Below are 56214 nucleotides of genomic sequence, written 5' to 3' on the forward strand. Positions count from 1 at the left end.
CCGAACACGAGCAGCGCGCGCGGGCCGTCGGGGCGCCCCAGCGCGGCGATCAGCTCCGTCGCGCTGCGCCCCGGCCCCGGCAACTCCTCCGGCCGCACCCCCCACACCCTCGCGACGTGCCCCCGGGCAGCCGGGTCGGCGATCGAGCGATACCCCGGCAACTGGTCAGCCTTCTGGCCGTGCTCACGCCCGCCCTGCCCGTTGCCCTGCCCCGTGATCGTCCCGAACCCCGACCCCGACCGACCCGGAAGGCCCAGCGCCAGCGCCAGGTTGATCCACGCCGTCACCGTGTCGACACCATTCGCGTGCTGCTCAGCACCCCGCGCCGTCAGCACATATCGCCGCGCCGCCCCACCGAGCCAGCCCACAACCATGCGCATATCAGCCGCAGGCACCCCGCAGACCCGTTCCGCCCGCTCCGGCCACCACTGCGCCGCCACCCGCCAAGCCTCATCGAACCCGGTCGTGCGCTCGGCGAGGTAGCCCGTGTCGAGCCACCCGCCGGTGACTGCGGCGTGCAACATCCCCAACGCCAAAACGAGATCCGTGCCAGGCACCGGCTGTAGGTGCAACCCGCCGGACGCAAGCGCCCGTTCCGCAGTAGGCGTACGCCGCGGATCGACCACCACGAGCCGCGCCCCGCCCAGGTGCCCCATGAGCGGCGGCATCGTCTCCGCGACGTTGGCCCCGGCGAGCACGACGATCTCGGCGTCGTCCAGGTCGGTGACCGGGAACGGCAGCCCCCGGTCGACCCCGAAGGCGCGGTTGCCCGCGGCCGCGGCCGAGGACATGCAGAACCGGCCGTTGTAGTCGATCTGCGACGTACCCAACGCCACCCGGGCGAACTTGCCCAGCAGATAGGACTTCTCGTTGGTCAGACTGCCCCCACCGAAGACCGCCACCGAGTCGGGCCCGTATGCAGCACGCAACTCAGCAAGTCGGTCTCCTACATATCCCAACGCCGCGTTCCAGCTCACCGGCGTGAATTCGACCGATCGCGACGGACGCAGCAGCGGTGATGTCAACCGCTGCGGATGGGTGAGCAACGCTCCCGACGTCCAGCCCTTCTGACAGAGCCCTCCCCGATTGGTCGGGAACTCGCGGGCATCGACATCCCCGGCCGAGTCGACCCATTGCCCACACTGCAGAGCGCAATACGGGCAGTGCGTTGCGACGCCCGAACTCGACGCCGTCGGCGCTGCCACAAGTTCCACAGCCATCGCGGCGCTCACGTGCGGGCGTGGGCGAACCGCGGGTGGGTGGACTCAACCCCGGCAGGCTTCAGGTAGACGACGTAGGTCACCACTATGCACACCACGTAGAAGCCGAGAAAGGACCAGAACGCGGGGTTGCCCGAGTTCGACCCGAGGAACGACTCGCGGAACGCGAGGTTAATGAAAAAACCGCCGAGCGCCCCGATCGCGCCGACGATCCCGATCACCGCACCCGATACCCGGCGGGCCCGCTGCAGGCTGGCCGCCTCGTCGGCGCCGGCGGCGATCGCGGCCATAGCCAGACCGCGGAAAACCGCCGGGATCATCTTGCACGTGGAACCGTTGCCCAGCCCGCTGAACACGAACAACAGCACGAACCCGAACGTGAACAGCGCGAGCGAGTGCGCCGCCGAGGCGAGCAGCACCACTCCGGTGGCCAGCGCCATCGCGATGAAGTTCCAGAATGTGATCCGCGCGCCCCCGTGGGAGTCGGCGAGCTTCCCGCCCCAAGGACGAATCAGCGAGCCGAGCAGCGGGCCGATGAACGTCACCGCCGCGGCCTGCAACGGCGTGCGGCCGAACTGGTTCTGCAGCACCAATCCGAACGCGAAGCTGAAGCCGATGAACGACCCGAACGTCCCGATGTAGAGCAGCGACATCACCCAGGTCTGGCGCTCCCGGATCGACTCTCGGAAGGCGCCCGTGTCGTTGCGCACCGACGTCAGGTTGTCCATGCTCAGCGCGGCCAGCACGCCGGCCAGCACGATCAGCGGGATGTAGACCGCCGGCAGAACCTGCGGCGCGCCGGCCCCCGTCGTCGCGATGATCAGAAGCCCGAGCAGTTGGATCACCGGCACGCCCAGGTTTCCGACGCCCGCGTTCAGCCCCAGCGCCCACCCCTTGCGGGACTCCGGGAAAAACGCGTTGATGTTGGTCATCGACGAAGCGAAATTCCCCCCGCCGATGCCCGCGACGCCGGCTGCCACAAGGAAGACCGACAAGGATGTCCCCGGGCGCATGATGGCCACCGCGAAGATCGTCGGAACCAGCAGGAGTGCGGAGGAGATCACCGTCCAATTCCGGCCACCGAAGCGCGTCACGGCGAACGAGTAAGGCAGCCGCAGTGCCGCACCCGCCACCGTCGGCACGCCGACCAGGGCGAACTTCTCCGCCGCGTCGATCCCGTACTCGGATCCCATGAACAACACCATTACGGACCAGATCGACCAGATCGAGAAATCCATGTGTTGGCTGAACATCGAGAGCGCGAGATTTCGCTTCGCAGTCTTTTTTCCGACGCGCTCCCAAAAGTTGGGATTCTCCGGATCCCAGTTGTCGATCCAACGCCCCTCAAGGCTGAATCGGGCACCATGAACGTCAGGTGACAGAGTCACACCTAGCCCCCCAAAGGCTGCACGCGGACGGACGTCGCCGTTCGGCCTCGTCCCGAGGGCGTCGCTGCCGCTCGTGAATGTACCGACAAACCCGGCGCCACAAAGTGCAGATATGATGCACAGTGCACCAATCATCAGCGCCTGGTCTCCATGTGTGCACGATCCATCCGCCGAGGAGATACGACCACGCGCGGACGTCTCACTTTTCACCGGGATCGGATCATGGCCGGCGTGAGCCACATCGTTCGGCTGGCGCGGCAGCGGAGCCCTATCCTACTCAACGGACCGTCACTGGGGCGGGCGATTTCTCGTCAAGCGGGGAGGCAATTTCTCTTCGTTGGCTGGAGGGTAGATCTGGAGTAGCCGTCGCTTTCCGAACCGTGTTCCCGACGAAACGGGCGGCGTTGGGCGACACGGCCAGCCCCTCGCCGACGGCCCGTGACTCCGCTGACTGCTCGCGGACGCGGACAGCATCGCCCGGACTCATCCAAGAATGCAGCTACTCCGCCGACACCGCCCCCGATCACGACGAAATCGGGTGGGTTAGGGCAAGCCCGGTGTGGGTCACGAAACACACCGTCGACGAGAAGGATATGGCCGGTCATGCAGGAGGACGCATCCGAGACCAGGTACAGCACGCTCGATGCGATCTCTCCCGGCGTCGCCTGCCGCCCCAGCGGCACCATCCGCCTGACCAGCTCGTCCTACGCCCCGCGCCCGCCCATGAAGTCGACGGCCGGATCGTCGAACGGGGGGTCCACCCAACCGGGGCAGATGGTGTTCGACGTCAACGGCGGCGATCGTGCCCTTGGAACACCAAACACACCGCGGACACGAGACACGCCACAGACCGGAGACGCTCGATTGAGCGACATCGGCGCCGGCACCGTCCGAGTTCCTCGTGGTTACATCCCCCTGCCTGCGGACAGCCAGGACAGCGAGGGCTTTGACAAGTTGATCGATGACCCAGCCGGCCCGCGTCCACGCGGGCCCTGCCTCGACGCGCTCCCGACGAGGGCCGTACCAGGCGGGTATCTGGGCGGGAGAATGGCAGGCATGCCCGAAGAGGCCGTCGATGTCGTGACCGTGATGAATCGTCTCTCGCCGCGGGCTTGATCCGACGTGCCTGGGACCGGTCGTGTCTTGGCGGTTGTGGGCGGGTTCCACTTTGCGGACGGATTGCCGTGCGTCGCAGCGGGGCGGTGCCTCGAGCGGCGGAAGTGAGGCGTGCTTCGGCGGGGTAGTGGTCCGGGTACCGACTGTGATGGTGATCTGATCACACCCAGGGCCCTCAGCGGTGTGGTCGTCAGGCCGCCCTGTGTCGAGTTCTCGGCCGAGGTTAGCGCGGTGTCGATCGCCTCGACGGCTTGCTGGGCGACGTGGCGCAGCAGGTGGCCATAGACCTCAGTCGTGGTCGCACGTCGGCCACGATCGACCCGGCCGCCGACGCGCCCGAGGTCGTCGCGTCCCGGACTCTCGATGACTACGCCCGAAGGCGCGCGGCCTCCTACCCGGGCCGATTCGTGACACGAGTGATGACCTGGCCTGCGCACCTGTTGCCGCGCACGGCGGTCACACGCCTGGCCGGCGCCTTCAATCGTCGTCAGGCCTCCCCGAGGTCGTCGACCTCGTGTGAGGGTGTCGCAGACCACGATGTGGGCACCGAGCCCGGCCGGCCGAGCTGCCACGGCCGCGCCGATGTCGCTCGCCGCACCGGTGACGACGGCGTGCTGCGCGGAGAGATCGGGGCCCTGCGGTTCGCTGGTCATGACGCCGGGGATGCGAAGGGGTTGGCGTCGGCGTGGCGGTGTCCCCAGACGTCCGACGTCCCGAAGTCGTGCGGGATCCAGCCGTCGCCCACCTCGATGCCGCCGCATCCGATCTCGAGGTGGAACCCGCTGGGGTTGCGGATGTAGAACGAGATCGCTTTGTCGTTCATGTGCCGGCCGAGGCTGATCGAGATGGGCACGCCGCCCGCTTGGGCCCGGTCGTGGGCGCGTCCGACGTCGTCGATCGTGTCGTGTTCGATCTCGATGTGGTGGATGGACGGCGTGTCCGCGCGCGCCAGCGCGATGCTGTGGTGGCTGGCGTTGCAGCGGAGGAAGTACAGACCGGGGGCGCGGTAGTCAGTCAACCGGAACTCGAGCACGCACTCGTAGAGCTCGCGGAGCTCGTCGAGCTTCGGGCCGGCCAGGACGAGGTGGCCGAGACCGGTGACCCCGGTACGCGCGTCGGCCGAGCGAGCCGGGCTGGTGCGGACCTTGGCCTCACCGACCGCCAACTCCACGCGGTAGCCGAAGTGGTCGGTGAACCATCGCATCTGGGTGGCGCCGCGCAACTCGGTCTCGTCCGCGGATCCCTCCCGGACGGCGAAGCCGGCGTCGGTCAGCCGTTCGGTGACTCTGTCGAGTTCACGTGGTGAATCGACGATCCACCCCACCTCACGCAGGCTGTCCTGCGCGGAGGGATGCAGGGCGAGGCGGTACTTGAACTCGTCGAGCTCCGCCAGGGCCACTTCTTTCGTGCCGATCGTGACGGGCGTGATCCCGACGCTCAGTGTGCGCTCGAACAGAGTGACCCACGCGTCGACGTCGGTGACGTTGAGGCCGACGTAGCCCAGCTTGCGGATGCCCATGCCGACCTCACCCCTCCGACGTGGCGGCTGCGGCTCCGCCCTGCAGGAACTCGCGAACGATGTGGTTGGACTCGGGCGCGCGTTCGTACTGCACCCAGTGCCGGCAGTGGGGCAGAACGCGTAGCTCTGCGTCGGGGACGCCGGCCAGGATCGTGGACGCCCAGGTCAGCGGAACGGTCTGATCCTCCCGGCCCCACACGAGCAGCGTGGGTGCGCCGATGCGCGCCAGGCCGGGAGTCAGGTCACCGAATTTCCGAGGGATCGGCAACTCCGGGCGAACCCGCAGGCTCGATTCGTACCGCTCGTCGATGAGCGCATCGGTCGCCAACGCCTGGTCGTACATCATGAGACGAACGAGCCCAGCCATCGCCTCGCGTGAGGGTTTCCCAGCCGCCATGTAGCCGAAGAGGTGGTCGAACCCGACCGGCCACGGTGGCGCATCCGCCGGGAGGACCCCGCCGGGCGCCGTGAGCACCAGCCGGTCCACACGATCCCGGTGGGCCATGGCGATCCGCATCGTGACACCGCCACCATAGGAATTGCCCACCAGATGGGCCCGCTCGATCCCGGGAGCCTCCATCGCGCGGCACGCGCGCTCGGCCGCGTGGACGAGCAACGGGTCGTCCGTCCCAGGCCGCGGCGAACGCCCCCACCACGGAAGATCCACCACCAGGTTCCGGTAGTCCCCGAAGGCCGACAGGTTCGCCCGGAAGTTGCTCATGCCCGCGGCACCCGGCCCGGAGCCGTGCAGCCACAGAACCGGACTGCCCGCACCGAACGCGGTGCAGGCCAGCTCGGCGTCCCCGGCATCCACCATGGTCGTCACACCGACACCTCCCCCTCGACTTGTATGTAACGCTCACTATAATCTGTGATGACGCGGCGCGTCATCACGCCGCCGCTCCGCTTCTCGACCGAGCCGGCGCGCGAGTCTGCTGCCGTGTGCCTAGGAGCGCCGAAGGCAGGCGGGTAGACCCCGACCTGGGTGATCTCGAGGCCCGATGCCGGCTCGAGTTGTCGGTCCAGCGGACGACCGGCGATTCGATCGAGCACTACCGGTGTCGCTCACGCGCGGCCGGACCGGAACCGGTGACGACTTGCCGGAGGCGGACGTACTGGTTAGTCTCAACAAAGAGGGAAGTGGATCCCCATCGGACCTTGTGTTGGAAATGAAGAAGCGGAAATCGAAGCCTTCATCCGTACGCTGTACGACCAAATGGCTGTGCCATTGTTCTCGTTTGCTCTCCGTTTCACCAGGGACCGTACTCTGGCCGAGGATGTCGTACAGGAAGTGCTGGTACGTGCCTGGCGCCGCGCCGGCCACCTTGAGCCCGGCTCCGACGCGCTGCGTGGGTGGCTGTTCACTGCGACCCGCAACCTTTTAACTGATATGTGGCGCGCGAAGGCCAGGCGGCCGTCGATCGTGTCGTCCGAAGAGGTTGTAGATCTGGCGGTTGCGGCCGACGACGTCGACCGGGTCTTGCGGCGTCAGGCTCTCGACGACGCGCTCTACCAGCTCACGCCCAAGCATCGTGATGTGTTGATGCAGATCTACTACGAAGGCCGATCGCTCGCCGAGACCGCGCACCGGCTCGGCGTCCCTCTCGGCACCGTGAAGTCGCGCACACACCACGCCTTACGAGAATTACGGCTGCTACTGCAAGAGATCGAAGTGCAACCAGGGTAACCACGGCTGTCGAGATCAGTGCAACTCGGACCGTCCGACTGGATTGGGCGAAATCCGCTCCGCATGACCATTTCCCAGGTCGTCGATGACTGCGGACTCCACCCGTGCGCGTGCGGTCGGAATTCGCCTCGTGTATCGCTACGGCAAGGACGGGAACAGTCGAACGACCGAGCCTGTCGACATCTCGCGGTTGAAGGAGCGAGGGCGGCCCTATGTCGGGGACTGGCTCGACCTTGTCGAATGCCGTGACACCATACGGCAGAAGCCATATTCCAAGATTTATGTTGCGGTGGCTGATATGGCGAACGCGTGCCCACATGTCGCCGTCCCGTTGGTGCCGATCGACGGCGATGCCTAGTTCGCAAGTACGACGGGTCGTCGGCGAGCTACGCCTCGCTCGGTCGGCCGGTGTTCGCTCTCGCATCGCTGATCGCAGCACGACCGGCTTTGATCAGCGGGTCGGTGAGCGCGGCTGGATCGGGACCGAGGTAGCCGGTGACCATGGCGCCGTCGCGCAGGATGATCAGTTGGTCGGCGACCGTCTCGCGGTCGGGGATCGCCATCTCCCCGAGTAGGTCCTTCACGAATGTCGCGAACCAGGCCCGGTGGGTGGCGATGGCCTTCCTCGCGGGGTGGGCGGGGTCGGCGAACTCGGCCGCGGCATTGATGAACGGACATCCGCGGAACCCGGGGGAGCAGCTCATGTCCGCGATGGCGTGCGCAATGGCGTGGAGGGTGCCGCAGGCGTCGCCGGTCTGGCTGCGGAGCTGCTCCAGTGCGTGGCGTTCGACTGCCGCGCGGCCGTCGAGGTAGGCCACGACCAGGTCGTCCTTTGAGGGGAAGTGCCGGTAGAAAGTCACCTTGCTGACGCCTGCCGCCGCGATCAGCCGGTCCGCGCTGACGGCCCGGATCCCCTCGGCGTAGAACTGTTCATTCGCCGCCGCAAGGATCCGTTCCCGCACCGGTGACGACTGCGTCGCGCCGGCACCTCGTGTCCGGCCGGCTGCCTGTGTCATCGGTGCTCCACCTCGTCTCGGCACTACCCTTCCCGGCCTTTCCGGCTAGCTCCTCGCTCACTCGGATGAGGTGTTGTGGCCGTGCAAAGACCTACTAGTCAGTCTACATGGCGAGCTGCCGTCGATCATCGGTGTCACGGGCGACGGACTCCCGGTGCCTTTCTTCCGCCACCCGACCCGCGACGTTCGGTGCAACGTCGTCGGGCAGTGCCGGGGCCATGCCCTCACCCGAGGTCGACGACGTGGGGGAGGCCCTGACGACGATTGAAGGCGCCGGCCAGGCGTGTGACCGCCGTGTGCGGCACAGGCGCGCAGGCCAGGTCATCACTCGTGTCACGAATCGGCCCGGGTAGGAGGCCGCGCGCCTTCGGGCGTAGTCATCGAGAGTCCGGGACGCGACGACCTCGGGCGCGTCGGCGGCCGGGTCGATCGTGGCCGACGTGCCGTCGGGGTATGGAGACGTGTTGATGCCGGTTCGCGCCGTGAGCCTCGTCGCGATGGGTCTGTGGCTGCTCGACAAACCTGATCGCCACGTTCCGACCGCGGTGACGAGGGGGTGGGATGCCGTGAGGGACCGGCCTGCACCTGGAACGTGGTCGTGGTCGGTGAGGACGCGCCGTGCTGGTCGGGAACCAGGTGGTACGAGCGCCTCAAGGCGGGGTGTTGCTACGTGCGATAGCTGCCGGCCGGAGTGACGTTGGATCCGCCGTCTGGCCGCCGGCCCCGATCAGGACCGAGCGGCTCGTGCTGCGCGAGTCGCAGGCTCGGGATCGTGTGGCTCTCGTCGAGCTGTTCGACTCGTCGGAGGCGGGTGTCTAGGTCGGGTGGTGCTCGGCCGCGTGCCGAGTCCACGCCAACGTCTGGCTGAGTTCGGATGCTGTGACGGTCGACGGCCGGGTCCCACGTCCGGCGACTCCGCGTCAGTCTCTACCGCCAACCGCCGCGCTTCTGGATGACCTCTTGGGCGAACTCGAGAGCTTCGTCCACAGCGGACAATGCGAGGTTGAACTCGACAACCGCCTCGTCCGCACCGGACGCTGCGACCTTGTCCAGTCGTTCAATGATCCGGTCGACCTGCTCGCCTTGCTCGACATTGACGCGGACCGACCGCTTTAGTGCGTCCGGGTCGCGGCCCGCTGCGTCCGCAGACCGCCGGGCCACCTCCCACAGCGATGCCGCGAACTCGGTCGGGAGCGAATCGAAAATGAGCCAGCCCGCGGCGCGCCGACCGACCCGGTACAGCGCCGCCTCGCTGGCACCACCGAGCCAGACCGGAGGACCGCCGGGCTGCACCGGACGCAGGTCGACCTGCGCGGGCGGCAACGACAGTGTTGGGCTTTCGAATGTGACCGGGTTCGTGGTCCACCAGGCGTCGAGGAATGACAAGATGTCATCCAGCCGTCGACCTCGGTTCGCCCATTCCAGTCCGAGCGCGTCGTACTCGTCGCGCACCCAGCTCAAGCCGAACCCGACGTCCAGCCGTCCGTTGCTGAGGAAGTCCAACGTCGTCAAGGTGCGCGCCAGCTGGACGGGCTCGTGCAGTGGGGCGTTCAACGTGCTGAAGTTGAACCGGACGTGGCTTGTCACAGCAGCCGCCGTGGCTACCAGCGTGAGCGGGTCGGCGTTGCGGCCAACCCGCTCGAGGTAGAGGGAGTAGTCATCACCGGGGTATGCACTTTTCGGACGCAGCGGCACGAAGAGACGATCGCCGGCCCACAGCGAACCATAGCCGAGCTCTTCCGTCCGTGTGGCGAAGTGCCGCACCGAAGCCGCATCGGTCAACATGGGGCCGAATTGCGGAAGACTGATACCCAATTTCACAACTTGCCTCTTCCTGCGATGTGTTCATTCCTGGGCGCTAAGGTTTCGATTCCTGATTCTTGCGACGGCATGCGGATCCTCGCGCATATCAATTCCGACCGCATGTGAGTGGTGAAGATTAATTCGCGAGGCAATAACTACCACCGTCCCGTCTGATGGGCCGGTCCGCCGATCGACGTCCCGGGCACCTCGGTTGACGACGTGGATGGTTGCCCGCAGCCGGCGAGCACGGCCGTAGCGATGACCAGCACTGTTGCGCCGCCGGTAGCCGCCGTTCCTCGAGATGGCCGGCCGGTGCGGTCGTGGGCCTGCCCTCCGCCCGGCCCCCGGGACACGGATGTCCTCTCGTCCTCCATCATCGAGCCTCCTGCGTGGGACGGGCGGTCGCGAGCAGCCCGGCGTGGTTCTCCAGCGCGAGGTACGGGTTGAACTGCACGTGCCGGCTGCCGACGTGCAGGTCGCGCCAGAACCGCTGCAGTGGGTTGTCGGCGGCGAAGCTGGAGGCTCCGTTCAGGTCCAGCAGCAGGTTGACCCCTTCCTGGCACCGCTGCACGAGCGAGTTCAGCCGCATGCGCAGGGTTGTGGTGTCCCGGTCGGCGAGTGTCGGCCCGGCCATGAGCCGGTCGATCTCCGCCGCGAGCACCAGCAGGTCATGCTGGGCGCTCTCGATCAGGTGGGTGGCTTCGGCGAACCAGTGCCGGGCGCCGGGGGAGGCTGCGAGGTTGTCGTACTGCGTCATCGGCGGCTTGCGCTCATGGAGCGTGGAACCGGCCACGTCCAGTGCCCCGCGAGCGGCTCCGACCAGCGCGGCGAGGAGCGTGACGCCACCGCCGAGGGGACGCGCCGGCCGCCCGGCGAACGGGTCCGGTGCGCCGTTCGGGCCCGTGGGCAGAGGCAGTACGCGGGCCTGGGGCACGAACACGTCGTCGGCCACCAGCGTGTGGCTCCCGGTGCCGCGCATTCCGGCGGTGTCCCAGGTGCGCGCGATGTCCAGGTCCGAGGTCGGCGTGAGCAGGAATGCGAACTCGGGAGGCCCCTCACCATCGCCCACCATGGCCAGGGTGATGGCCCACGGCGCGTCCTCGCAGCCCGAGGCGTAGGGCCAACGCCCGGAGACGCGCACGCCTCCGGCTACCCGCCGTCCCCGGCCCGGCGGGTTCCCGGCACCGCACAGCCGCGTGTCGGGGTCGGCGTAGAACTCCGCGAGCACCTCCTCGGACATGAGCGGGGCGAAGGCCGGCTGCGCCTCGGCGCTCACCGCGACCAGCCAGGCCGAGGACGGGCAACCGCGGCCCAGCTCGGAGATCACGCGAACGGTGGTCGGAAGGTCGGCGTCCAGGCCGCCGAACCGGGTCGGGGTGGCCAGCGCGAACGCACCCGCGTCCCGCAGCGCCGCGGTGCTCTCGGCGGGCAGCCGCCGGTCGCGCTCGGCGCGGCCCGCGTTCGCGGCGAGTACCGGCACTGCCGACCGGGCCGCCGCCATCAGGGTCTCGACGTCAGTGGGACGGACGTCTGTTGTGGTCATCGAAAACATCTCCTCGCAAGGGATCGCCGACGGTCGTGTTCAGGCGGAGTGTTCGTGGGTTTCGAGCAGCCGCAGCCACACGTCGCTGAGGGTGGGAAAGGCCGGCACGTCAGTTCCCCGTCGCGGCGCGGCCGAGGCGCAGCGCCGAGACGAGGAAGAAGATCCCGCCGAGCGTCGCGTAGCCGGCGACGTTGCTCAGCGTTGCCCCGTCGCTGGATGCCTGCAGGAAGAACGACGTCCCCGCGAGCACGGAGATGCCCCCGCTGGCGATCATCGCCCACTGGCCTCCCAGCTTGCGGCGCCTGAGGCCCACGATGAGCTGGACGATCCCCGCGACGACAGCCCATCCGCCCCACACCTGCAGGACGGCCGGGATGCCGGACATGACGGCGACGACCAGGCCGATGGCGGTGAGCGAGCTGATCGCGATGTTCACATACAGGCCCAGGGCTGATCCGGTCGCCCGGGACGAGCGGGCGTCGACGATCGCAGCGGCCACGTCGAACAGTGGGTAGAGCACGATCAGCGTCGCGCTCAGCGGCCCGATGCTCGACCCGACCACGAACATCAATCCGGCCCAGACGATCGCGAACCCGAAACGGATGAAATACAGCCTGCGAAGAGTGGACGCGATTCCCGTTGAGCTCGAAGCGGCAACGGTCGTCATGGTGATCCTTTCGACTGGTGTGATGCCGCACTGGTGCGGTTCATCGGAAAGAAGTGGGGCAGTCGGATCGACTGGCGAATGCCAAGTAGACGAACTAGTACGTCTGCTTGGACCATCCCGTGCCGGGTTCGATCACTGCAAGCGAATGTGGTGTGCGCCACCGTCGCTGTGACGTGGCGGCGTTCTCGACCGTGGTCCCGCGGCCGGCCAGTCGGGCTGGGGTGGACGAGGGATGGTCGGCGTCATCCTGACCATGTAGAGTGAGCGTTCCATACATTCGACTGTATCCCTCGTCCGAGACGGTCGCTCACGCGCCCGACTGCGCGGGCCTGAGCCAAACGTCGCGACGAAGCGAGGTTCCTATGAGCGTCCTCGAGCGGGTCAAGGCCGCACCGATGAGTCGTGTCCAGGTCAGGCGGTCGCCCTGTGCCTGGTGAAGAACCTGGTCGACGGGTTCGATCTCCTGCTGACGTCCCTCGTCGGGCCGGCGATCGCCCGCGAGTGGGGGCCTGTCGCCGTAGCAGGTGGGCATCCTGCTCAGCAGCGGTCGGGCCGGCATCGCGTTCGGTGCGCTGTGCCTCGCCCCGCTCGCCGACCGGATCGGCCGCCGCAAGTTCACACTCGCCGGTCACGCGGTGGCCTCGTCTCGGAGCACTCGAACCACCGGCGCCGGGGCCTGTCCGTCGCTCTGATCACGACCGGCTGCGGGCTCGGGTCGCTCGTCGCCGGTGTCGCTACCAGCCTGCTGGCCGGTCCGTTCGGGTACGGTCGATCTTCGTGACCGGGCCGCAGTTCCTGCCCGAGTCGATGGACTACCCGATCGCCTCGCGTCCTCGTGATGACCCGGTGCGGCGCTGGTCGACGGCGGGCGCGGGGTGGAGATCTACGCCGAGATCGCGCTGTAGGCCGGCGAGCTGATGATCAAGAAGCATTGCTACAACTCGTTCCATGCCACCGGCCTGGAGATCGTGCTGCGCGGGCTCGGCGCCGACACGGTGGTCCTCACCGGTACGTCGACCGAGTGCTGCGTGCTCGGGACTGCGCTGGATTGCGGGTTCCGCTCCGTGGTCCTCGCCGACGCGTGCGCGTCCTGCGACTACCCGGATGTCGGCTTCGGCGCCATGCCCGCGAGCGAGATGCACCTGGCCGCGCTGCGGATCATGAGTCTGACGTCGTCAGAGGTCACCGACGCCGACACGTTCCTGTCCCGGCTGCCGTGACCCCGCCCGTGCTCGTCCTGCTGCACGGCGGCGGTCCCGGCGTCGACGCCGCGAGTAACTGGGCGAGCGTCCGGCCCCGGTTCGCGGAACGGTTCCGGTGGCTCGCCCCCGATCTGCTGGGATTCGGCACGCGGATCGCGGGCACGGAGGGCCTGCACGGGCCGGCGGCCTGGGCGCGGGCCCGCGCTCACCAGGTCCTGGACCTGCTCGACGAGCACGGGCTCTCCCGCGTGCACCTGCTCGGCAACTCGGCTGCCGGTGGCGCCGCCGCGCTGGCGCTGCTGGCCGAGGCCCCCGAGCGGGTCGAACGGGCCGTCGTGATGGGCGGCGCCGGCACCGGGCCACCTCCCCGTGCCGTTCCCTTCTACGACGATCCCACGAGGGAGTCCATGCGTGCGACGCTCGCCCGCCGCGTCGCCGACGAGGGCGCCCATCGGGATCTCCTCGACGAACTCGCGGACCGTCGCCTGGACCAGGCGCTGCGGCCCGGTGCCGAGCAGGCCTTCCGGGCCATGTTCGAGGCGGGGGACCAGCCGTCCGTGGATCTCGCCACCGTGCCCAATCCGGTCCTCGCCCTGCACGGGGAACAGGACCGGGTCAGCCCGGTCGACGTCTCCGCGCGTCTGGTCGATGCTCTTCCGTGTGCGCGCCTCGAGGTCGTGCCGGGCGCCGGGCATTGGATACACGTCGACCGACCGGACGAGTTCTGCGCTCTCGTGGGGGAGTTCCTGACCGCATGAACCACGCAGGCAGCGGCATCCTGATCGTCGGCGCCGGTCCCACCGGCCTCACCCTGGCCATCGACCTGGCCAGGCGCGGCGTGCCGTGTGTCGTCGTGGAGGCGACGACCGAGCGGCCGGTGAACCCGCGGTGCAACACCACCTCGGCCCGGTCGATGGAGATCTTCCGGCGGCTCGGCGTCGCCGACGAGGTGCGCCGAGCCGGCCTCCCCGCGGACCACCCGACGTCCATCCTGTACCGCACGACCATGGTCGGCGAGGAGCTCTTCCGGCTCGACCAGCCCTCGTCCGGCGAGGTGCTGGCAGGCAAGCTCCGTAAGGATTGGCCCACGCCGGAGCCGCAGCACCGGATCTCGCAGATCTACCTGGAGCCGATCCTGGAGCGCCGTGCGCGGGAGATTCCCGGGTTGACCGTCGAGCGCGGGGCCCGGCTGGTCGAGCTGCACCGGTTCGAGGACAGGGTCGAGGCGGTGATCGAGTCCGAGGGCACGACGAGGGTCCTGCACGGTGCCTACGTGATCGGGTGCGACGGCGCGCACAGTGCCGTCCGGCGGCAGCTGGGGATCCGATACCAGGGCGTCGACGCCATCCAGAACTTCGTGTCGACGTTCGTCCGCTCGGCGGAGCTCGGCCGGCTCGCCGCTCGTGACCGGGCCTGGACGTATTGGACCTACGGCCGCCGGCTCGCCTCGCTGATCGCCGTCGACGGCGGCGACCTGTGGCTGAACCACGTCGCGTTCGGCCCCGATCACGACACCGACGACGAGGACCCCGAGCAGTTGCTGCGGGAGGCCGTGGGCGGAGCTGTCGAGCACGAGGTGCTCGGGACGGTGCGCTGGACCGGTCGCCAGCTCGTCGCGGAGCGCTACCGCGAGGGGCGGGTGTTCCTCGCCGGGGACGCGGCCCACATCTGGATCCCTATCGGCGGCTTCGGCATGAACGCCGGCATCCAGGACGCGGCCACGCTGGGTTGGATGCTCGCCGCCGTGCACCACGGGTGGGCACCGCCGGAGCTGCTCGATGCCTACGAGCTCGAACGCAAGCCGGTCGGGGAGCAGTTCGCGAGCGCGGTGGCATCGGCGGCCCGGGCCTCCCTCGCGGAGGTCTCGCCGGACATCCACCTGCCCGGATTGGGTGGGGAGCACGCCCGCGCCGCGCTCGCGCAGCGGCTCGCGGTGACCGAACCGGCCCGCTACTCGCCCGACGGCTTCAGCTTCGGCTACCACTACGCGGGCTCGCCCCTCGTGGTCGGCGGCGAGGAGCAGCCGGCGATCGGCATGGGCGGCTACCAGGACCGGGCGCAGGTCGGGTTCCGGCTGCCGCACGCCTGGCTCGAGGACGGCCGCTCCGTGCTCGACGCGCTCGGCCCGGACTTCACCCTGCTGCGGACGGACGAGGCTACCGACGTACAGGTCTGGATCGACGCCGCGCGGGAACTGGGCGTCCCGCTGACCGTGGTGGACCTGCCCGGCCGTCATCCCACCTCGTTCTTGCTCGTGCGCCCGGACCAGCACGTCGCCTGGATGGGCGGCGCCGAGGGCCGCGCCGACGAGCTGCTGCGGACGGTCACCGGGCGCGTCGCCGCCCACCAGAGCTGAGGACCAGGAGCGCACATGCCATACGCACTGGGCATCGACGTCGGCGGCACCTTCACCGACGCCGTCGCCTCGGACGGCGCCGGCCGGATCGTGTCGGCCAAGACACCGACGACCCCGCCCCATCGCGAGGTCGGTGTCATGCGCGCGATCGAGGAGCTCGCCGCGGGGCTGGGGATCGGCGTCGGCGAGATGCTGGCTCGGACCGACTACATCGCCCACGGCACGACGGCGTCCATCAACGCCCTGGTCCAGGGCTCGGTGGCCGCCGTGGGGTTGATCGCCACCAAGGGCCACCGCGACTCGATCTACATCATGAACGCCGAAGGGCGCACCCTCGGCCGGTCCGCGCACGAGATCCAGGACACCCTGCGGCAGCGCAAGCCCGCGCCGCTGATCCCGAAGTACCGGGCGCTGGAGGTCACCGAGCGGATCGACCATGCCGGCCGGGTCCTGGTTCCGCTCGACGAGGACGAGGTGCGGCGTGTCGCGGGCACGCTCGTGGAGCAGGGGGTCGAGGCCATCGCCGTCTGCCTGCTGTGGTCGTTCAAGAACGGCGACCACGAGCGGCGGGTCCGGGAGCTGATCCACGAGATCGCCCCGGATCTGTACGTCACGCTGTCGTGCGAGGTCAGCCCGCGGATCCGCGAGTTCTCGCGGACGTCCACGACGATCATGAACGCTCAGATCGGGCCGCGGCTGCGGACCTACCTGACGCCGCTGCAACGGCAGCTGGAGGACGGCGGGCTCAAGGGCCCGCTGCTGGTCATGCAGAGCGAGGGCGGCACGATCACCGCCGACCGGGCACCGGACCACGCCATCACGACCGTCGGATCCGTGCTGTCCGGCGGGGTCATCGGCGCCCAGCGGCTGGCCGAGCAGCTCGGACACCGCAACGTCATCACCACCGACGTCGGCGGCACGACCTTCCTGGCGGGGCTGATCGTCGACGGGGAGCCGGTCATGGCGCCGGGTTCCGTCGTCAACCAGTTCCCGATCAACGCGGCCACCATCCGCGTGCACACGATCGGCTCGGGTGGTGGTGCGCTCGCGTCCGTCGACGCCGGCGGGAACCTCCGCCTCGGCCCGCAGAGCGCGGAAGCCGTTCCCGGCCCTGCTTGTTACGCGGGGGGCGGCACCCGACCCACCAACACCGACGCGAACCTCGTCCTGGGCATCCTGAGCGAGCGCGGGCTGCTGGGCGGGCGCAAGCCGCTGCGAAGGGACCTGGCGCGCGAGGCGATCCGCGAGCATGTGGCGGAGCCACTCGGCCTCACCGTCGAGGAGGCCGCCATCGCCATCCACGAGGTGCAGAACGCCCAGGCCGGCGACCTGCTCCGGCGGGCCGTGGTCCAGGCCGGGTACGACCCGCGCGACTTCGTCGCCTACGCCTTCGGTGGTGCCGGCCCCGCGCACTGCGCCGGCTACTGCCAGGACCTCGGGGTGGCCGAGGTCGTCGTGCCGCTCGGCCCGGTCGCCTCGGCGTTCTCGGCCTACGGGCTCGCCGCTTCCGACGTCGCGCTCAGCGCCGAGCTGTCCGATCCCTCGGCGTTCCCGGTGGCGCACACCGTGCTCGAGTCCCACTTCGACCGGCTGGAGGCCGACCTGCAACGTGCCCTGGACCGGCAGAAGGTCAAGTTCCACGACGTGACGCTGCAGCGCGAGATCGACCTGCGCTACTCGATGCAGGTCAACGAGCTCGCGGTGACGCTGCCGGACACGGAGCTCACCGAACGCACCGGTGATGAGATCGTCGAGCGCTTCGAGGAGCAGTACGAGCGGATCAACGGCTCCGGAGCCGGCTTCCGCGAGGCCGGCGTGCAGGCGATCACCTACCGGATGCGGGCCAGGGCCGGCCTCGGCTTCCCGGTCGTCCTGCCGGATGTCCCGGAGGCCGACGACACCGACCCGTCCCCGGCCCTGCTCGAGGAGCGCCAGGTCTGCCACGACTCGCAGATCGGCTTCGTGTCCACTCCCGTCTACGACTACGCCAGGCTGCGCGCGGGCCACGAGCTGGTCGGGCCGGCGATCGTCGACGTGCCGACCACGGTGGTCGTGGTCCCTGCCGGCGTGACCGGCCGCGTCGACCGCCTCGGCAACCTCGTGCTGCGCTATCAGTGAGGACGACTCCCATGGCATCGAAGATCCCCGGCGCGGACGAGTTCACCAGCCGCCCCCTCCCGCGCGCGGAGCTGCTGGCGCAGATCTCGGCCACGCTGCCGCTGCACCAGATCGACGACGAGCAGGCCGAGCAGGTCGACGCCCTGACCTACGAGGTCGTCCGGCACCGGCTCTGGGCGATCACCCAGGAGATGGGGGAGACCCTGCAGCGGATGTCCGGCTCGCACGTCGTCACGGAGTCGAACGACTTCAACTTCTCCATCTGCGACGAGCTCGGGGAGCAGGTACAGGTCGGCACGTACAACATCGGCCTCATCGGCTCCATGGACCTGGCCATCACCTGGACGCTGCGCCACCGCAGTGACAACCCGGGCATCGCCGAGGGCGACATGTTCCTGTGCAACGACCCGTGGATCGGCGGCGGGCTGCACCAGAACGACGCGGCGATCCTGGCTCCGATCTTCCACGAGGGCGAGCTCTTCGGGTGGACGACGGCGATCGCCCACCAGGTCGACCTGGGCGGACCGCGCCCGGGTTCGTTCAGCCCCTCCGCCCAGGACGTGTTCGGTGAGGCGCTCCCCACCCCACCGATCAAGGTCGTCCGGGGCGGTGTGCTGCAGCGCGACGTCGCTGATGCCTGGGTGCGCCGGTCGCGGCTCCCTCACCTCGTAGGGCTGGACCTGCGGGCGAAGGTCGCGGCCAACAAGAACGCGGCCGATCAGATCCTCCGGCTGATCGGCAGGTACGGCGCCGACACCGTCAAGGCCGTGATGCGCCGCATGATGGACGACGCCGAGCGTCGCCTGCGGGCCAAGCTCGCGACACTTCCCGAGGGCACCTGGACCGCGGTGGGTTACCAGGAGCAGTCGCAGACCGGGGACCGCGGTCTGCACGCCATCAAGGTGGCGATGTCGAAGGAGCGCGACCGGCTAGTCTTCGACTTCCGCGGGACCGCCGGGCAGACCGGCATCATCAACTGCCCCTTTCCGGGGCTGCGGGCCGGAATCGTGTTCACCGTGCTGCCGCTGCTGGCGGGCGACATCCCGTGGGCAGCAGGCGGTCTCATGCGCTGCTTCGAGATCGTCACCGACGAGGACACGATCACCAACGCCTCGTTCCCGGCAGCGGTGGGCAAGGGCCCCTTCGGCCCCGCCTGGGGCGCCGGCAACCTCGTCGCCGAAGTGCTGGCCAAGATGCTGGACGCCGAACCCGCACACCGCACCGACGTGCAGTCGATCTGCAACGGCACCACCGACCTGTGCGTGGTCTCCGGAGTGGACGTCCGCGGCGGCGCCAGCCAGGGGTTCGTCTCACCCGTCTTCGACGTCATGGCCGGCGGCTACGGCGCCCAGGTGCACCACGACGGCGTCGACACCGGCGGCAGGCTGATCATCCCCTCCGCGCGTGCCCCCGACGTCGAGATGACCGAGTACCTGTACCCGCTCGTCGCCCTGTGGCGGCGGGAGCAGACCGACTCCGGCGGGCCCGGTCGGCAGCGGGGCGGGATGAGCGGCTCGGTCTGCTACGTGCAGCACCCGGACCAGGCCGGGACGATGTCGCTGGTGGTCTCCGGCACGGGCAAGGTCGCCAACCAGAACGTCGGGCTGGCCGGGGGTTACCCGGGCAACTCCCAGCTCGACCTGGTCGTGCGCGGCATCGACGTGCCCCAGCTCGCCGGGGCGACTGCCATCCCCGCAGACCTGGACGAGCTCGGCGGCGCGGTCGAGGTCCTGCCGTGCGAGGGGGAGTCGACCCTCGGTGCCGGCGACGCACTGTTCCTGCACTGGCAGGCGGGCGGCGGCTACGGCGATCCGCTGCTGCGCCCCGCCGGGAGCGTGCGCGACGACGTGCTCCAGGTCCGCGTCTCGGCCGAGGCAGCGCGGGACGTCTACGGCGTCGTCCTGCGGGACGACGGCGAGGTCGACGTGACCGCGACCGAGGAGACACGCGAGGAGCTTCGCCGCCGCCGCGCCACCGGCGCGGGCTTGCCCGATACGCCACTCAGGCCGATCGCCGCGCCGGACCTGACCGGGGCCCGCCGACTCGACGACAACCTCGCCGTCCGGGAGTCGTCGGAGGGGAGAACCGTCGTGTGCGCCCAGTGCGGTGCGGAACACGGCCCTCTCGCCGGGGGAGCCTTCGCGTCCGCGCTGGCCCGCCGCGACGGCACCCCGGCCGAAGCCGGCCCTCACATCTGGCACGATCCGTCGGTCTACGTCGACGCGGACGTCGTCTTCCGGCAGCTGTTCTGCCCGGGCTGCCTGACCGCCGTGCACTCCCGCGTCGTCCCCGTCGACCACCCGCTGCCCGACGACGACTACCGGAGCTGGACGTGACGGGCCCGCGTGCTCACCGGCAGGCGGAGGACGCAGGCCATGTCGGCGTCCTGATCGTCGGAGCCGGCGTAAACATGGGGCTACTTCCGGCACAGCTGGACGCTGCGGGGTGGACCTGGTCAACGACGTCGTCTGCCGTGGGGCACGGCGACGGGACCGGTAGCGCTCACGCAGGATCGGCTCCCGCCCCGACGCTCCTACTCCGGGCCATCCCTACCATGGTCCCGTGGTGAGGGCATCGAACTCCGCGTCGTCCGCTGCCGGTTCTAGCAGCCGCGACGTCATCCTGGACGCGGCTCGAACCCTCATCGCGAGTAAAGGCTACGACGGCATGGCCGTCTCGGACCTGTGCGCGGAGTCCGGGCTACCGGCCAGCTCGATCTACTACCATTTCGGGAACAAGCTCGGCGTCCTCGCCGCCCTGCTGGAACGCACGTTCGACGAGCTGCACGCCTTGTTCCCGAATCCGTCCTCGTTCGACGGCCGGGAACCGATCGATCGCCTCGAGGCGTGGTTCACGGCGGCGTGCCGCTCGCTGGACCGGCGCCCGGACTACCTTCGTCTCCTACTGGCCGTCAGCGTCGGACCGCACAAGGACTCCGAGACGGTGCGCAGCACCGTGCGTCGCATCCGCGACCACGCCCACGCGTCCTGGGTCGACGCCCTCACCCCCATCTTCGCGCCGGGTGGGGACGAGGACGGCAAGGTCCTCGTCGAGCAACTGGCTGTGCTCGGACGGGCGATGACCGACGGGTTGTCGGTGGCCCACAGCCTCGACGGCGCGACGTACAGCTCGCACGTCGCGCCGTTCATCTCGTTGATCCGCGGACTGGCACAACAGCACGGCCGCGAGGAGGGAACGATTCCCGACGGCAAGGATCGGTGAATCCCTCCCCATGCCCCGCAGGGGGCCGCCGCGCGCCGCTTTCATGGCCGCCAGGCTCGGTCAGCTGACCAGCGCCCGTAGCTCATCGCGGACGCCCGCGAACACGTCGAGGTTCCGCTCGACCCGGCCGATGGTGATCTGGCACCCTTCATTCCTGAGGGTTTCACCTCAGCCGCTATTCATCTCCCGTCCTCTGTCCGTTCCTCCCAGCTCCCACAGCCTTCGAACCCCTGCTTACGCCGATGAGCGGACTGCGTGAGCCGGCTGGCGAGTGCTACGACGAGGTCCCGGAGCTCGTTCGGTCGTTCGATGACGAACGGCAGGTCCAGCGACGCGAGCACGGCCGGCAGCCAGTCGAGCCGTTCCACCCGCAGTTCGACGCGGGGCCAGTGCAAGGTGTCCGGGTCTGCGCTGATCAGCGGCGGTGACTCCGCCACGATCGCGATGCTGGCGGGAAGCCGGGTGCGGATCTGCTCGGCAGTCCCCTGGATCCGCAGAGTCACCTCGTGCCGGTACGGAGTGGTGGCGAGCCCCGTCAGGACCCGCTCCGCCGGGTCGAGTCCGTCGGGCGGGTCGAACGACCCGGGTAGGGTCCTCGCACTGGCGATGCGATCCAGCCGGAACGTCCGGTCTTCGCCGATCGCGGGATCGGCACCCGTCACGTACCACCTACCCGAGTGGGCGACGAGCCCGTACGGGTGCAGCGTGCGTTGGCTGCGCCGGCCGTCGACGGCGGTGTACCGAATCGAGACCGGCCGGTGGTGGCTCACCGCATCGGCGATCGAGAGCAGGACTGCGGTCTCCGGGGAGGTTGGCTTACCGGCTGGAGCTGTGAAGGCGATAGAGCCGAGCACGGCGTCGAGTCTGCGGCCGAGCCGCTCGGGCAGCACCCGCCGGATCTTCGCTGCTGCCGTCTCACTTGCCGTGCCCGTGGCCACCGCCAATCCGGCTCGGCGCCCTGCGACCAGGCCGAGCAGCACGGCGAGCGCTTCGTCGTCGCTCAGCATGAGCGGAGGCATGCGGTAACCGGAGGCGAGCCGGTAGCCGCCGTAGCGGCCACGCACCGACTCGACGGGCACATCGAGGTCGATGAGGTGGTCGACGTAGCGCCGCACCGTGCGCTCGTCCACGTCGAGCCGGTCGGCGAGTTCGGCCCTGGTCCGGATTCCTCCCGATTGCAGGAGCTCCAGCAGGGTGAGCACGCGAGCAATGGGTCGGGACATATCGAGAAGTCTTCCGCAGATACCGGGCGGGTTCTGCCCGGTATACGTCCTACCGTGCGGTCACAAGCACTGACCGATGAGGAGACAACCCATGGAATTCGTCTCGATCCGCATCATCACCGGCGATGTCGCCCGCCTCGTAGACTTCTACGAGCGCGCCACCGCAGTGCGGGCGAACTGGGCCAACGAGGACTTCGCCGAGCTCAGGACCGCCTCGGCCACCCTCGCGATCGCCAGCACCCGCACCGTCCCCCTGTTGGCGCCCGGCTCCGCCCACCCGGCCGACAACCGCAGCATCATCATCGAGTTCCTCGTCGACGACGTGGACAGCGTGCACCAGAACCTGACCGGCTTCGTGCAGGACTTCGTCAACGAACCCACCACGATGCCCTGGGGCAACCGCGCGCTCCTGTTCCGCGACCCCGACGGCAACCTCGTCAACTTCTTCACCCCCGTCGCCCCAGCTGCCATCGAGAAGTTCGCTCGCTGACAAGACCGCGCTGTTGGATGCGGTTTGGCTCGGGCCCGCCGACGATGCCACCGATCACCGCCGACCAGCCCCGCGCGGTGGTCGAGCGGCTGATCACGGCTGGGCACTGGCGACCCGGTGACCCGGTGACCCGCGGATTCTGATCGTCACCGACGCCGGCTAGGACGTCATGACAACCTCACCCGGGGCGGAGTGGTGTGTGGGCGTCTCGTCATCCCGGCTGCAGCGCACGGAACGCGTCGGTCCACGTGGTGTTCCGGCCGAGCTCGCCGTCGTCGGCGCGCTGCACGGTGAAGGGGCAGAACAGGCTGTTGAGCAACCACGGCACCGAGTCCGCTCCGAAGTCCTTCACGTTCGCCGCGCCTTGCACCGCCGCGTAGGTCGCCACCGCGAGCCGGCCGGTACCGCGGAACGTCTCGACCTGCTGCCGGAGGTAGTCCTCGTGCTGCGAGAACCACGGGTTCGACCGCAGGAACTCGTCCCACCGCCGTTGCGGGAACGGCCGGTCGAGGGCGCTCTTGATCTCCTCCCACACCAGTGTCGTCCGGGGGATCCCGTGCCGGTCGGCGTACCGAGCGGCCAGCCGGTCGCTCAGGTGGCGCTTCCAGAACTGGACCAGGGAGAACTCCGTGACCAGGAACGTCTGGTCGGGACGCAGCCGGGGCAGGATGTAGTCGAGGTAGTGCCGGTCGTCCTCCGGTGCCGACAGGTGCGGGTGGATGTCCACCCCGTCGAGGGCTGGCGTATCGCGCGTGAAGGTCATCCACCGGTCCGTCGCCGCCGAGCGCCCGCCGGGGCGGTCGAGGTGGTTCAGTGCTCCCATGTAGAGGCGGGTCCGGCAGGCGGGGCCGAACCGCATGTCGCGATATCCGATGACGTGCCGGGCGAGAGCTTCGTAGAAGGCGTTGAGGCGGCCGGTGTCCCGGTCCTCCTCGCGGGTCTCGAGGAACGGCTCGTTGCCGACGACGAGGATGTCGACCACGTCCATCACCAGGGGCAGCAGCGCGTCCACTCGCTGCACCTCGCGCGCGAACGCCTCGCTGCCGGGAACCGGCACGGGCCTATGGGTGTAGGGGAACTTCAGGGACAGCACCGTGCCGCGACCGCGCTCGGCGGCCGCGAGGACCAGGCGGAGCGGTGGCTGATCGACGAGGGATCCACCGTCCGCGTCGGTCATGGGCAGGAACGCCCGGAGCCAGGTCGCCGAGACAACGTCCATCTCGGCCAGGGTGAGAGGGCCCGGGTCACCGTTGATGTTCAGCCCGAGCGCGCCGTCCGAGTCGTTCATGTCTCCCTTTCAGTGGTGTGATCCGGGCCGCGGGATGCAGCAGCCCGACGGAGGTCGGAGGTCGGAGGAGGTGCCCGTCAGGCGTCGGTCCACCTGCGGACGAGCGCGGCCTGGCCGTACTCGAAGGACGCCTGGGCCGCGCGGTTCGCGTAGACGAACAGCGGGTCCGCGGACGTGTCGTGAGCCAGCAGAAGGAACGGGGCGTCCACGTAGAGCCGGCGCGCCTCATCGGTGCCGGCAACACCCAGTGGCAGCAATGCCGCGCCGACGACGCGCTCGAAACTCAGCAATTCCGCACTCAGCAATTCCGCGAACGCAGCATCGATCTGCGACGGCAACGACAGCATTTCACCCCCCGCACCCACCCGTGGAAATGCGCCAGAACGGGCAGTGATACCGGACGGAACCAACACCCATGGCGCCACGGCCGAACCAGTGCGCCGATCGGGCCTGCACCGAACTCGGCGTAGGCCCGATCGGCATCTCCAACATCCACCATGGTCGTCACACCGGCACCTTCGCCGGTGTGTATGTAACGCTCACTATACACCGCGATCGCAGCTTTGCCGGTCAGGATCAGGAGGCGGGTCCCGTCCTGACCGGCTCGATCGGCATATCCGCCCGTTTCTCGGCGGTTACCACGGCGACCGTCACCTCGCGGACGGCGCGCTCGAGCACATCGATGGTCTCGCCGAAGGTGTGGGCCGGCGCGCGGGCGATGGAGGCGAAGGTGTCACAGAGGCCGTTGCGTCCAGCGCGCCGGCGACCATGACCTCGAAGTGTGGGGCCTGAATGACCTCGGCCGGCACCAGGCTCAGGTTGTTGGTGTGGCCATTGCCTGGCGGGCCCAGCGATCAGGCCGTGCTCGATACCGCGGCCGGGTGTGTGCAGGGTCCGGTAGGACTTCGCGCCGCCGGCGCCGACACCGATCTCGAAGCGCCCGGTGGCCGGGTCCTAGCCGGCGAACAGGCCTTGTTCGGCGACCTCGATGCCGGCCTGGGCGACGGTGGCGGCCGGCCGGTGACCGAGCCTCGACCGGCGGCCATGGTCGAGACCTGCGGCTTGGACCCGCCTCCGGGTCCTGACCGCCAAAGCCGCGGTAGCGATGTATAGTGAGCGTTACATACATAAGGGGTGGAGGTGCCGGTGTGACGACCATGGTGGATGGTGGAGATGCCGACCTGGCCCACGCCGACGTCACCCGCCCCGCCGACCTGTTCGCCAGGCACTGGCCGATACGCGTCCCGTCGGTGCGCTCGGGTGGCGTTGATCGCGGCGACCCGTGCAACCTGTCGATCGCGCTGTCGCCGGCTACGCCGCCGACAGCGGCCTCCGTTGGCTATCCGTCGACTGTCGTCCTGCCGCCGAACACCCTCATCCGACCTCCGTCGAGGACGCCCATGCGGCCTCGCCTGGCTGGCCGCGCACGCCCATGAGCCCGGAGTCGACCCCTACGGCGAATCGCGCTCATCAGTGAGAGCGGCGGCGCGGGCCTGGTCGCAGGGACCGGACCACCGACCCGATCAGACGGCCTACCGAAGGAGTATGACCATGTCAGGCAGCTCGACCACGTTCTTCCTGGTTCCCGGTGGCTACCAAGCCGGGTGGTCGTGGCAGCCGGTCGCTCGGCGGCTACGGGTTGCCGGTCACGATGCTCGGACATTGGATGTGCCCGGTCTTGCGGACGGCGACGACCGTACCGGCAGACACTTGTCTGAAGCCGTCGACCACGTCGTGGCGGAGGTCGAACGGCACGACCTGCACAACGTCGTGCTGGTCGGTCACAGCTGGGGCGGCTATCTCATCACGGGCGCCGCGCATCGGCTGACGGATCGCATCGCGAAGGTCATCTACTTCAACGCCCTCGTGCCGGCGCGCGGCGTAGCTCTCATCGATGAGAACCAGTCCTATTCTGCGATGCTGCACGCCCAGATCGAGGCATCTCCCGACGGCAGCGTCGCCATCACACGTGACCAGATGCCTCTGCTGGCGCCCGAATGGGGCGAGCAGGCACGGCAACTGCTGTTCGAACTCCTGGTGCCTCAGCCGGGCGCCCACTTCACCGAACCGCTCGACGTGGATGACGTGACCACGCTTGGCGTACCGGTGGCATATGTTCTCAGCGAGAACGACCTCGTCCTGGCTCGGCCGGGTACCGAGTTCGCTGCGAGGCTCGGCCTGACTCCGGTGATGGTCCCGGGCGGCCACCAGTCGATGCTGACCTGTCCCGACCAGGTAGCGCAGGCACTGTTGGAATGCTGACGCCGTCGTTGCGGGATCTGCTGATCACCGTGCTCGGACCGACCCCGCTGGAGACACCGCGCCGCCACTCTGCCCTGAACGACTACGAACAAGCTCACACCCGAGCCGCACCCGCGGCCTGACACCGACGTGTCCACGAAACCCAGGCAAGCCCAGAAGCCGATGCCTTTTCCGCTGTCCGAGCGCCCCACAGTGCTCCTGGTCCACGGGGCCTGGCATGGAGCATGGTGCTGGGCGCAGCTCGAGCCCGAACTCGCTGCTCTGGGTTGGCGCACGCGAGCTGTCCAGTTGCCGAGTGCAGTGGCCGCAGAGGCAGTCACCAAGTCGGGCCTGCTGCCGAGCAGCTTCGATGATGCCCAGGTCATTCGGGAAGCGATCAGCGACGTCGACGGCCCGCTCGCCGTGGTCGCGCACTCCTATGGCGGAGTCCCCACGACCCAAGCGACGCCGGGCGCGGACAACGTCCAGCATCTGATCTACCTGGCCGCGACCGTGCCCGACGTCGGCGAGAGCCTGATCTCCCTCGCCGGCCGGCCACAGCCCGACCGCGAGAGCGCAGTGGGCGCCATCCCACCCCCGGACGGGGACGCCTTCTACGGAAGAGACGTGCCGGAAGACCTGCGCAATGACGCTGTCTCCCGACTCGTGCCGCACAGCGCTCGGTCCTTCGCGGACCAGGTGACGCAGGCAGGCTGGCACAGCATCCCGTCGAGCTACATCGTCTGCGACGACGACCAAGCCCTCCCGCCCTCGAGGCAAGAGTGGCTGGCCACCCGCACCGATGCCGTCTACCACCTGCCCAGCAGCCACTCGCCCTTCCTGTCCATGCCGGCCGAGCTGGCCGAACTCCTGACCGAGATCCTGGCCTGACGCAGCAGGCGGTTCGTCGCTTCCGCGGCGGCCAGGCCGGCGCCCTTATGCGGGGAGGTCGAACTCGCCGTCCTTGGCACCCGCCCACGCAACTCTGCGACTGAGCAGGGCCCAACCCCTGACGAGAGACCGGCGCCGTTGCTGAACTCGGCGTATGAGAGTCGCCCCCGAACGGGGGAGCGGGATACCCATAACGGGTAGCATCGGCCCGCGACTGTCCGTAGGCGTAGCGCGACTGATCTGCGGGGGAACGAACACGGTGTCCGCGTCCCAACCGACGGCGTCTGAACCGACGGCGGCGGCCGAACCGGCGTTGAGGGTCCGTGCACGGGCTGCTCCTTTCTACCGGCGCCGCTCGTTCCTGTGGCGATTCATTCCTGTGACGGCGCTCGCGATCGTCGGGATCGCCGCACTGATCGCGTCGGGCACGACAGCACTCCCGTTTCAGCGGCTTGTGACGCTCGTGGGTGTCGGCGGCTCCAAGATCCAGTACCTCGACGACCCCGTTGTGCGTGCCCAGCTCCTGCGTCACCACATGGCGGTGCAGCTGACCGCGCTCGGCTCCCGCGAGGCGGCGCGGGTGCCGCTCGACGGGGTCGATTTCGTCTTCCCGTCAGGTCAGCCCGCCGCGGAGCTGGTCGCAGAGCGCCGGGTCGCCGCCCAGCAGTACTCCTCGCCCTACCGGGTCTTCGTAAGTCCCATCGTGCTTGCCACCTACCGGGAGTATGCGGAGACGCTGCGCGCGGCGGGTGTCGCGAGGCCGCAGGCGAACCAGGACCCAGAGCACCCGTTCTACTACGACCTCGACCTCGATGAGTTCCTCGAGCTGGCACGCGCCGGCCAGTCGTGGGACGCGCTGGGCATCGGCGCTTGGGGCTTCACCAACGGCAACACCGTCCTCGCTCAGACCACCGACGTGTGTGCGGCGAACAGTGCGGCCACCTATCTCGGGCTGGTCGCCTACGTCATCCGCGGCGGCGTGCCGGTCTCGGTGCCCGACGCGGTCGATCTGGCGCACCAGATCAAGCCGCTGTTCCGCGAGCAGGGCCTGCCGACGCGCAATCCCGACGGGATCTACTTCATCCCCGAGGGGCGGGGGATCCTCCCGATCGTCGTGATCTATGAGCACCAGTACCTGGCCTACCAGCTGCAGCGCGTCGATGGAGGCGGCGAGCCGGACCAGGACCGCGTGCTGCTCTACCCGGATGTCGAGTTCCAGAGCGAGCCGACGGTGGTGGCGTTGAACGAGAATGCTCAGTCGCTGGCAGAACTCCTGGGTACGGACTCCGTGCTGCGCCGGCGGGCGCTGGAACTCGGCTACCGCGTGCTCGACCCGCGCCTCGAGAACTCCAGCTCCGAGCTGCCGCGGTTCCTTGCCGAGCGGGGGGTGCCCGCGCCGGCGATCTCGACCAGCTACACGCGGGGCTTGTTGCCGGACGTGCCGATGCTGGAGGCGATGATCACGACCGTCGGCGACTGCCTGCCGATGCCGTGATGGTCTCGTCGATCCTGCGTGCCGTGGCCGCGCTCTTCGCGGCTCTTGCCGTGCTGTCAGGTTGCGTCGTCAGCCCGCAAGCTCCGCTCACGCTGCGGGTGCTGGCCACGCCCGAGCTGGCCGACCTGGCGCCCCTGCTCCCTGACCTCCGAGCGGACACCGGCGTCGACTTGCAGCTCGACATGGACCACGGTCTCGACGCGGTGGGCGCGCTCCAGCCCGGCGAGTACCGGCACGACGCGGCCTGGCTGTCGTCCGACCGCTACTTCCAGCTCGAGCTCACTGCATCGGGATACACCGGCCCGCGGCCGCTGAGCACGTCGATAATGCTGTCGCCGGTGGTCGTCGGGATGAAGCGGGCCACGGCCGAGCGGTTGCGGGCCGGCGGGCCGATCTCGTGGGCCGACATCGCCGCGAGCGCGGCGGCGGGCGAGGTGCGATTCGGCATGGCCGAGCCGCGGCGCTCGGGCAGTGGGCTCGCCGCACTCGTCGGAGTTGCTACGGCAGCCGCTGACACAGGCCGCGCGCTGCAGCTGGAGGACCTCACCTGCGACCGCCTGCGCGGTTTTTTCACCGGGCACGCAGTGCGTGCCGAGACGTCCGCCGCGCTCGTCGACGGATTCATGGCCCGCGAGGCTGAGCTCGACGCGCTCGTGGCGCCCGAGTCCACGCTGTTGTCGCTCAACGCCAGCGGCCGGCTGGCGGAGCCGATGGAGATCATTTATCCGGCGGACGGGATCATCCAGTCAGATTTCCCGCTCTTGCTGCTGAACCCGGCGAAGCGCGACGCGTACGACCGGGTCGTCGACTGGCTGCTGACGGAACAGGTGCAGCGGCGGATCATGGATCAGACCGCGCGACGGCCGATCGACCCGAACGTTCCGCGCCCGCCGCAGCTGCCGGCGACTACGGGCAACGCGCTGTACTTCCCGGACCGCCTGGAGGTCGTTGACGCGCTGCTTGCAAACTACGAGGCGATCGGCACCCAGCCGCCTGCTCATGTGATCTTCGTGCTCGATTTCTCCGGCTCGATGCGCGGCGACCGGATCGCAGCGCTGCGTGCGGCGTTCGTCCAGCTGAGCGGGCCAGGAGAGGCGTCGTTCGTGCGGTTCCACGCGGGGGAACGGATCACCGTGGTCCGCTTCGGCGGCGAGGTCCTCGCCGAGCGCGAGTTCGCCGCCGACGACCCTGCCGAGCTGGCAGCGCTGCGCGAGTTCGTCAACAAGGATTCCTTCGACGATCGAACGGCGGTCTGGAGCGCCGCCGAGCATGCGAACGGCATTGCGGCGCGGGCACTCGCCACGGACGCCGCCCGGCCCGTGTCGATCGTGCTGATGACCGACGGGATCAACAACGCTGGGCTCACCGCCGACGAGTTCCTGGCCCGCCTCGCTGTTGCGGGGCGGCCCCCAGCGCCGATCTTCACCATCCGGTTCGGCGAGGCCGATGCGGCCGAGCTGGCAAGGGTCGCGACGGCCACCGGCGGCCGGTCGGTCGACGCCGACACCGAACTCACCACCGCATTCGAGGACCTCCGTGGCTGTCATTGACGAATCGTGGCTGGCCGTGTGGTGGCCGTGGTTGCTGGTATGGGGCGCCACGGCGGCGCTGCTGGCGTCGTCGGTGGCCATCGTGCTCCGCTACCGGACCTACTACAGGTCCCCGCCCCGCCAGGACATCTGCATCTACCTCGACGCGCGCCTCGTCATGGACCTCTACCACCGGTACGGAGGCAAGTACGCAGCGGCGTTGAGCCGCCAGGTGGAGAAGAGGGTCAGCACGAGCCGGAGGTTCGCGGGATCGGCCAACCTCGACCCGCTGATGGTGGACGCAGAGCGCGGTGTCACCAGCGAGGTCTTCGAGAGGTACGTGGTCAACGACTCGCCGATATCGATCATCTCGATCGTCCTTGGGGTCCTGGACAACGCACACGACATCGTCGACGTGGACCTGATCAGCCAGGAGGTGGAGGCGAGTGACGCGTTGGACAAAGCATTCAATCGTCAGCCGCCGACCGAGCACGTCCGCCTCCAGCGGATCCACACCTTTCTCTTGATCCAGGGCGAGTTCCGGGTCGTCGACCGGACCCCCGAAGCCGTCACGCTCAACGCCCCTTTCGGTGAGCCGGACGATCCCGCCCAGGGTCCACAGGTCCGAATCGTCTGCGCGGCGGCCGGCCTGCGCACGAACGAGCTGTTCTCCGGGACGTTCCGGTGTCTCGGCCGGGTCGGGACGTGGGACGCGGCGACAAAGACGCTGGAGGTGCGCCCTACCGCGGTGTTCCACTGACCACTCACGCGGACTCCCCGCACGCCGGCGTGGTGCACATGCTCGCCGAAGCCTTCGAATGAGCTGGCGGGCGAGGATTTCTCGGGCACGGGCGCCGCGGTCGCCGCCCGCGGGCCGGGACGTTCAGCGCATCAGCGATCCGCTGCTGTCACAGACGCCCATCGCGCACCGTCTACATGGGAGAGGTACACACGTCGGCTCGCCCTCTTCGTCCCGGAGGTACTCATGGTTATCGCTCCCTCGCCGTTCGAACCGTTCGTAGGGCAGAAGACGATCCTGCTCACCACGTTCAAGCGAGACGGCACGCCCGTCGGCACCGCTGTGAGCATTGCGGTCGAGGGGGACCGCGCCTTCGTGCGGACCTATGACGCGGCCGGGAAAGCAAAGCGGATGCGGAACAACCCGGAGGTCGAGATCGCTCCGTGCACTATGAAGGGCACGCCCATCGGCCCGGCCATGCACGCCCGGGCGAGGCTGCTCACCGGAGAGGACGCTGTCCGTGCCGCCCGCGCGCTGGCCGGCAAGTACCCCTTCCTGCACAGAGCTCTCGTACCGTTCCTGCACCGCGTGAGGCACTATCAGACGCTGCACTACGAGCTCAGGACATCCGGCGGGTGAATCCGATCAATCCGAACGTCGGCGCCGCAGACCTCCGTGATGTCGTATGTGGACAGTCCGCACCTCGCGAAGATGCTCGTGAACCGTTCGTGCTTCGCCGGCGAACATCGGATGCGAGCGCTCGCCCACAATCACTGCCAGGAGGTTCGGTATGCAGATCGGCGACCAGGTCGACGACTTCGAGCTGGAGGATGAGACGCGTACCCCCCGCAGGCTCAGCAGCCTCCTCGTGCATGGTCCGGTCGTGCTGTTCTTCTATCCGATCGCTTCCAGCGGTGGTTGTACGCAGGAGGCGTGCCGCTTCCGCGATCTGGCCGGCGAGTTCGCCGCTGTGGGTGCCCAGCCGGTGGGCATCAGCAGCGACAACGTGACCAAGCAGAGCGTGTTCGCGACCTCGAACGCGTTGGGCTACCCCCTGCTCACGGACGCGGGCAACAGGGTGGCAAAGCGACTCGGCGCCTACCGGTGGTTCCTGCCCGGCGGTCTGCACACTCGACGGATCACCTTCGTCATCGGCCGGGACCGTCGCCTCATCCATATGATCGCGAGCGAGACGCAGTTCGATCTGCATGCGGACCAGGCGATCGAAGCCCTCAAGAGGCATCGGGCCGCTCACTAGGCAGGACCGCGGGCAAGGTCGTGTGTGCGATGGCGATCCGGCACACGATCGTTCATGCGGGCCCCGCCGTGTCTACTCTGCCTGGCGATACGGCGGGGTGTGCAGCCTGGAGTAGGACCGAGGTGCTGCAGGCCGTGCTCGAGGCACCCATGCCGGCATGTACCAGCACGACGATCCCGCCCGTACGTGTAGGGAGCGCTGTCGCGGTGTGCCGGCGGCGCAGCTTTGAGGGGATCGGCTCGCGGTCAATGCCTCCCGGAGCTGCCCTTGCCGCCCCGGAGCTTGTCGATCATCTGCTGGGCCTTCGCGCGGTTGCGCGGGTCCTGCGCGTAGCGCCTGGCCTGCTCGGTGAGCTTCCGCCCTTGCGGGCTCTTCAAGAACTCGCCGATCTTGCGAAGCGGGCTGGCCATCATCTCCCCCATCTTTTGGTAATCATTGAGTCAACTCGCGTCGGGGCTGCGGAGTTCCCAGGGGCCGCGCGGGCTCCCGGCGACGGGCGCGCTCCAGCGCAGGACCCCGGGGCCCAACCCCCCATGTCCGCCCTGCCGCCTCGAGATGCTCGGCGACAGTCCTGGCCACGAACCGCAAGGCGAGCCGGGCCAAATCTCGCCACGGCCCAAGACTCCAGCCGTGGTTCCTGCCGTGCGGGACCCGGAGCGGATGACCGCGGCGGGATTCGGCGACATGGCAGGTAAACGTCGTTCACAGCCTTGACAAGGCTGCCCCATCGGCACCTACTGTGTGGATCTTTGCAGCGAATGGGAGTGATCGTGCGGGCTGGACGGGGCTGGCAGGTCGCAGTGCCGTGGCCGGCGTGGTCCCGTCGGCACGTCGACCTGTGCCGTACCCACGCCGCGCTCTGTCGTTGCCCCTGGCGCCCGGTGTCCGGATAGCCACGCCGCTCACCTCGATAGCCACACCACGTGACCCGACCGGTCGGGTTGCGCGCTGCGCTACTTGCCCCCGCAGCGCGCCGCCGTCCGTCATCCGAAGGAGAAGTTCCGTGCGTCGCACGTTCCTTGTCGCAGCGGCCGCGCTGCTGTCCGCCGCCATGCTCGCCGGATGCAGCAGCGGTTCCGACAGCACCACCACGCTGCGGGTCGGGACCGAGGGCACCTACAGCCCTTTCAGCTACCAGGGTCCCGATGGTCAGCTCACCGGCTACGACATCGAGGTCGTCCAAGCCGTCGGAGCCCGGCTCGGCCGCACCGTCGAGTTCGTGCAGACCCCGTGGGACGCGATCTTCGCCGGGCTGGAGGCGCAGCGCTTCGACCTGGTCGCGAACCAGGTGACGATCAACGACGAACGCCGGGCCCGGTACGACCTGTCCGAGCCCTACACCGTGTCCGAGGGGGTGATCGTCACCCGCGCCGACAACACCGACATCACCGGCCTCGCCGACCTGCGGGGCCGGACCACCGCGCAGTCCGCCACCAGTAACTGGGCCGGCGTCGCCCGCGAGGCCGGGGCGGAAGTGGAGGCCGTCGAGGGCTTCGTGCAGGCCGTCCAGCTACTCAAGGACGGTCGCGTCGACGCCACCGTGAACGACACCCTCGCGGTGGGGGAGTACCAGCAGACCACTGGCGACACCGGCGTGAAGGTCGCCGGGACCACCGGCGACACCAGCGAGCAGGCGTTCGCGGCGCGCCAGGGCAGCGGACTCATCGAGGAGGTCAACCGGGCACTGGCCGAGCTGCGGGCGGACGGCACGCTGACGCGGATCTCGGAGAAGTACTTCGGTTCGGACGTGAGCGGCAGCTAGGTGGACTCCTCGACCTGGGAGCTGATCTGGCGCAACCTGTGGCCGATGCTGGTCGCCACCGTCACGCAGACGATCCCGCTGACGGCGATCAGCTTCGCGCTCGGCCTGGTCGTCGCGCTGTTCGTGGCGCTGGCCCGCATCTCGAAGTCCGGGCCGCTCTCGGCGCTCGCGCGCGGCTACATCTCCGTCATCCGCGGCACGCCGCTGCTGGTCCAGCTCTTCATCGTGTTCTACGCGCTGCCGCAGTTCGGGGTGGTGATCGACCCGTTCCCGGCGGCGGTGGTCGCGTTCAGCCTGAACGTCGGCGGCTACGCGGCCGAGGTGATCCGGGCGGCGATCCTGAGCATTCCGAAGGGGCAGTGGGAGGCGGGGCAGACCATCGGCATGGGGTACGCGACAACGCTGCAGCGAGTGATCCTGCCGCAGGCGGCGCGCACCGCCGTGCCACCGCTGTCCAACACCCTCATCTCGCTGGTCAAGGACACCTCACTGGCCTCCACCATCCTGGTGACCGAGCTGCTGCGGGTCGCCCAGCTCGCGGCGGCGCCCACGTTCGACTTCTTCGCGCTCTACGGAGTGGCCGCGGTCTACTACTGGGTCATCTGCTTCGTCCTGTCGTTCGCGCAGAACCGGGTGGAGGCACGACTGGAGAGGTACGTGGCCAGATGACCGATCTGCTGACCGTGCGGGGCCTGCGTAAGTCGTTCGGCGACCTGCAGGTACTACGCGACATCACGTTCACCGTCCCGGCCGGCACCGTCACCGCGGTGATCGGGCCGTCGGGGTCGGGCAAGACCACGGTGCTGCGCACACTCAACGCCCTGGACCGGGCCGACGCCGGCGTGATCGGCATCGGTGGAGTCTCGGTCGATTTCGCCCGGCCCGTCGACCGCGCGACGCTGACCCGTTTCCGCGCCCAGAGCGGGATGGTGTTCCAGGCGCACAATCTGTTCCCGCACCGGACGGTGCTGCAGAACGTGATCGAGGGTCCGGTGGTTGTGCAGAAGTGGCCGAAGGCCGAGGCGATCCGGGTCGCGATGGCCCTGCTGGAGCAGGTCGGGCTCGCGGAGAAGGCCGACGAGTACCCGTACCAGCTCTCCGGCGGCCAGCAGCAGCGCGTCGGGATCGCCCGCGCCTTGGCGCTCAAGCCCACCCTGATGCTCTTCGACGAGCCGACCTCGGCGCTGGACCCGGAGCTCGTCGGCGATGTGCTCCGGGTCATCAAGGACCTGGCCGCCGATGGCTGGACGATGGTGATCGTCACCCACGAGATCCGCTTCGCCCAGCAGGTGGCCGATCAGGTGCTGTTCACCGACGGCGGGGTGGTGCTGGAGTCCGGGCCGCCCGCCCAGGTGCTGGGCGACCCGGCCGAGGCCCGCACCCGGCAGTTCCTCCGGCGGATCCTGGATCCGATCTAGCCGGTGTGACGGGTGACGGTGTCGCGCAAGTCGACGATGCGGTCGTCGGGCCCGACGACCGCGTACTCGCAGGGTGGCGATCGAGATCGCCGCCAGCAGGTCGGACACGATCGACACCGTGCGCCAGATCAGCGCCGCCTCGCGCACGGCCAGGCCCGGGGCCGGTAGGTGAGGCGCCGCAGCAGCACCTCCGCCGGGCCGCGGATGCCCGCGACGTCGAGCCGGTGCGCGACGACGACGGTCAGCAGCCACACCCCGATCCCGACGAGCATCGCGGTGGCGCTCGACAGGTGCGCGCCGAGCCCGAGGCCCCACGCCACCAGCACGGGTACGAAGATCAGCGACTGCGCCAGGTAGCCCGACAGCGACCGGCGGCCCAGCGCGACGAGCGCGCGGGCGGGGAGCGGCGGGGTCGCGCCGCTGATCCGGTGCGTGATCAGCCCGAACACCGCGGCGGCGCCGACGCCGGCGAAGATGCCGGTGAACAGGTGCAGGTGCACGAACGCCGACGGGTTGGGCACGACGAGCACGCCGAGGTGGAGCAGCGCCTGGAGCGTGCCGGCGCCCCAGCCGACCGCGAGGCCGAGCACGGCGGTGCGGCGCAGCAGCGGCAGGTGCCGGCCGGGTTCGTCGAGGACGCGGTGGCGGGCGGCGAGGATCCCGATGAGGAACGCGGCGGGCATGACGAGTCCGATCAGCGAGGAGATCGGGGTGGGCACCCACAGCCCCAGTCGGAGCAGGACCGAGACGAGGTAGCTCGACTCGGCGGCCGCCTGCTGCTGCATGGCCATCGCCCCAGCCCCCGCGGGAACGACCTGGCCGAGGGCGGCGAGGGCGAGGTTGCCGAGAGCGGCGACGCCGAGGAGAACCCCGATCCAGATCCTCAGCGTGCGGTCACTGCGGTGCAGGAACAGCGGGACGAGCAGCAGCCCGAGAACTCCGTAGGTGCCGAGTATGTCGCCCTGCCACAGCAGTGCGGCGTGGACGAGGCCGATCGCGAGCAGCCACCAGTGGCGGATGCGCAGGAGCCGGTGGACGTCGCGCTCCGGGCTCCCGGCGGCGATCCGCCGGGCGTGGAGCTGGCCGATGCCGTAGGCGAACATCAACCCGAACAGGGTCCAGGCCCGCCCGTCGACGAACACGATCGTCACGGCCTGCGCGATCCGGTCGGCGATGCCACCCTCGGCCGGGTGCAGCAGGGTGGAGCCGGTCTCGGAGGTCCAGAGGAACCACGGGACGTGGGCGAGCGCGATGAGCAGCAGCATCATCCCGCGGGCTAGATCGGGGGCCAGGGCCCGCTCGGCGACCGGCGTCGGCGCTGCGGTCAGGGCTGGATCGCGGCCTTCCGGCGGGGTGTTTCGGATGGGAGTGGACACGGCATGCCTCCTGGCACAGGTGATGGTGGCCAGCGGCTCGCCACAGCCGGATCGGGCGGGGGATCGCGCCCGTCACCGGGCTCGCTTGAGGAGCACCAGGATGTCGGTGGCCACCGCGCCGACGCTGGGTTGCAGGCTGCTCACGGCCTCCCACCCCTGGCTGCCCAGGTCGTTGAGCTGACGCTCCATCTCGTCGTGGTCGAACCCCTTCCAGCCGAGGCCGAACTTGACGATCTTGTGCTCGACAACCTTGGTCATGTCCCCAGTCGACACCGTGCCGCTGCGGCATGCTCAACCCCGACCCGTGTGTCCTGCCGCTCAGCATCGGGCGGCTGATGAGGGAGTCGTGAATACCCGTGCGCCCAGGTGCCGGGCGAGGAAGTGCTCGAGCGTGCGGTACAGCTCGCTGTTGCTGTCCGGGTTGACGAAGTTGAGTCGCCTCGCCACGGTGCGAGGTAGGCGACCGTCGTGCCGTCCGGGGACACCAGGGCGCGACTCCGGGTGGGCGCGCCGAAGAGGTCCTCGACGGCGATCAGCGTCGGCGGGGTCTTCATGAGGTCCCGTCCGGTCGGTGGGCGGGAACCTCGCTGGTGCGTCGGCGGCGTCGTTCGTACGTCGCGACGAGGACGACCATGCCGACGTTGACGGCAACGAGGATCAGCAGGGACGCGTCGCCGGTGTCGGTGGCCCGGTCGATGGTGGTGGTCCCCCCACCGGACATGACATTGCTGATCACGCCGAAGAGGACGTTGTTGACGACGTGGAAGGCGATCGGCGCCTCCATGCCGCCGCTGAGGATCGCCATCAGCCCGGTGCTGACGGCGACCACCGTGAAGTAGCCGGCCAGCCAGAGGTCTGTCGAGCCGTGGACCACGGCGAAGCCCAGGGCGGAGACCACGAGCCCGACGGCCAGCGCCGGCCGGACCGGGCGCACCCAGCTCGCGGCCGCGGGCAGCATGACGCTGCGGTAGATCAGTTCCTCGCCGGCGGCCTGGATGGGGGTGGTGAGCAGGGTGATCGTCAGGAAGGCGATCGTCGTACCGCTGATCGCGAAGGTCGTCCAGCCGGTGGATGCCGGTGCGACGGCGCCCACCACTCCTGCTCCGGCCCCCACCATCAGCGCTGCGCCGATCGAGTAGTGGGCCAGGCGCCGCCGGTCGAACGCCCGCCGCGAGCTGAACAGTGCGCTCCAAGGCACCCGGGTCATCCACACCAGCAGCAGGACCGCGACCAGGCCGGTCGCGCCGGTGGCCACGTTGACGGCCAGGGACTTCAGCGGCGTGAGCTCCGGGGACAGCGGGTCGTCGCTGCCCTCGATGACGCCGACGAGTTGGTAGGCCAGCACCTGGAGGACCACGAGGACGAGCGGCAATGCCAGGACGAGGACGAACGGCTTCCACCAGCTCATCCGCAGGTGGGCGCCGAACGGCCGCGAGGGGTCGACCGCGGATGGGCCGGGCCGCGCCACGGGACTCACGGTTTTGGGGTGGGTGGGATCAGGTGAACGCATGGAACGGCCCCTTCCGGGGTTCGGGTGTCGGGTTCGGCGGTCAGCCCGCCATCCAGATGCTCTTGAGCCGCAGCGCACGACCCCCACCCCCGCGGGCACCCACCACACCCACGACACCGTCCTGCAAGCGCGACGGTTCCGGCGACGTGCCACGGATACGGGTGGGCGGGTCGGCAGAACGCGCGCGGCCTGCGGTGGTTCCGTTCCCTGTCCGCGCGGTGAGCGCCCGCCGCTCGGGGGGCGAGCCCGGGATCCGGCTCGAGTCCTCACGTGATCGCCAGGATCGGGACCTGACGTGCACATGTGGACGTCAGGTCCCGATTTCGCTGATCATGAGCAGTTCGGCGGCCGCCGTCGCACGAGCAGAGGAGCCCGTGATCAGTCCGTCCTCCCGGCGGTCGGATGGCTCCGATCCGCCGGGCTCGCGGGCAGCGTGGTGGCGCCGTCCTCCAGGCGCGCGCGGGCGCGGTGGTGTCGCTTCTCGACGGGCATGATCTTCGTTGCCCCGGGCAGCCCCATGGCCGGCGTCCCGACGTACATGCTCTCGGCCCGCTCGACGATGAAGGTCTCGTGCCAGATCCCGACCGCGCCGGGGTTCTTCTTCGCCATCGCGTTGAACCGCGTCCAGGCCGGCCGGTGACTCAGCGAGCCGGCGGATGCGTAGTCGTAGAGCTTGTCGATTGAGGACCAGTACTGCGCGAGGTACGGCCCGTTTCCGTTGATCAGCAGTTCGTAGCCCAGCAGCCCGGAGTCCGGATCTTCGGACAGCTCGCGCAGCATACGCCGCATGTCCCGCCCGACCGGGATCCAGAGATCCGGCCGCCACCACCGGTTGAACGTCATGCCGATGTGGAACACCACCAGCTCTCCGTCGTACTGGTGCATGACCCTGCCCGGGACGATCTTCGCCATATCTCCCCCGAAATTGAATAGTTGCACCCTCGGCGTATCCACGCATGTGGCCGGGCGCCCCTCGCGGCTCGTACTTCCGGCGACGGGATCCGGCCAGGCCTGCGACCTGGACCAGGCGCGGCTCAGTTGAGTCCGGCGACCATGGCTCCGGTGACTGGCGCGACCGCGCCGGACACGTAGGCGTCCGGCTGCGCGAGCCAGGTGATCGCGGTGGCGACGTCGTCGGGCGTGCCGAGCAGTCGGACTGGGATGCTCTCCACGACCGACCGGGTGGCGGTGACCTCGGTGAACTCATCCACACCGATGCCTGTTCCCGCGTTGTTGACCAGCACGTCGAGGCCGCCGAACGTGCTCACGGCGGCCTCGACCGCCGCCTCGAGGCCGGACTGCGCCTCCTCGCCGCCCCCGAGGGCCGACCGCGGACGTCAGGAGCCCAGCTGTCGCTGCACTGCCTGGGCGTCGATCAGGTAGTTCATCTCGTAGAAGCGTCCGTCGCGGACCTTGTGGAAGGCGTACTCGGCGAACTCCAGCGTGGCTCCGGTGGGGGCGACGCCGAGCCACTCCTTCGTGTGCGTGCCCTTGTTGAACAGGCGGGCTGCCACGCGGTCACCGTCGATGGCGATGTCCTGGACCCGCCAGGTGAAGTCCGGCACCGCAGCGCCGTGCCCCTTGAGCTCGGCGATGACGTCGTCCCGCGTGACCGGCCGGCCGTTCTCGACGAGCTCGTCGTGGATGAACTCGGTCATGCGGTCGAAATCATGATCGTTGAGCGCGTCGATGTAGCGCTCGAAGACCTCGCGCACGTCGGAGTCGGACATGATGACCTCCTTGTCGCCCCGTGTCGGGGCTGTACTCGTTGTGTTGATGACTGGCGATGCCTTTCCACGCTCTCGTCGTGGCGGCCACCGTCGATCGCGGAGAACCTTGGGTCCGCGACTTCTATTCCGATCGGTACAGAAGTTGACATGTCGCGCTGCGGGGTGCGGCGCGACAGCAGTGTCAGCAGGGCTTGTGACAGCGGCCTTCCAGTGACCCGAGGTCCTCGACGGCGTCGGCGTCGCACAGATCCACTTCGATCACGGAGTGCCCGGCGGCACGGAGCCGCTCGGTCACCGCGGCGCCGATCCTCGACGCCGAACCCGTCACTGCATAGCTGCCCATTCGCACCCCTGCCCGATCGAGGCCGTGATCAGCCCGTTCCGGAGCAGGAGACGGTATGCCGTCGCGGCACACGCAAGTGCCTCGTACCGCGACGTGCCTCACGTTGACGTGCGCGGTTCGGCGCGGGCGGCTGCAAGGTGCAGCGGGCGCCGTCGGGTGGGGTCTGCAGATCGGTCAGGTAGTCGGCGACGATCCTGTCGATGCACTCGCTCTGCCCGAACAGTGCGACGCTGTGCTGGGCGCCCTCTGCGGTCAGCCCTGCTGTGGCAGCGTCGAGGGAGTCGATCCGGTCGCGCACCTCGTTGACGACGTAGACCTGCCAGTGCCCGGGCAACACGACAGCAGTGTCGATCAGCATGAGCCGCTTCGGCGATATCCTCGATGAGACGACATCCTCCCGGTCGGGCAGCCCGGCGACCGGTTGAGCACCCGCGCCAGCAGGCGAGGGTGACCTGGGCGAACACGGACCTGCGAGCGCTGATGGAGGAGGCGGCGTGGATTGCACCTTCGGCGAGTTGCTGCGCGGGCACCGGATCGCCCGGTCGCTGACCCAGGAGCAGCTGGCCGAGCGGGCTCGCCTTTCACCGAAGGCGATCAGCGCCCTGGAGCGCGGCGAGCGACGCCGGCCCTACCCGCACACGGTCGCCGCGTTGGCCGATGCACTGGAGTTGGAAGCGGCGGAGCGCGCGGTTCTGGTGCGCTCCGTCCCACACCCAGCGGCGACCGGGCCCGACGCAGCCCACAGGTCGCCCGCGCCGCACGCGGGTTGCCTCCCGGTCCCGGCGGGCTCGGTGATCGGACGGGGCGACCAGCGAGCCGCTGTCGCTGCCCTGCTCACCTCCGCTCATCAGCGGATGGTGACACTGACCGGCCCCGGTGGCGTCGGAAAGACCACGCTGGCCCTGGCCGCCGCCGCCGACGCCGGGGTGGCCTTCCCGGGTGGGGTCGTCATGGTCGAGCTCGCATCCGTCGCTCGAGCGGATGCGGTGGTCCCAGCCATCGCCACCGCGCTGGGGCTTCCCACCGCGAACATCGACACTGCAGATGCTCTCGTCCCCTACGTCCGGGGGCGTCGGCTGCTGCTGGTGCTGGACAACCTCGAGCACGTTCTCGAGTGCGGGCCGCAGCTGGCGACCCTCGTCGCCGGCTGCCGCGACCTCGTGGTGCTGGCCACAAGCCGGGCACCGTTGCGAGTGCGAGCCGAGCGTGAGGTGCGGGTCGCGCCCTTGGACCCCGCGTCAGCAGTGCAGATGTTCCAGGAGCGAGCCCTCGCCGCCGGCGCGGTTCTCGGCGGCGATCATCGGACGACCTCGGCGGTCGCTGCCCTGTGCGAGCGCGCAGACGGACTGCCGCTGGCACTCGAGCTTGCGGCTTCCGCCGCCGCGCTCCTCGGCCCGGCTACGCTGCTCGAACGGCTCGACGTGATCCCGATGGCCGGCCCGCAGGACCTCCCCCACCGGCAGCGAAGCATGGCAGCCACCCTGCGATGGAGTCTCGACTTGCTACCGGCGGACGCCCGGTTGCTGCTGGCGCGACTGTCCGTGTGCAGGGGCGCGTTCTCGCTCGCTGCGGCGGAGGAGGTCGGCGGCGCAGACCCCTCGGTGGTGCTGCCCGCACTGACGGACCTGGTCAGGCATGCCCTGGTCACCAGGGTCGACGATGTGGAGGGGACGGAGCGGTTCCGATTGTTGGAGCCGGTGCGTCAGTTCGCCGCCGACCTCCTGGAACCCGGCGAACGCGACGAGGCCCGTTTTGCTCTGGCGCGGGCCGTGCTCGGTACCGCGCGCGCTCTTCATGACGACCTGCGCGGCTCGGGCCAGGTCCCCGCCCTACGCCTGCTCGACGCCGACTTCGGCAACGTTCGAGTCACCGTCGACCATCTCCTCGATCATGGCGCGGCCGACGAGGCCGCCGAGTTGCTCTGGTGTCTGGCGCTGCATCTGATGATCCGGGGGCACAGCAGTGAGGCTCGCCTCTGGGCCGAGCGGATCCACTCGTTCCCGATGAGTGACCTCGCCCGTGCCCGGCTGCTGGTGGCGTGGGCTGGCGTCCTGCTGCTCGCCGACCCGCAGGACGCGCACCGGGTGTCTCAAGAGGGGGTCGCGGTGGCCCGGCACGCCGGCAACGACGATCTCGCTGCCGACGCCCTGCTGCTGGCCGCCGCCTCGGCGCTCTTCGTCGCCGATGAGTCGACGACGCAGCGCCTCTCCGACGAGGCGCTGCAGGCAGCCCGAACCGATGGCGACCCGTGGCGGGTCACCCAGGCGCTGCTCGCCGTCGGGCAGTCCGCCGCCGCCGGGCGGCCCGGCGAGGCGGCCCGGACCCTTCGGGCAGCAGAAGCCTCCGCGCGTCGCACCGGGCTCTCGTTCGAAACGGGAGCCATCCTCACCGCCCGTGCGATTCTCGCCGAGCGGCAGAAGGACTACGCCACCGCCGCGGCCCTGCTCGCCGAGGCCGTCGGCCTGGCTGCCACCATCCGCAACAGCTGGACCCTGCCCTACATCCTCTCGGCCCTCGCCGGCGTCGCCGTCCAGCTCGGCGAGTTCGAGGCGGGTGCTCGCCTTTTCGGCGCCTGGGCCTCCTACGCCGCCGAGCACGCCGTGGTCGCCGACCACCCCGTCACTCTCGACCTCGTCCAGCGCGATCTCTCCGAGGCCCGATCGGGCCTCGGAGAGATCGCATTCGAGGCCGAGTTCCGGATCGGACGGGAAACGACGATGAACGACGTCGTCGAGCTGGCGCAGGCCATCGAGTGCCGTGCCGGAGGTCGGGGCCTCACGACCCGTCAGAACTCGAGGTGCGGGTTGCCGCTCGTCGCTCCCACGCCACCGTCGGCCCGCAGCTGAGCGCCGGTCACGAAGCTGGCATCCTCGCTGGCCAGGAACGTGATGACCGCGGCGATCTCGTCGGGGTCGGCGCTACGACCCAGCGGCATGCGGTTGGCAAGTCCTTCGCGGACGGCGTCGAGCTCGAGCACCGGCGCGATCACCTCCGAGCTCGTGTAGCTCGGGTGTACCGCGTTGACACGCACGCCCTCCCGCCCGTGGTCCATGGCCATTGCGTTGGTCAGGTTGGCCACGGCGGCCTTGGTCGCGCTGTAGGCGGCCATGCCCCACTCCCCACCGAGGCCGCTGACCGAGCCGACGTTGACGATGCTGCCACCCACCGCCCGCAGGTGCGGCAGCGCCGCACGAGAGGCGAAGAAGACACCGTCGAGGTTCGTCGCTATCGAGGCGCGCCATGCCGTGGTGTCGAGCTTGTCCACCGTGCCGAGCTGCGCGACCCCGGCGTTGTTGACCAGCGTGTCCAACCGTCCGAACCCATCGGCGACCGCGTCGATCACCTGGGTGATCGCCTCCTCGTCACCGACGTCGGCGACGTACCGGGCGATCGTCGTTCCCTTCGGCGCCGATGCCACGACCCGATCGAGCTTCTCCTCGGTGCGCCCCACGACCACAGCCGTGGCGCCCTCTGCCGCGAAGCGCCGTGCCGTGGCGGCACCGATCCCCGATCCGCCGCCCGTCACGACGACGACGCGCCCACGGAACCGATCAACAAAGACCATCGTTCACACCCCGTCCGAGATCATGTCGGGGCCAGCCGGTCCCCGACTCCGACGACACTTCCTGCCAGCCGGGACCGGCCCCACCCACAGAGATCCCACAGTGATCCCACAGCGATCGGCGACGAACCCCGGCGGATCGATCCGCTGCGGCAGCGGACCTCGCCCGCGATCAGGCCGACGATGAGGGCGGTGAAGAAGACCGGTTCAGCCCGTACATGAGCGCGAAGATCACCGCACTGCCGATCACGCCGATCACGACGCCGCAGCAGAGCAGGGCGGACGCGACGACGCCGCGAGCGACCAGGCTCCGCTGCTGCCGCTCTCGGTGTAAACGGCCTGAATAATCTCCGGCTGCAGGCGACGCTACGAGCCGCCGATCTGGAAGGCTGACCGCGGTGCGGCTGAGCAGCCAGGGCGCGTCGGCTCGATGCTCCGTGCGTTGCTCACCCAGTTCGGGGCGCGCCTCGAGGGCATCTCGCCGTCGGCTGCGAGGCACCTCAACGCGGCAGTATTAGAGATGGTGTCGCTGGTGGCCTCGGTGAGGGTCGGCCCTCAGTCGAGGACGGCGAACGCCTCCACCTCGACGAGCACGTCAGGCTCGAACAGGTAGTCCACGCCGATCGCCGACAGGGGCGGCAGTGGCCGCGGGAGCCCGATCTCGTCCGCGACGCGATCGATGCCGGCGATGAAGTCGGGGTACTTGTCCGGGCTCCAGTCCGTCACGAAGAAACGGAGCCGGACGACGTCGGCGAAGCTCGCTCCGGCGCCGGCCAGGCCGCGCGCCGTGTTGCGCAGTGCGTGCGCGACCTGACCGGCCAGATCACCCGTCGCGACCGCGTTCCCGTCGGCGTCACGCGCGATCTGGCCGGCCACATGCACCTGGCGGGTACCCGAGCTGATCGAGACGTGGTGGTACGGAACGGGAGCGAACATGCCCTCCGGGGTCAGCAACTGCACTGTCATGAGAAGTCCCTTCGTCGTCGGATGAGGTATCCGAGATATACTCGGTTTCCGAAGGGAACTTCAACGAGACCAGGTGTCATGCAGGAAACCGCTCCGCCCCGGCCGGACGGCCCTCTCCTCACCGAGGACCACCGCGACCTGCTGGACCAGGTGCTCGACAAGTGGTCGATCCACGCTCTCGACGCGCTGTGCGAGCGGCCGTTGCGCTTCAACGAGCTCCGCCGGGCGATTCCCGTCGTCACGCAGAAGTCGCTGACGGCGACACTCCGCCGCCTGGAGCGCAATGGCATGGTCGAGCGCGTCGTCACGAGCACCCGGCCCGTCGCCGTCGAGTACCGCATCACGCCTCTTGGAAAGACGCTGCAGGACCTGATCGACGCGCTCCTGCAATGGACCACCGTCACGCTGCCCCACGTCGAACGAGCACGCGCCGACTTCGATGAGGAGCGTTAGTTGGCTGTGCTAGCTGATGGCTTGTCACGCAGCTTTGGGCCGGGTAATCGGTTCAGGTCCGGATCGGTGAGCCGAGTGCTGGAGCTGGTTCACGCCTACCCTGGGGGTCAAGGGGTCGCAGGTTCACATCCTGTCGCCCCGACGGAACGATGGGCGGTTCCCTACGTCGGGGGGAGCCGCTCATCAGCGTTTCTACCTGCGGAAACCCGGATATGTGCCCGTCTAGCCTACAGGTCTTGTGAATCATGATCGTCTGTCCACCGTGGCTGATGAACGTCAAACAGGAGCGAATCTGGAGCGGCGGGTTCCGTGCTCTGACTGAAACGGTCAAATGAGGTCGGGATCCGTGTCTGGGTGAGCCCACATGGTCTGCATATGATGAAGATCATATCCTGGTCGAGAACTAGTGCCGTCATTGTCACGCTGATCTTGAGCTTCCTTGAGCGGAGGTTGGCGTACCCCACTTGGCATTGCGGTATGGACTGGATCATTCGTCCGACTTGGGCTCGTCGTCGGCCGGAGGCCCAGAGCATGGTTGTGGGTGACCGTCGACGTCCAGGAGGCCGGACCTGGCGATGGCGTAGCCGAGCTGGGCGCGGCCGGAGCTGCCGAAGCGCTCGGACAGTCGCCGCACGTGCTCCGCGACAGTGCGGCGGCCCATCCCGAGCTCTCGCGCGATCTTGTCGTCGGTGAGTCCGTTGACGAGCATGCGCATGATGCTGCGTTGGATGTCACTGGTCACGGCGACCGAATGCCGGTAGCCCGCAGCGGTGGGTACGGGCGTGGCCCTGCTCCAGCTGAGGTCGAAGGCGCGGCTCAGGTAGCGCACGAGGGCGGGCTGGTGGATCTCGATCAGCTCGTGCTCGTCGCGCGAGGGTGACGCGATGTAGGCGATCTTCCGGTCGAAGACGATGAGCCGGTCGAACAGTTCGCTGAGGGTCCGGGCCTCGGCTCCCTCGCGGACGATGCTGTCCACGTACTCCAGGGTCGGCCCGTGGATGCGGATGGTGTGCTGGTAGATCACCTGCTTGCGGACTCCACGGCGCAGCACGGGGAGGTCGCGTTCGAGCACGTCCGCCAGGATCTCCGGGGAACGGCCTCTCCCCGGATGCGCTGTGATGAGTTCCGTCCGGCATTCGTCGAGTGAGCGCTGTAGAGCGGCTTCGACCTCCGTCTGACCATGGATGGGGACGACGTCTGGCATGTGTGCCGTCCGGCCGCGGTTGTACGCCCGCTCGATCAGCTCGAATGTCTCGGTGACGGTGGCAAGCGCGGTGCGTGTGCGTGATATGGCCCGTTCCAGCGGTGCGAGGTGGTGCGTTGCCGCCACAGACGGTGGCACGACGCGTACGCGGCCGGGTGGCTGTGCCGAGGGGACGACGAGCCCGAGTCTGCGCAGGCACGTCGGCACCTCGTCCAGCTCGGGCGAACCTCCGGCGGTAGCGTCTGCCACCGCTCCCTCGTACACGGACAGGGCCTCGTCGCAGAGCTCCGGTGCGCCGCACGACGCCGAGCAGGCCCGATCCATCCACACCGCCCTCTGCGTACTTGTGCATTGCGCGATCACGCCGCCACCGAACGTAGTCGGTTCGGCGGATGGTGCGCCAGCATTTCGACTGGCTGGAGGGCTCGGTAGGCCCGGCCAGTTCGTACTGTCGCTCGCGAACCGAGGAGGAGACGTGCAGTTCTCTGGGCGCGTCGTGGTCATTGGGGCGGGCCATATGGGGACTGCCATCATCGGCGGCATCGTGAAGAGTGTCGGTGGTCCTTCACTCGTAGTGGTGGACGCCGCAGAATCCCGGAGCCGGGGCACATATCGCAGGGGTATTCACCGAGTTCGCCGTCACAGTGGGGTTCCGATCCAGCCCGGCCCGATTGATGACGGGTCAGAAACTACGCGGCACGGCGGTACTGCTGGAATCAACTGAACGCAGCCCAGTAGAGCTGTGCAGAGAGGTTATGACGCCGGGAGAGACAACGGAACGAGGAGTATGCGCTACTGCGACAAAGGGCTTGGGGCATTAAAAGCTGCGCATCCCCGGGAAAGTGCGGTCGGCGTGACCGCGATGGCGGTGGCCAACGTCATTCTCGGCACGTCGTCGCTGTACTGGCACGCGCTGGGCGATGTGTCACCGACGACGCTCCTCGGTTATCGCATTCTCGTGTCGCTCGCCACCCTATGTGTGGCACTCGTGTGGCTGGGACGGGTACGAGCCGCTCTCGAGGCGGCGTCCAATGTCCGACTGGTGGTGATCCACCTCGCCGCTGCAGTCCTGGTGTGCACGAACTGGCTCGCCTTCATCTGGGGCTCGATCCACGGGAGGGTCCTGGAGACCGGGCTGGGGTACCTGATCGCGCCCGCGGTGACCATCGCGCTAGGCGCGATGGTGATGCGGGAGCGGCTCGGCCGGGTCCGCGGTGTTGCGCTCGTCGTGTGCCTGCTCGGCGTAGTTTTTCTTATCCTGCGCAGCAGCGAGCTCGAGTGGTGGGTGTACGTCACGATCGGCATGACCTGGGGCGTCTACAGCTTCCTGAAGAAGCTCACCACCGCCGACCCGGTCACCGGGCTCACCCTCGAGACCGCGCTCTTGGCTGTCGGCACCGTCGCCGTCGCCGTCGTCGCGGGCTCGTCCTACTCGCTCGACCCCGGGCCTGCCGCGGGTGCGACCGAGATCGCCCTGCTCGCGATGTGCGGGCTCGTGTCCGTCACGCCGCTCTGGCTGATCTCCTTCGGTGCGAAGAAGATCACCCTCAACGTATCGGGATTCGTGCAGTACGTCCTGCCGACCACCCAGTTCGTGGTCGCGCTGGTCTTCTACGGCCAGCGGCCGTCGGGAAACACCGTGCTGTGTTTCGTCGTGGTGTGGCTGTCGTTGGTCTCCATCGTCGTGGATTCCATGCTGCGCGCCCGCAGGAGTTCAGTGGCGGTGGAGGCATCCTCGGCTGCCAAGACGCACGAGAAAGGGACCCGTCTGCCATGAACTGTGACGTCCGGGCCATCGGTGTAGGTGTCGTTGGAGCGGCCACCACCTGGGCGCTGGCAGAGCGCGGCGTGCGGGTGATCGCCGTGGACGCGCACGGTCGCACGGCGAGAGCCGCATCTTCCGCCGCGCGTACCGGCAAGGCGCCACGTACCTGCCACTGCTGAAGCGGGCCAACGAGCTGTGGACGGAACTGGAAGGAGATCCACGGCAACGCAGGTGTGGCGCAGGCCGTGGAGGCCGGGGGAGGGCTTCCGGTCGCCGCAGTCACGGCGACGTGGACGGTCCACGGCCCATGCGGCGGTGGAGGCCAGGGCCGGTCATCGAGCGCTCAGCTCGACGCGGAGGATCCGGTCGTCGCCGGTCCGGGGGTCGGTGCCTCCCCAGGTCGCCTCATCGGTGTTGGAGGTGACGATCCACAGCGCGCCGTCCGGCGCGAGCTCGACCGCTCGGATCCGCCCGTACTGGCCGACGAAGTGCGAGATCGGCTCGCCCGCAGGCTGCCCGGAGCTGACCGGGAGCTGCCAGAGCCGTTGCCCGGACAGGGCACCCATCCAGAGCGAGTTGGCGGTCAGTGCGATGCCGGAAGGCGACGCCTCGTCCGGGTGCAGTGCGAAGATCGGCGGTTCGCCGGTGGATCCCGCGACACCCTCGGCTGCGGGCCACCCGTAGTCCAGGCCGGGCCGCAGGAGGTTGACCTCGTCCCAGGTGCGGTGGCCGAGCTCCGACGCATACACCGCGCCGTCCGGCCCGAACGCGATCCCTTGCACGTTGCGGTGCCCCAGTGAGAACACCGCGGTACCGAAGGGGTTGCCCGCCGCCGGTGAGCCGTCCGGGCGGATCCGCAGCACCTTCCCGTTGAGCGAGTTCGGGTCGGGGGAACGGCCGCCCTCGAACGCGTCGCCGGTGCCGATCCAGAGATTGCCGTCCCGGTCGAAGACCAGCTTGCCCCCGTGGTGACGGTCCGCCGTGCCGATCCCGTCCAGGACGATCCGCCCGACGGTCAACGAGCGCAGGTCCTCGGCGACCTGCACCGCGACCACCCGGTTCGTCGGGCTGGCGGACACGTACGCGTACACGGTCCGGTCGACGGCGAAGTCCGGGGAGGCGGCAAGGCCCAGCAGGCCGCCCTCGGCGCTCTCGGTCACCCCGGGGATCGTCCCGACCCTCGACACCGGCCCTCCGGCCGGCGGGACATGGCTGATGTCACCGGAGTCGCGGCTCGACACCAGCGCCGATCCGTCCGGCAGGAACGTCAGACCCCACGGCATGCGCAGTCCCGAGGCCACCTCGGTGACCGCCCCCAGCCGCGGGACCTCGACCGGAGCCACGGGCCCTCGCGGTGCGCCGGTCACCGGTGGAACCACCGGGCTGACCGCGGGTGCGCTGTCGTCGTCGGGGTAGTTGCGGCTCGAGACGCCGATGCTATCGGCGGGCGCTGAGTCGAGGGGGCCCCCGGGCGTGGCTGCACATCCCGCCACAAACGCGAGAGCGAGCAGCGCCGGCAACGGTGAGCGAGACTTCCTGGGCATCTCGTCATCCCTCGCTGTCGAGGCCGGCCATCTGCTGCTCGGGATAGCGCTCACCGGCGGCGTCGCCGGCGGGCACGGCCGCCTCGATGGCGCCGATGACCTCATCGCTCCGGACGAGGTCGGCGGCCGCGAGCGACTCCTGCAGACGGGCGCCCACGAGCGGCACGACATCGGTGCCACGGGTCTCGGTCGCTGCTTGGATCGTGGCGATGCTCTCGGCCTCGTCGGCCGGGCCGTAGAGGTCGGACATACCCATCGCGGCAGGCCCCAGAGCGGAGACCTGCGGGCCGTCGGTGCCCATTCTGCGCGTGTCCATGGTCATCCTCCTCGAGGCGGTCTTGCTTCCGGTGATAACAGAAGCATGGTTCCAGTGATAATGCAATCGTCGATAACGATGCCGTGTTATCGTTGGAAACATGGACGCGGACGCGACCCGGGGGCGCATCGTCGAGGCGGCGGCTGAGCTACTGGCCGAGGGCGGGCGCGAGGCGGTGTCGACGCGGGCGGTGAGCGCCGCGGCGGGTGTGCAGGCACCGACGATCTACCGCCTCTTCGGTGACAAGCAGGGTCTGCTCGAAGCTGTCGCCGTCCACGGGATCGCCGAATACCTGCACAGCAAGACCGTTCGGGAGCGGGATCCGGATCCGGTGGTGGACCTGCGGCGGGGGTGGGACCTGCACGTCGGCTTCGGGCTGGAGCACCCCGCGCTCTACGCGCTCGTCTTCGGGGAAGCGAGGCCGGGCGTCGAGTCGGCGGCCGAGCGCCAGGCCGCCGCTGTGCTCGCGGGCATGATCCTGCGTGTCGCCGCGGCGGGGCGCCTACGGGTGGGTGAGGAGCGGGCTGCGCACCTGGTGCACTCGACGGGGCGCGGCGTGACGCTCACGCTGATCGGCATGGCCCCCGAGCAGCGCGATCTCGCCCTCTCCGAGTTCGCCCGGGAGTCGGTGATCAGTGCAATAACGACCGACGGACGCGGGCGCACCGAGGCCGGTGCCGGGTCCGTCGCCACGGCCGTGACGCTGCGGGCCCTCCTGCCGGAGCTGACGGTGCTCACCGACGCCGAGCGTGGGCTCCTGCGGGAGTGGCTCGACCGGGTCGCCGCCGAGGGCCGAGCCGCGCCCCGCGCCTCCTGACGCCTGCCGAAACGGCAGCGGTCTGCTGGTGGCCCGGACCGGCCACGCGGCCGGGCTGCGCCGCCAGGACCACCGCGGACTCGCCGGTGTGACGGTCGGTCCCGAGCAGTACTCGCCCGGCATCACACTTCCGCGGTGCGGTCAATGTGGAGAAGCCGGCTGAGCGCAGGGCTTCGTGCCCCTCCGGGGCGGGGTGCCCAGCCGTTCGGTCTCCGCCGCGTGCGCTTTCGGCAGCGGGACGAGTTCACGGGCGTTGGACATCAACTCCGTTCCGCGGGTTCGTTCAATGCACCGGATGCGGATTCCGCGACATTCACAGCGTCCCCCTCTGGTCGAATTCCGTAGCCGCACGAGCCCACCGAAACGGACGATCAAGGTGTCGCCCTCAGACAACCCCTGTGATCTGTTTGTCGACGCCCAGGAGGGCCCGCCCGTAGATCTCCCTGCCCAGCGAGGTCGACACCGCCGCATGCCGGGATCCGGTGGCCAGATCGCGCCAGAACCGCTGGAGTGGGTCGCTGCGACGGAAGCCTGCGGTTCCGCCGATGTCGAGCAGCAGTTCCATTGCCTCCCGGCACCGCTGCATGACCACGCCGTTGTCCATCCTGATGCGGGCCCGGGCCGCAACGTCCAACCGGCGGCCCTCGATCGAGGCGGCTTCGATGTCGGCGGCCGCGCGGTAGGCGTGCAGCCGGGCGGTGTCGATGAGTGACGCGGCCTCGGCGATCCCCAGCTGGACACTCGGCGAGCGGATCGCGTCGGTGTAGGTCGAGCTGGTGATCGGCTTCCCGTCACTTAGCGTCTCGAGCACATGTTCCAACGCACCCTGGGCCATCCCGGTGATCGGGCCCGCGAGTGACACCCGCAGCCACGATTGAACCCGCGCGAGATAGACACGCTCGCCCTCCTGCCACCGCTGCCGCGAACCGCGCAACCTCCGCGCGGCCATGGTGCGGTACTCCGGCACGAACACATCACGAACGACGACGCTGTCGCTGCCGGTGCCCTCCATGCCGGCCATGTCCCAGCTGTCTTTCACCTCGACGTCGCAGGCCGGGACAAGGACGAGGCGATCATCGGGCTCCCGCGTCGAGCCGGCATCGACGAGCGTCCGCAACAGCACCCACTGCGCCTGATGGATCCCCGAGGCGTAGCGCCATTCCCCGCTGATCCTGATCCCACCCGGCACCGACCGCACCGAGTTCGACGCGGCACTTTTCAGCGCCGCGCTCACCGCCGCGTGAGCGTCCGTGTCCCAGATGTCGCACCGGGCCTGATCGTCGAACAGTGAGGCCATGAACGCAGAACCGCAATAAATCTTCCCGACCCAGGCGCTCGATCCGCAGCCACGAGCCAACTCCGCGAACACGTCGATGACCGTGCGCACGCCGGCCTCGCGACCACCGAACCTCCGCGGTGCGGTCAACGTGTAGAAACCCCCCGCACGCAGCGCCGCATCCACCTCCGGCGTCAGATTCCCCCGCCGTTCGGTCTCCGCCGCCTGAGACCGCAGCAGCGGCACCAGCTCCCGAGCGGCAGCGGTCAACTCAGCCCGTTCAGCCGGGTCGTTGAGACCGGTCGGCACGGACACGGACGCACTCATACAGTCCTCCTCGAGGCAGTGGGTAATTTCGCCCGGTCCGCGAACGATTCACCGGAATCGGCGTGAAAGCCCGCTCCGATCGAGCGCCGGAGCGGGCTTCGTCCCTGACTGCACACGCCCCACGAGAAGGGCGTTGCTTTCCGCTCGACCCGGGATCGCCCATGACCGCGACTCGCTCGACAATACCCCGCCGAGGAGCGGGTATTCGCGGACAAGTCCGACCCTCTAGTTCGCTACATGAATGAAAGTATTCACGTTGAGCAACCTGATTCGGGTGGCGCCAGGGCAGGTCGACGGGTATTGCTACCGGTGTCCGTCACCTGCGGGAGTTGTCCAGGTATTGCAGGATTTCGTAGGCCGCGAGCTCGATGTCCTTGTGGCCCCACTCTGCGGCTCGGTAATGGCAGGAGATGATCCTCGCATCCGATGGATGCGCGTGTATCGCCGAGGACGAAGGCGTAGCGGCGCTTGGTGTTATCGGCTGCGCCGTCGGTGAGGCCGAGTTGCCAGTTGCCGTATTCGTCCCGGGTGTGGGTCTCGAGGTGACGAGTGCTGTCGGCGGCGGAGGGGTTGGACGTCTCCCCGGTGGCTTCGGAGGACGTAGCGGCGGGCGTCGACGAGGTGGTGGGCGTGGTGTCGGCCAGCGGCCGCTTCGGCCGGACTCCCGATAGCACCCGCTCGCCGCCTCAGGTCTCGTTCGATGCGGAGAGTTGATGGTAGTCGCGGTGTCATCGCAGCCTCGCCTCTGCAGCTCGCTTCCGGAATGATCACGGCCAGCGCGGTGTGGCGGGCTGCAGTCGCACTACCCCGTCCACAACGACGAAAGGGCGTTCCGTGTCCGCCATCGAAGGGTCCCTCGCAGAGTGCGTGAAGGCAGTGGTTGCCCAGCAACTCGGAGTCGAGGAGGACGAGGTCGCAGTCGACTCGTCGTTTGCCGACCTCGGCGCGGACGAGCTGGACCTACAGGAGCTGATGATGGCTTTCGAGGAAAGGTTCGACGTCCAGATCCCGGACGAGGTGGCTGAGGAGCTCACCACCGTCCAGGCCGTCGTCAACTACATCGAAGAACACTGACCGCTTTCCTGGCGTCGGCGTGTGCCGGTGTTGGGGCCGCGTCTACGGGCGTCGTGCGCTCGTTACATCCCTGGGGTAAACCGCGAACTCCGCGACTCCCGCAAATCCCACCCGTGGGCCTCCCAGGATCAACCGGCGGAGCTTGACACAGAGCCGATCACGCTACGTCAGCGAAACGCGTCGGCGTGCTCGGCGGCCCACTGTGCGAAAGTGCGGGCGGGTCGGCCGGTGACCTGCTCGACGGTGGGTTCCACGACGCCGGCCTGCGGGGGTGGGTTGGTCGCGAGCTGGATGCCGAACTCGACGTAGTCGTCGGGATAACCGTAGGACTGCAGACGCTCGCGCTCCTGATCCTCGTTGAGCTGATCGAAGGTGACCTCCCGGCCGATGGCCTCGCCGATGAGACGCGTTCGCTCAGCTGATGTCAGGGCGTGCGGACCGGTGATCACATAGGTCTGTTCGGCGTGCCCGTCCTCGGTCAGCGCGGTCGCGGCCACCGCAGCGATGTCCGCCTCGTGAACGACCGCGCTCGGCCAGTTGGCAAGCACTCGTATCGCCCCCTCGCGGACCATGCCCGCCCACTCCAGGGCGCTCGACATGAACTCCTTCGGGGCCAGCAGAGTCCAGCCGATGTCCGCGCCTCGCAGCGCTACCTCGACGGAGCTCTCCTCCCAGCCGCTGAGCACGCTCACCCGGCGGACCCCGGCCTTGGTGGCGAGGGCGACCAGCTGGGGACCGGTGGTCAGCGCTTCGCCGGCGTCGCCGCCGAAGGTGATCAGATGCAGGCCGGTGACGTCGGTGAACGCCGCGGCGAGAGCGTCGGGGTCGGTCAGGTCACCGGCGACGACCTCCACCCCCGGAGGCATGTTGGCTGCTGCCGGGTTGCGGGTCAGGGCGCGCACGGGGTGGCCGGCCTCGGCGAGTTGGCGCACCAGGTGGCGTCCGACGGTACCGGTGGCTCCGGTGACAAGAATGGTCATCACAGTCCTCAGCGGTCGGAGGGAGGGTTGAGTAACGGTGGGGTCAGTCCGCGCTGCGGACCATGACGCGAACGCCGACGGCAGCGGTGACGATGGCGGCAACCCATCCCTGCAGACCGTGGCACGGGCAAACCCCCTTACCTGCGTCGTCGAAGCCGAACGCGCCTTGCTCACCGGTGACCTCACCGCCGCGTCGGTCGGGTGGGGTGATCCGCTGCAGCTTCTGACCTTCGTCCATGGACAACGCCCGCACGAACACGCTCGGCCTGCGCGCCACACCCACCTCCCACATTCGGTGTGCGGGCAGCGTCGCGGGTGCACCCGGCGAGATCAATTACCTGGTGGGCTCATCGTGTCGAGCCACTAGGCAGCCTCGAGAACGAAGAACAGGAAGCACAGGAAGGAGGCTCCCAAAGGCACCTTCGCAAGTTCGTCCGGGAAGCGCTCACGGGCGCCCGGTGCGGGGGGCGGCTCACTGATGACGGCTATCCGGAAGCCGGCTGCGGTGAAGGCGGCGGTCATTGCGTGCAGCGGCCGGTGCCAGTACGTCAGCACGACGCTCTGGCCGCTGAAAGTGTTGTCCTCGGAGTACTCGCGGATCACGGAGTATTGGGCATCGGGGTGGAGCAACTTGTAGACGAAGGGGTGGTTGACGGCGACGATGAGTCGGCCGCCGGGTACAAGCACGCGCCGCAGATCGGCGAGCGGTGCCTTCCAGTCCGCGAGGTAGTGCAGGACCAGGCACGCGATGGCATCGTCGAACGAGGCGTCGGGGAACGGCAGAGGATCGCCGCGCAGCCCGCCCTGATGCAGAGCCGCGCTATCGCCGAGTCGCTGCCGGGCCAAGTCCAGCATCTTGGCGCTGGGCTCGATGCCGGTCACGATGGCGCCGCGATCGCGCAGTGCCGCGAGCAGGGGGCCTGCTCCGCAACCGACGTCAAGAATTCGCCGCCCGGCCACGTCTCCGGCCAGGTCCAGGACCGCGGGCCGGGTGTAGTAGCCGTTGACGAGGTTGGACTCCGTCTCGGCAGCGTACGCCTCAGCGAAACTGTCGTAGTCGTTGGTTACCGCCTGGTCAGCGGGCCCGGAGCGCTCAAGATCGGCAGACATACCATCTGACGATGCCACCGACCTCTAGCTTCGTGGGAAGCACCCGGCCACCTGTTGCTCATGTGTGACAACTGCTCGTGCGTCCTCCCTGACGAGCCTCGGTCGGGCCCGCGCTCTTGCGTTTTGAACGTCTGGTCCGGAGGAATTCTCGAAGTGCCCACGAAGGAATCTGACGACGCCAAGGTGAAACTGGGCGGCCGCTTTCACCGTCTCTTCTGCGCCACACTGGTGTCGGCCATCGGCACCGGCATGCACGCCGCCGCGTTGCCGCTGCTGGCCCTGCAGAGCACCAGCAGCCCGATGGCGTTGAGTTTTGTCGTCATGGCCGCCGAGATTCCCTGGGTGCTGCTCTCGCTGCACGCCGGTGTCGTGGTGGACCGGCTGGACCGCCGACGGGTGATGATGTGGGCGGACCTGGGCCGGTTCGCCGTCCTGGTCGGTCTCACAGTGCTGATCCTGACCGCGACCGCGCAGGTGAACCTGCTGTGGCTGGTGGTCGCGGCGTTCCTGCTGGGCGTCGGCCAGGTCTTCTTCGACCTCGCCGCCCAGTCGGCCATTCCCGACTTCGTGTCGCGGGATCCGCGGAACCTGGCAACGGCGAACGGGCGGATCGTCGCGGCGGAGAGCAACGGTGAGGACTTCGTGGGGCCTCCGGTCGGCTCCGCTCTGT

58 protein-coding genes (1 of these 58 only partly in view) are annotated in these 56214 nt (G+C 69.0%); 28 read left to right on the forward strand and 30 right to left on the reverse strand.

Annotation, left to right across the window (positions count from 1 at the left end):
* From MMF94_RS39775 to MMF94_RS39795, 5 genes are all read right to left on the reverse strand, one after another.
* Positions 1-1220, reverse strand: a 1220-nt coding sequence (locus MMF94_RS39775; protein ID WP_241042666.1) for a molybdopterin oxidoreductase family protein, incomplete at its 3' end; no start/stop codon positions are given.
* A gap of 8 nt (positions 1221-1228) precedes the next feature.
* On the reverse strand, positions 1229-2743 hold the full coding sequence (locus tag MMF94_RS39780) for a nitrate/nitrite transporter (protein ID WP_241042667.1): 1515 nt from the start codon (positions 2741-2743) through the stop codon (positions 1229-1231).
* Positions 2744-2919: 176 nt separating this feature from the next.
* The gene (locus tag MMF94_RS39785; protein ID WP_241042668.1) at positions 2920-3294 is read right to left on the reverse strand and encodes an SDR family oxidoreductase; all 375 of its coding nucleotides are present in this window, start codon (positions 3292-3294) and stop codon (positions 2920-2922) included.
* A gap of 1079 nt (positions 3295-4373) precedes the next feature.
* Positions 4374-5243, reverse strand: a complete 870-nt coding sequence (locus MMF94_RS39790; RefSeq protein WP_241042669.1) for a VOC family protein — start codon at positions 5241-5243, stop codon at positions 4374-4376.
* A 7-nt stretch (positions 5244-5250) separates the two neighbouring features.
* Entirely contained in the window at positions 5251-6060 is an 810-nt protein-coding gene (locus MMF94_RS39795) for an alpha/beta fold hydrolase (protein WP_241042722.1), read from the reverse strand.
* Positions 6061-6447: 387 nt separating this feature from the next.
* Here MMF94_RS39795 and MMF94_RS39800 point away from each other — a divergent pair, with 387 nt between their 5' ends.
* Together MMF94_RS39800 and MMF94_RS39805 are read left to right on the forward strand one after the other, a co-directional pair.
* Positions 6448-6930 (forward strand): sigma-70 family RNA polymerase sigma factor, encoded by a 483-nt coding sequence (locus tag MMF94_RS39800; RefSeq protein ID WP_277398944.1) that lies wholly within the window; start codon positions 6448-6450, stop codon positions 6928-6930.
* 85 nt (positions 6931-7015) lie between these two features.
* Positions 7016-7288, forward strand: a complete 273-nt coding sequence (locus MMF94_RS39805; RefSeq protein ID WP_241042671.1) for a hypothetical protein — start codon at positions 7016-7018, stop codon at positions 7286-7288.
* Positions 7289-7316: 28 nt separating this feature from the next.
* Here the strand turns inward: MMF94_RS39805 and MMF94_RS39810 are convergent, their stop codons facing one another.
* The 4 genes from MMF94_RS39810 to MMF94_RS39825 all read right to left on the reverse strand — a co-directional run bounded on the left by MMF94_RS39810 (position 7317) and on the right by MMF94_RS39825 (position 11959).
* Complete coding sequence (locus MMF94_RS39810; protein WP_241042672.1) at positions 7317-7946, reverse strand: TetR/AcrR family transcriptional regulator; 630 nt, start codon at positions 7944-7946, stop codon at positions 7317-7319.
* A 927-nt stretch (positions 7947-8873) separates the two neighbouring features.
* The gene (locus tag MMF94_RS39815; protein WP_241042673.1) at positions 8874-9767 is read right to left on the reverse strand and encodes a TIGR03619 family F420-dependent LLM class oxidoreductase; all 894 of its coding nucleotides are present in this window, start codon (positions 9765-9767) and stop codon (positions 8874-8876) included.
* Between the two features lie 355 nt (positions 9768-10122).
* Complete coding sequence (locus MMF94_RS39820; RefSeq protein WP_241042674.1) at positions 10123-11292, reverse strand: acyl-CoA dehydrogenase family protein; 1170 nt, start codon at positions 11290-11292, stop codon at positions 10123-10125.
* A gap of 109 nt (positions 11293-11401) precedes the next feature.
* Complete coding sequence (locus tag MMF94_RS39825; RefSeq protein ID WP_241042675.1) at positions 11402-11959, reverse strand: hypothetical protein; 558 nt, start codon at positions 11957-11959, stop codon at positions 11402-11404.
* A gap of 917 nt (positions 11960-12876) precedes the next feature.
* Here MMF94_RS39825 and MMF94_RS39830 point away from each other — a divergent pair.
* The 6 genes from MMF94_RS39830 to MMF94_RS39855 all read left to right on the forward strand — a co-directional run bounded on the left by MMF94_RS39830 (position 12877) and on the right by MMF94_RS39855 (position 20857).
* Positions 12877-13179, forward strand: a complete 303-nt coding sequence (locus MMF94_RS39830) for an isochorismatase family protein (protein ID WP_241042676.1) — start codon at positions 12877-12879, stop codon at positions 13177-13179.
* On the forward strand, positions 13176-13919 hold the full coding sequence (locus tag MMF94_RS39835; protein WP_241042677.1) for an alpha/beta fold hydrolase: 744 nt from the start codon (positions 13176-13178) through the stop codon (positions 13917-13919). Before MMF94_RS39830 ends, MMF94_RS39835 begins: the two co-directional genes overlap by 4 nt.
* Positions 13916-15517, forward strand: coding sequence for an FAD-dependent monooxygenase (locus MMF94_RS39840; RefSeq protein WP_241042678.1), 1602 nt, complete (start codon positions 13916-13918; stop codon positions 15515-15517). The genes MMF94_RS39835 and MMF94_RS39840 overlap by 4 nt, the downstream gene beginning before the upstream one ends.
* 15 nt (positions 15518-15532) lie before the next feature.
* Positions 15533-17635 (forward strand): hydantoinase/oxoprolinase family protein, encoded by a 2103-nt coding sequence (locus MMF94_RS39845; RefSeq protein ID WP_241042679.1) that lies wholly within the window; start codon positions 15533-15535, stop codon positions 17633-17635.
* An 11-nt stretch (positions 17636-17646) separates the two neighbouring features.
* On the forward strand, positions 17647-19971 hold the full coding sequence (locus MMF94_RS39850) for a hydantoinase B/oxoprolinase family protein (RefSeq protein ID WP_241042680.1): 2325 nt from the start codon (positions 17647-17649) through the stop codon (positions 19969-19971).
* Positions 19972-20200: 229 nt separating this feature from the next.
* Complete coding sequence (locus tag MMF94_RS39855; RefSeq protein ID WP_277398945.1) at positions 20201-20857, forward strand: TetR/AcrR family transcriptional regulator; 657 nt, start codon at positions 20201-20203, stop codon at positions 20855-20857.
* Between the two features lie 179 nt (positions 20858-21036).
* On the opposite strand, the gene MMF94_RS39860 is transcribed toward MMF94_RS39855, so the two are convergent.
* Entirely contained in the window at positions 21037-22080 is a 1044-nt protein-coding gene (locus MMF94_RS39860) for a helix-turn-helix transcriptional regulator (protein ID WP_241042682.1), read from the reverse strand.
* Positions 22081-22171: 91 nt separating this feature from the next.
* Between MMF94_RS39860 and MMF94_RS39865 the strand changes: the two genes are divergently transcribed.
* Positions 22172-22570, forward strand: a complete 399-nt coding sequence (locus tag MMF94_RS39865; RefSeq protein ID WP_241042683.1) for a VOC family protein — start codon at positions 22172-22174, stop codon at positions 22568-22570.
* A 211-nt stretch (positions 22571-22781) separates the two neighbouring features.
* Here MMF94_RS39865 and MMF94_RS39870 read toward each other — a convergent pair whose 3' ends face one another.
* On the reverse strand, positions 22782-23858 hold the full coding sequence (locus MMF94_RS39870; RefSeq protein ID WP_241042684.1) for a hypothetical protein: 1077 nt from the start codon (positions 23856-23858) through the stop codon (positions 22782-22784).
* 77 nt (positions 23859-23935) lie between these two features.
* Positions 23936-24205 carry an MEKHLA domain-containing protein gene (locus MMF94_RS39875; RefSeq protein ID WP_241042685.1) on the reverse strand — a complete coding sequence of 90 codons (270 nt, stop codon included), beginning with the start codon at positions 24203-24205 and terminating at the stop codon, positions 23936-23938.
* A 68-nt stretch (positions 24206-24273) separates the two neighbouring features.
* Between MMF94_RS39875 and MMF94_RS39880 the strand changes: the two genes are divergently transcribed.
* The 8 genes from MMF94_RS39880 (at position 24274) to MMF94_RS39915 (ending at position 32011) form a co-directional block, all read left to right on the forward strand.
* Entirely contained in the window at positions 24274-24630 is a 357-nt protein-coding gene (locus MMF94_RS39880; protein ID WP_241042686.1) for a hypothetical protein, read from the forward strand.
* A 779-nt stretch (positions 24631-25409) separates the two neighbouring features.
* Complete coding sequence (locus MMF94_RS39885) at positions 25410-26120, forward strand: alpha/beta fold hydrolase (RefSeq protein ID WP_241042687.1); 711 nt, start codon at positions 25410-25412, stop codon at positions 26118-26120.
* Between the two features lie 162 nt (positions 26121-26282).
* Complete coding sequence (locus MMF94_RS39890) at positions 26283-26990, forward strand: alpha/beta hydrolase (RefSeq protein WP_241042688.1); 708 nt, start codon at positions 26283-26285, stop codon at positions 26988-26990.
* A 379-nt stretch (positions 26991-27369) separates the two neighbouring features.
* Entirely contained in the window at positions 27370-28485 is a 1116-nt protein-coding gene (locus MMF94_RS39895) for a hypothetical protein (RefSeq protein WP_241042689.1), read from the forward strand.
* Entirely contained in the window at positions 28485-30035 is a 1551-nt protein-coding gene (locus MMF94_RS39900; protein ID WP_241042690.1) for a VWA domain-containing protein, read from the forward strand. The genes MMF94_RS39895 and MMF94_RS39900 overlap by 1 nt, the downstream gene beginning before the upstream one ends.
* Positions 30022-30774, forward strand: coding sequence for a hypothetical protein (locus tag MMF94_RS39905; protein WP_241042691.1), 753 nt, complete (start codon positions 30022-30024; stop codon positions 30772-30774). The genes MMF94_RS39900 and MMF94_RS39905 overlap by 14 nt, the downstream gene beginning before the upstream one ends.
* Positions 30775-30999: 225 nt before the next feature.
* Positions 31000-31392: a PPOX class F420-dependent oxidoreductase gene (locus MMF94_RS39910; protein ID WP_241042692.1), complete on the forward strand. Its 393-nt coding sequence runs from the start codon at positions 31000-31002 to the stop codon at positions 31390-31392.
* 151 nt (positions 31393-31543) lie between these two features.
* On the forward strand, positions 31544-32011 hold the full coding sequence (locus MMF94_RS39915) for a peroxiredoxin (protein ID WP_241042693.1): 468 nt from the start codon (positions 31544-31546) through the stop codon (positions 32009-32011).
* A 245-nt stretch (positions 32012-32256) separates the two neighbouring features.
* Here MMF94_RS39915 and MMF94_RS39920 read toward each other — a convergent pair whose 3' ends face one another.
* On the reverse strand, positions 32257-32421 hold the full coding sequence (locus MMF94_RS39920) for a hypothetical protein (protein WP_241042694.1): 165 nt from the start codon (positions 32419-32421) through the stop codon (positions 32257-32259).
* Between the two features lie 593 nt (positions 32422-33014).
* On the opposite strand from MMF94_RS39920, the gene MMF94_RS39925 reads away from it, so the two are divergent.
* The 3 genes from MMF94_RS39925 to MMF94_RS39935 are packed head-to-tail and all read left to right on the forward strand — an operon-like array spanning position 33015 to position 35191.
* Complete coding sequence (locus MMF94_RS39925) at positions 33015-33773, forward strand: amino acid ABC transporter substrate-binding protein (RefSeq protein WP_241042695.1); 759 nt, start codon at positions 33015-33017, stop codon at positions 33771-33773.
* Positions 33774-34442: an amino acid ABC transporter permease gene (locus MMF94_RS39930; protein WP_241042696.1), complete on the forward strand. Its 669-nt coding sequence runs from the start codon at positions 33774-33776 to the stop codon at positions 34440-34442.
* Positions 34439-35191, forward strand: coding sequence for an amino acid ABC transporter ATP-binding protein (locus MMF94_RS39935; protein ID WP_277398943.1), 753 nt, complete (start codon positions 34439-34441; stop codon positions 35189-35191). The genes MMF94_RS39930 and MMF94_RS39935 overlap by 4 nt, the downstream gene beginning before the upstream one ends.
* 128 nt (positions 35192-35319) lie before the next feature.
* On the opposite strand, the gene MMF94_RS39940 is transcribed toward MMF94_RS39935, so the two are convergent.
* From MMF94_RS39940 to MMF94_RS39975, 8 genes are all read right to left on the reverse strand, one after another.
* Positions 35320-36567 (reverse strand): DUF418 domain-containing protein, encoded by a 1248-nt coding sequence (locus MMF94_RS39940; protein ID WP_241042697.1) that lies wholly within the window; start codon positions 36565-36567, stop codon positions 35320-35322.
* A 72-nt stretch (positions 36568-36639) separates the two neighbouring features.
* A complete protein-coding gene (locus tag MMF94_RS39945) occupies positions 36640-36825 on the reverse strand; it encodes a DUF4177 domain-containing protein (protein ID WP_241042698.1) in 186 nt (61 codons plus the stop codon).
* Between the two features lie 292 nt (positions 36826-37117).
* Entirely contained in the window at positions 37118-38044 is a 927-nt protein-coding gene (locus MMF94_RS39950) for a CPBP family intramembrane glutamic endopeptidase (RefSeq protein ID WP_241042699.1), read from the reverse strand.
* 411 nt (positions 38045-38455) lie between these two features.
* Positions 38456-38989, reverse strand: coding sequence for a DUF4188 domain-containing protein (locus tag MMF94_RS39955; protein WP_241042700.1), 534 nt, complete (start codon positions 38987-38989; stop codon positions 38456-38458).
* A 122-nt stretch (positions 38990-39111) separates the two neighbouring features.
* The gene (locus MMF94_RS39960; RefSeq protein WP_241042701.1) at positions 39112-39345 is read right to left on the reverse strand and encodes a hypothetical protein; all 234 of its coding nucleotides are present in this window, start codon (positions 39343-39345) and stop codon (positions 39112-39114) included.
* A 69-nt stretch (positions 39346-39414) separates the two neighbouring features.
* Positions 39415-39807 (reverse strand): ester cyclase, encoded by a 393-nt coding sequence (locus MMF94_RS39965; protein WP_241042702.1) that lies wholly within the window; start codon positions 39805-39807, stop codon positions 39415-39417.
* A gap of 181 nt (positions 39808-39988) precedes the next feature.
* Positions 39989-40150 (reverse strand): hypothetical protein, encoded by a 162-nt coding sequence (locus tag MMF94_RS39970; RefSeq protein WP_241042703.1) that lies wholly within the window; start codon positions 40148-40150, stop codon positions 39989-39991.
* Between the two features lie 28 nt (positions 40151-40178).
* Positions 40179-40508 (reverse strand): alpha/beta hydrolase, encoded by a 330-nt coding sequence (locus MMF94_RS39975; RefSeq protein WP_241042704.1) that lies wholly within the window; start codon positions 40506-40508, stop codon positions 40179-40181.
* A gap of 136 nt (positions 40509-40644) precedes the next feature.
* Here MMF94_RS39975 and MMF94_RS39980 point away from each other — a divergent pair, with 136 nt between their 5' ends.
* Complete coding sequence (locus MMF94_RS39980; protein ID WP_241042705.1) at positions 40645-42996, forward strand: ATP-binding protein; 2352 nt, start codon at positions 40645-40647, stop codon at positions 42994-42996.
* On the opposite strand, the gene budC is transcribed toward MMF94_RS39980, so the two are convergent.
* Positions 42936-43715: a meso-2,3-butanediol dehydrogenase gene (budC, locus tag MMF94_RS39985; RefSeq protein WP_241042706.1), complete on the reverse strand. Its 780-nt coding sequence runs from the start codon at positions 43713-43715 to the stop codon at positions 42936-42938. The two genes, MMF94_RS39980 and budC, sit on opposite strands and share 61 nt — an antisense overlap.
* Positions 43716-44267: 552 nt before the next feature.
* Positions 44268-44678, reverse strand: coding sequence for a RidA family protein (locus tag MMF94_RS39990; protein WP_241042707.1), 411 nt, complete (start codon positions 44676-44678; stop codon positions 44268-44270).
* A gap of 78 nt (positions 44679-44756) precedes the next feature.
* Between MMF94_RS39990 and MMF94_RS39995 the strand changes: the two genes are divergently transcribed.
* Positions 44757-45131, forward strand: coding sequence for a winged helix-turn-helix transcriptional regulator (locus MMF94_RS39995; protein WP_241042708.1), 375 nt, complete (start codon positions 44757-44759; stop codon positions 45129-45131).
* A 487-nt stretch (positions 45132-45618) separates the two neighbouring features.
* Here MMF94_RS39995 and MMF94_RS40000 read toward each other — a convergent pair whose 3' ends face one another.
* Complete coding sequence (locus MMF94_RS40000) at positions 45619-46584, reverse strand: helix-turn-helix transcriptional regulator (RefSeq protein ID WP_241042709.1); 966 nt, start codon at positions 46582-46584, stop codon at positions 45619-45621.
* A 362-nt stretch (positions 46585-46946) separates the two neighbouring features.
* On the opposite strand from MMF94_RS40000, the gene MMF94_RS43915 reads away from it, so the two are divergent.
* Both MMF94_RS43915 and MMF94_RS40005 read left to right on the forward strand, forming a co-directional pair.
* Complete coding sequence (locus MMF94_RS43915) at positions 46947-47156, forward strand: pyrroline-5-carboxylate reductase dimerization domain-containing protein (protein ID WP_379660545.1); 210 nt, start codon at positions 46947-46949, stop codon at positions 47154-47156.
* A 32-nt stretch (positions 47157-47188) separates the two neighbouring features.
* Positions 47189-48112 carry an EamA family transporter gene (locus tag MMF94_RS40005; protein WP_241042710.1) on the forward strand — a complete coding sequence of 308 codons (924 nt, stop codon included), beginning with the start codon at positions 47189-47191 and terminating at the stop codon, positions 48110-48112.
* Between the two features lie 320 nt (positions 48113-48432).
* Here MMF94_RS40005 and MMF94_RS40010 read toward each other — a convergent pair whose 3' ends face one another.
* Positions 48433-49644, reverse strand: coding sequence for a PQQ-dependent sugar dehydrogenase (locus tag MMF94_RS40010; protein ID WP_241042711.1), 1212 nt, complete (start codon positions 49642-49644; stop codon positions 48433-48435).
* A gap of 4 nt (positions 49645-49648) precedes the next feature.
* The gene (locus MMF94_RS40015) at positions 49649-49960 is read right to left on the reverse strand and encodes a hypothetical protein (protein ID WP_241042712.1); all 312 of its coding nucleotides are present in this window, start codon (positions 49958-49960) and stop codon (positions 49649-49651) included.
* A gap of 100 nt (positions 49961-50060) precedes the next feature.
* Here MMF94_RS40015 and MMF94_RS40020 point away from each other — a divergent pair, with 100 nt between their 5' ends.
* Entirely contained in the window at positions 50061-50777 is a 717-nt protein-coding gene (locus tag MMF94_RS40020) for a TetR/AcrR family transcriptional regulator (RefSeq protein WP_241042713.1), read from the forward strand.
* Positions 50778-51162: 385 nt separating this feature from the next.
* On the opposite strand, the gene MMF94_RS40025 is transcribed toward MMF94_RS40020, so the two are convergent.
* A complete protein-coding gene (locus MMF94_RS40025) occupies positions 51163-52380 on the reverse strand; it encodes an acyl-CoA dehydrogenase family protein (protein ID WP_241042714.1) in 1218 nt (405 codons plus the stop codon).
* Positions 52381-52929: 549 nt separating this feature from the next.
* On the opposite strand from MMF94_RS40025, the gene MMF94_RS40030 reads away from it, so the two are divergent.
* Positions 52930-53094 (forward strand): hypothetical protein, encoded by a 165-nt coding sequence (locus MMF94_RS40030; RefSeq protein WP_241042715.1) that lies wholly within the window; start codon positions 52930-52932, stop codon positions 53092-53094.
* A gap of 120 nt (positions 53095-53214) precedes the next feature.
* On the forward strand, positions 53215-53454 hold the full coding sequence (gene acpP / locus MMF94_RS40035) for an acyl carrier protein (RefSeq protein WP_338104428.1): 240 nt from the start codon (positions 53215-53217) through the stop codon (positions 53452-53454).
* A 167-nt stretch (positions 53455-53621) separates the two neighbouring features.
* Here acpP and MMF94_RS40040 read toward each other — a convergent pair whose 3' ends face one another.
* The 3 genes from MMF94_RS40040 to MMF94_RS40050 form a co-directional block, all read right to left on the reverse strand.
* Positions 53622-54434 (reverse strand): NmrA family NAD(P)-binding protein, encoded by an 813-nt coding sequence (locus MMF94_RS40040; RefSeq protein ID WP_241042716.1) that lies wholly within the window; start codon positions 54432-54434, stop codon positions 53622-53624.
* A 43-nt stretch (positions 54435-54477) separates the two neighbouring features.
* Entirely contained in the window at positions 54478-54711 is a 234-nt protein-coding gene (locus MMF94_RS40045; protein ID WP_241042717.1) for a hypothetical protein, read from the reverse strand.
* 86 nt (positions 54712-54797) lie between these two features.
* Complete coding sequence (locus MMF94_RS40050) at positions 54798-55544, reverse strand: class I SAM-dependent methyltransferase (RefSeq protein ID WP_241042718.1); 747 nt, start codon at positions 55542-55544, stop codon at positions 54798-54800.
* A gap of 153 nt (positions 55545-55697) precedes the next feature.
* Here MMF94_RS40050 and MMF94_RS40055 point away from each other — a divergent pair, with 153 nt between their 5' ends.
* A protein-coding gene (locus tag MMF94_RS40055) for an MFS transporter (protein ID WP_241042719.1) crosses the window boundary here: on the forward strand, positions 55698-56214 show its start. 746 nt of this gene lie beyond the right edge of the window; 517 of the gene's 1263 nt are visible here — the first part of the coding sequence; the start codon lies at positions 55698-55700; its stop codon lies beyond the right edge, outside the window.

Source organism: Pseudonocardia alaniniphila (assembly GCF_022524485.1).
In the GTDB taxonomy this organism is placed as follows: Bacteria; Actinomycetota; Actinomycetes; order Mycobacteriales; family Pseudonocardiaceae; genus Pseudonocardia; species Pseudonocardia alaniniphila.

Coding starts and splice junctions, on each gene's coding strand:
- MMF94_RS39780 (WP_241042667.1), bottom strand. CDS start 2,743: ATGATTGGTGCACTGTGCATCATATCTGCACTTTGTGGCGCCGGGTTT.
- MMF94_RS39785 (WP_241042668.1), bottom strand. CDS start 3,294: ATGGTGCCGCTGGGGCGGCAGGCGACGCCGGGAGAGATCGCATCGAGC.
- MMF94_RS39790 (WP_241042669.1), bottom strand. CDS start 5,243: ATGGGCATCCGCAAGCTGGGCTACGTCGGCCTCAACGTCACCGACGTC.
- MMF94_RS39795 (WP_241042722.1), bottom strand. CDS start 6,060: ATGGTGGATGCCGGGGACGCCGAGCTGGCCTGCACCGCGTTCGGTGCG.
- MMF94_RS39805 (WP_241042671.1), top strand. CDS start 7,016: ATGACTGCGGACTCCACCCGTGCGCGTGCGGTCGGAATTCGCCTCGTG.
- MMF94_RS39810 (WP_241042672.1), bottom strand. CDS start 7,946: ATGACACAGGCAGCCGGCCGGACACGAGGTGCCGGCGCGACGCAGTCG.
- MMF94_RS39820 (WP_241042674.1), bottom strand. CDS start 11,292: ATGACCACAACAGACGTCCGTCCCACTGACGTCGAGACCCTGATGGCG.
- MMF94_RS39825 (WP_241042675.1), bottom strand. CDS start 11,959: ATGACGACCGTTGCCGCTTCGAGCTCAACGGGAATCGCGTCCACTCTT.
- MMF94_RS39830 (WP_241042676.1), top strand. CDS start 12,877: ATGATCAAGAAGCATTGCTACAACTCGTTCCATGCCACCGGCCTGGAG.
- MMF94_RS39840 (WP_241042678.1), top strand. CDS start 13,916: ATGAACCACGCAGGCAGCGGCATCCTGATCGTCGGCGCCGGTCCCACC.
- MMF94_RS39845 (WP_241042679.1), top strand. CDS start 15,533: ATGCCATACGCACTGGGCATCGACGTCGGCGGCACCTTCACCGACGCC.
- MMF94_RS39850 (WP_241042680.1), top strand. CDS start 17,647: ATGGCATCGAAGATCCCCGGCGCGGACGAGTTCACCAGCCGCCCCCTC.
- MMF94_RS39860 (WP_241042682.1), bottom strand. CDS start 22,080: ATGTCCCGACCCATTGCTCGCGTGCTCACCCTGCTGGAGCTCCTGCAA.
- MMF94_RS39865 (WP_241042683.1), top strand. CDS start 22,172: ATGGAATTCGTCTCGATCCGCATCATCACCGGCGATGTCGCCCGCCTC.
- MMF94_RS39870 (WP_241042684.1), bottom strand. CDS start 23,858: ATGAACGACTCGGACGGCGCGCTCGGGCTGAACATCAACGGTGACCCG.
- MMF94_RS39875 (WP_241042685.1), bottom strand. CDS start 24,205: ATGCTGTCGTTGCCGTCGCAGATCGATGCTGCGTTCGCGGAATTGCTG.
- MMF94_RS39880 (WP_241042686.1), top strand. CDS start 24,274: ATGGCGCCACGGCCGAACCAGTGCGCCGATCGGGCCTGCACCGAACTC.
- MMF94_RS39885 (WP_241042687.1), top strand. CDS start 25,410: ATGTCAGGCAGCTCGACCACGTTCTTCCTGGTTCCCGGTGGCTACCAA.
- MMF94_RS39890 (WP_241042688.1), top strand. CDS start 26,283: ATGCCTTTTCCGCTGTCCGAGCGCCCCACAGTGCTCCTGGTCCACGGG.
- MMF94_RS39900 (WP_241042690.1), top strand. CDS start 28,485: ATGGTCTCGTCGATCCTGCGTGCCGTGGCCGCGCTCTTCGCGGCTCTT.
- MMF94_RS39910 (WP_241042692.1), top strand. CDS start 31,000: ATGGTTATCGCTCCCTCGCCGTTCGAACCGTTCGTAGGGCAGAAGACG.
- MMF94_RS39915 (WP_241042693.1), top strand. CDS start 31,544: ATGCAGATCGGCGACCAGGTCGACGACTTCGAGCTGGAGGATGAGACG.
- MMF94_RS39920 (WP_241042694.1), bottom strand. CDS start 32,421: ATGGCCAGCCCGCTTCGCAAGATCGGCGAGTTCTTGAAGAGCCCGCAA.
- MMF94_RS39935 (WP_277398943.1), top strand. CDS start 34,439: ATGACCGATCTGCTGACCGTGCGGGGCCTGCGTAAGTCGTTCGGCGAC.
- MMF94_RS39945 (WP_241042698.1), bottom strand. CDS start 36,825: ATGACCAAGGTTGTCGAGCACAAGATCGTCAAGTTCGGCCTCGGCTGG.
- MMF94_RS39955 (WP_241042700.1), bottom strand. CDS start 38,989: ATGGCGAAGATCGTCCCGGGCAGGGTCATGCACCAGTACGACGGAGAG.
- MMF94_RS39965 (WP_241042702.1), bottom strand. CDS start 39,807: ATGTCCGACTCCGACGTGCGCGAGGTCTTCGAGCGCTACATCGACGCG.
- MMF94_RS39970 (WP_241042703.1), bottom strand. CDS start 40,150: ATGGGCAGCTATGCAGTGACGGGTTCGGCGTCGAGGATCGGCGCCGCG.
- MMF94_RS39975 (WP_241042704.1), bottom strand. CDS start 40,508: ATGCTGATCGACACTGCTGTCGTGTTGCCCGGGCACTGGCAGGTCTAC.
- budC (WP_241042706.1), bottom strand. CDS start 43,715: ATGGTCTTTGTTGATCGGTTCCGTGGGCGCGTCGTCGTCGTGACGGGC.
- MMF94_RS39990 (WP_241042707.1), bottom strand. CDS start 44,678: ATGACAGTGCAGTTGCTGACCCCGGAGGGCATGTTCGCTCCCGTTCCG.
- MMF94_RS39995 (WP_241042708.1), top strand. CDS start 44,757: ATGCAGGAAACCGCTCCGCCCCGGCCGGACGGCCCTCTCCTCACCGAG.
- MMF94_RS40010 (WP_241042711.1), bottom strand. CDS start 49,644: ATGCCCAGGAAGTCTCGCTCACCGTTGCCGGCGCTGCTCGCTCTCGCG.
- MMF94_RS40015 (WP_241042712.1), bottom strand. CDS start 49,960: ATGGACACGCGCAGAATGGGCACCGACGGCCCGCAGGTCTCCGCTCTG.
- MMF94_RS40020 (WP_241042713.1), top strand. CDS start 50,061: ATGGACGCGGACGCGACCCGGGGGCGCATCGTCGAGGCGGCGGCTGAG.
- MMF94_RS40025 (WP_241042714.1), bottom strand. CDS start 52,380: ATGAGTGCGTCCGTGTCCGTGCCGACCGGTCTCAACGACCCGGCTGAA.
- MMF94_RS40040 (WP_241042716.1), bottom strand. CDS start 54,434: ATGACCATTCTTGTCACCGGAGCCACCGGTACCGTCGGACGCCACCTG.
- MMF94_RS40050 (WP_241042718.1), bottom strand. CDS start 55,544: ATGTCTGCCGATCTTGAGCGCTCCGGGCCCGCTGACCAGGCGGTAACC.